Source organism: Hyphomicrobium sp. D-2 (assembly GCF_029872155.1).
Lineage (GTDB): Bacteria > Pseudomonadota > Alphaproteobacteria > Rhizobiales > Hyphomicrobiaceae > Hyphomicrobium_A.
This window is the reverse complement of the sequence record NZ_JARXLA010000008.1, coordinates 916,953-974,623: the sequence shown is the minus strand read 5'-3', so window position 1 is coordinate 974,623 and position 57,671 is coordinate 916,953. Positions and strand designations below refer to the sequence as shown.

The 57,671-nt window shown below is 62.1% G+C and carries 46 protein-coding genes, 1 other RNA gene and 1 pseudogene (2 of these 48 cut by a window edge); 16 read left to right on the top strand and 32 right to left on the bottom strand.

The features are described from left to right. Both QEZ49_RS16945 and panB read right to left on the bottom strand, forming a co-directional pair. Positions 1-717 carry the 5' portion of a tetratricopeptide repeat protein gene (locus QEZ49_RS16945; protein ID WP_280388515.1) on the bottom strand. Its footprint begins 144 nt before the window's first position, so 717 of the gene's 861 nt are visible here — the first part of the coding sequence; its start codon is at positions 715-717; its stop codon lies beyond the left edge, outside the window. A gap of 158 nt (positions 718-875) precedes the next feature. Beyond that, entirely contained in the window at positions 876-1,811 is a 936-nt protein-coding gene (gene panB, locus QEZ49_RS16940) for a 3-methyl-2-oxobutanoate hydroxymethyltransferase (RefSeq protein ID WP_280388514.1), read from the bottom strand. A 348-nt stretch (positions 1,812-2,159) separates the two neighbouring features. On the opposite strand from panB, the gene QEZ49_RS16935 reads away from it, so the two are divergent. Further along, complete coding sequence (locus QEZ49_RS16935) at positions 2,160-3,854, top strand: L,D-transpeptidase family protein (RefSeq protein WP_348534830.1); 1,695 nt, start codon at positions 2,160-2,162, stop codon at positions 3,852-3,854. Positions 3,855-3,974: 120 nt separating this feature from the next. Here QEZ49_RS16935 and QEZ49_RS16930 read toward each other — a convergent pair whose 3' ends face one another. From QEZ49_RS16930 to QEZ49_RS16900, 7 genes are all read right to left on the bottom strand, one after another. Continuing rightward, positions 3,975-4,556 (bottom strand): NnrU family protein, encoded by a 582-nt coding sequence (locus QEZ49_RS16930; RefSeq protein WP_280388513.1) that lies wholly within the window; start codon positions 4,554-4,556, stop codon positions 3,975-3,977. A gap of 73 nt (positions 4,557-4,629) precedes the next feature. Then, entirely contained in the window at positions 4,630-5,550 is a 921-nt protein-coding gene (locus QEZ49_RS16925) for a 50S ribosomal protein L11 methyltransferase (protein ID WP_280388512.1), read from the bottom strand. A 1-nt stretch (position 5,551) separates the two neighbouring features. Further along, complete coding sequence (locus QEZ49_RS16920) at positions 5,552-6,364, bottom strand: RNA methyltransferase (RefSeq protein WP_280388511.1); 813 nt, start codon at positions 6,362-6,364, stop codon at positions 5,552-5,554. Further along, positions 6,357-7,295 carry a class I SAM-dependent methyltransferase gene (locus tag QEZ49_RS16915; protein WP_280388510.1) on the bottom strand — a complete coding sequence of 313 codons (939 nt, stop codon included), beginning with the start codon at positions 7,293-7,295 and terminating at the stop codon, positions 6,357-6,359. The genes QEZ49_RS16920 and QEZ49_RS16915 overlap by 8 nt, the downstream gene beginning before the upstream one ends. A 536-nt stretch (positions 7,296-7,831) precedes the next feature. Next, a protein-coding gene (gene prfB / locus QEZ49_RS16910; protein WP_280388509.1) for a peptide chain release factor 2 occupies positions 7,832-8,963 on the bottom strand; the annotation gives its coding sequence in 2 pieces (ribosomal slippage) (positions 7,832-8,893 and positions 8,895-8,963; 1,131 coding nt in all). 148 nt (positions 8,964-9,111) lie between these two features. After that, positions 9,112-11,613, bottom strand: coding sequence for a penicillin-binding protein 1A (locus QEZ49_RS16905; RefSeq protein WP_280388586.1), 2,502 nt, complete (start codon positions 11,611-11,613; stop codon positions 9,112-9,114). A gap of 280 nt (positions 11,614-11,893) precedes the next feature. Continuing rightward, on the bottom strand, positions 11,894-13,174 hold the full coding sequence (locus QEZ49_RS16900) for an N-acetylmuramoyl-L-alanine amidase (protein WP_280388508.1): 1,281 nt from the start codon (positions 13,172-13,174) through the stop codon (positions 11,894-11,896). Between the two features lie 949 nt (positions 13,175-14,123). Here QEZ49_RS16900 and QEZ49_RS16895 point away from each other — a divergent pair. Then, entirely contained in the window at positions 14,124-17,393 is a 3,270-nt protein-coding gene (locus QEZ49_RS16895) for a ribonuclease E/G (protein WP_280388507.1), read from the top strand. A 401-nt stretch (positions 17,394-17,794) separates the two neighbouring features. Here QEZ49_RS16895 and QEZ49_RS16890 read toward each other — a convergent pair whose 3' ends face one another. Then, positions 17,795-18,508, bottom strand: coding sequence for a Spy/CpxP family protein refolding chaperone (locus QEZ49_RS16890; RefSeq protein ID WP_280388506.1), 714 nt, complete (start codon positions 18,506-18,508; stop codon positions 17,795-17,797). A gap of 113 nt (positions 18,509-18,621) precedes the next feature. Further along, positions 18,622-19,863, bottom strand: a complete 1,242-nt coding sequence (locus QEZ49_RS16885) for an aminotransferase class I/II-fold pyridoxal phosphate-dependent enzyme (RefSeq protein WP_280388505.1) — start codon at positions 19,861-19,863, stop codon at positions 18,622-18,624. Between the two features lie 328 nt (positions 19,864-20,191). Here QEZ49_RS16885 and QEZ49_RS16880 point away from each other — a divergent pair, with 328 nt between their 5' ends. Next, the gene (locus tag QEZ49_RS16880) at positions 20,192-21,508 is read left to right on the top strand and encodes a M48 family metalloprotease (RefSeq protein WP_280388504.1); all 1,317 of its coding nucleotides are present in this window, start codon (positions 20,192-20,194) and stop codon (positions 21,506-21,508) included. 69 nt (positions 21,509-21,577) lie between these two features. Next, positions 21,578-22,432 carry a DsbA family protein gene (locus QEZ49_RS16875; protein ID WP_280388503.1) on the top strand — a complete coding sequence of 285 codons (855 nt, stop codon included), beginning with the start codon at positions 21,578-21,580 and terminating at the stop codon, positions 22,430-22,432. 181 nt (positions 22,433-22,613) lie between these two features. Here the strand turns inward: QEZ49_RS16875 and QEZ49_RS16870 are convergent, their stop codons facing one another. The 3 genes from QEZ49_RS16870 to QEZ49_RS16860 all read right to left on the bottom strand — a co-directional run bounded on the left by QEZ49_RS16870 (position 22,614) and on the right by QEZ49_RS16860 (position 24,447). Next, a complete protein-coding gene (locus QEZ49_RS16870) occupies positions 22,614-22,961 on the bottom strand; it encodes a DUF4389 domain-containing protein (protein ID WP_280388502.1) in 348 nt (115 codons plus the stop codon). 115 nt (positions 22,962-23,076) lie between these two features. Beyond that, on the bottom strand, positions 23,077-23,463 hold the full coding sequence (locus QEZ49_RS16865) for a hypothetical protein (RefSeq protein ID WP_280388501.1): 387 nt from the start codon (positions 23,461-23,463) through the stop codon (positions 23,077-23,079). A 15-nt stretch (positions 23,464-23,478) separates the two neighbouring features. Continuing rightward, positions 23,479-24,447, bottom strand: coding sequence for a D-glycerate dehydrogenase (locus tag QEZ49_RS16860; RefSeq protein WP_173952497.1), 969 nt, complete (start codon positions 24,445-24,447; stop codon positions 23,479-23,481). Between the two features lie 225 nt (positions 24,448-24,672). Between QEZ49_RS16860 and QEZ49_RS16855 the strand changes: the two genes are divergently transcribed. From QEZ49_RS16855 to QEZ49_RS16840, 4 genes are all read left to right on the top strand, one after another. After that, entirely contained in the window at positions 24,673-25,041 is a 369-nt protein-coding gene (locus QEZ49_RS16855; RefSeq protein WP_280388500.1) for a hypothetical protein, read from the top strand. Between the two features lie 517 nt (positions 25,042-25,558). Next, a complete protein-coding gene (locus tag QEZ49_RS16850; RefSeq protein ID WP_280388499.1) occupies positions 25,559-25,987 on the top strand; it encodes a hypothetical protein in 429 nt (142 codons plus the stop codon). Between the two features lie 220 nt (positions 25,988-26,207). Beyond that, complete coding sequence (locus QEZ49_RS16845; protein WP_280388498.1) at positions 26,208-27,059, top strand: HAMP domain-containing sensor histidine kinase; 852 nt, start codon at positions 26,208-26,210, stop codon at positions 27,057-27,059. Further along, positions 27,056-29,278, top strand: coding sequence for an ATP-binding protein (locus tag QEZ49_RS16840; RefSeq protein ID WP_280388497.1), 2,223 nt, complete (start codon positions 27,056-27,058; stop codon positions 29,276-29,278). Before QEZ49_RS16845 ends, QEZ49_RS16840 begins: the two co-directional genes overlap by 4 nt. Positions 29,279-29,326: 48 nt before the next feature. Here the strand turns inward: QEZ49_RS16840 and pssA are convergent, their stop codons facing one another. From pssA to QEZ49_RS16795, 9 genes are all read right to left on the bottom strand, one after another. After that, entirely contained in the window at positions 29,327-30,214 is an 888-nt protein-coding gene (gene pssA, locus QEZ49_RS16835) for a CDP-diacylglycerol--serine O-phosphatidyltransferase (protein ID WP_280388496.1), read from the bottom strand. A gap of 89 nt (positions 30,215-30,303) precedes the next feature. Next, a complete protein-coding gene (locus QEZ49_RS16830) occupies positions 30,304-31,017 on the bottom strand; it encodes a phosphatidylserine decarboxylase (protein WP_280388495.1) in 714 nt (237 codons plus the stop codon). A gap of 91 nt (positions 31,018-31,108) precedes the next feature. Beyond that, positions 31,109-32,707, bottom strand: a complete 1,599-nt coding sequence (locus QEZ49_RS16825; RefSeq protein ID WP_280388494.1) for a Do family serine endopeptidase — start codon at positions 32,705-32,707, stop codon at positions 31,109-31,111. Positions 32,708-33,034: 327 nt separating this feature from the next. After that, positions 33,035-33,220, bottom strand: a complete 186-nt coding sequence (locus QEZ49_RS16820) for a DUF2065 domain-containing protein (protein ID WP_280388493.1) — start codon at positions 33,218-33,220, stop codon at positions 33,035-33,037. 7 nt (positions 33,221-33,227) lie between these two features. Beyond that, entirely contained in the window at positions 33,228-34,115 is an 888-nt protein-coding gene (hflC, locus tag QEZ49_RS16815; RefSeq protein ID WP_280388492.1) for a protease modulator HflC, read from the bottom strand. A 2-nt stretch (positions 34,116-34,117) separates the two neighbouring features. Further along, positions 34,118-35,266 (bottom strand): FtsH protease activity modulator HflK, encoded by a 1,149-nt coding sequence (gene hflK, locus QEZ49_RS16810; RefSeq protein WP_280388491.1) that lies wholly within the window; start codon positions 35,264-35,266, stop codon positions 34,118-34,120. A gap of 231 nt (positions 35,267-35,497) precedes the next feature. Continuing rightward, entirely contained in the window at positions 35,498-36,007 is a 510-nt protein-coding gene (locus QEZ49_RS16805; RefSeq protein WP_280388490.1) for a dihydrofolate reductase, read from the bottom strand. 15 nt (positions 36,008-36,022) lie between these two features. After that, positions 36,023-36,817 carry a thymidylate synthase gene (locus tag QEZ49_RS16800; protein ID WP_280388489.1) on the bottom strand — a complete coding sequence of 265 codons (795 nt, stop codon included), beginning with the start codon at positions 36,815-36,817 and terminating at the stop codon, positions 36,023-36,025. Positions 36,818-36,897: 80 nt separating this feature from the next. Beyond that, positions 36,898-37,596, bottom strand: a complete 699-nt coding sequence (locus QEZ49_RS16795) for a type II CAAX endopeptidase family protein (RefSeq protein ID WP_280388488.1) — start codon at positions 37,594-37,596, stop codon at positions 36,898-36,900. 220 nt (positions 37,597-37,816) lie between these two features. Between QEZ49_RS16795 and ssrA the strand changes: the two genes are divergently transcribed. From ssrA to QEZ49_RS16775, 4 genes are all read left to right on the top strand, one after another. Next, positions 37,817-38,216: a transfer-messenger RNA gene (gene ssrA, locus QEZ49_RS16790) on the top strand. A 74-nt stretch (positions 38,217-38,290) separates the two neighbouring features. Further along, positions 38,291-39,007, top strand: coding sequence for a ClpXP protease specificity-enhancing factor SspB (locus tag QEZ49_RS16785; protein WP_280388487.1), 717 nt, complete (start codon positions 38,291-38,293; stop codon positions 39,005-39,007). 501 nt (positions 39,008-39,508) lie between these two features. Next, positions 39,509-39,640 (top strand): hypothetical protein, encoded by a 132-nt coding sequence (locus QEZ49_RS16780; RefSeq protein WP_280388486.1) that lies wholly within the window; start codon positions 39,509-39,511, stop codon positions 39,638-39,640. Positions 39,641-40,146: 506 nt separating this feature from the next. Further along, positions 40,147-40,719, top strand: a complete 573-nt coding sequence (locus QEZ49_RS16775) for a hypothetical protein (protein ID WP_280388485.1) — start codon at positions 40,147-40,149, stop codon at positions 40,717-40,719. A gap of 317 nt (positions 40,720-41,036) precedes the next feature. On the opposite strand, the gene QEZ49_RS16770 is transcribed toward QEZ49_RS16775, so the two are convergent. Next, positions 41,037-42,389 (bottom strand): UDP-glucose/GDP-mannose dehydrogenase family protein, encoded by a 1,353-nt coding sequence (locus QEZ49_RS16770; protein WP_280388484.1) that lies wholly within the window; start codon positions 42,387-42,389, stop codon positions 41,037-41,039. A 567-nt stretch (positions 42,390-42,956) separates the two neighbouring features. Here QEZ49_RS16770 and fumC point away from each other — a divergent pair. The 3 genes and pseudogenes from fumC (at position 42,957) to QEZ49_RS16755 (ending at position 45,037) form a co-directional block, all read left to right on the top strand. Continuing rightward, positions 42,957-44,373, top strand: a pseudogene (gene fumC, locus QEZ49_RS16765) (class II fumarate hydratase). 38 nt (positions 44,374-44,411) lie between these two features. After that, positions 44,412-44,717, top strand: a complete 306-nt coding sequence (locus tag QEZ49_RS16760) for a DUF4169 family protein (protein WP_280388483.1) — start codon at positions 44,412-44,414, stop codon at positions 44,715-44,717. Continuing rightward, positions 44,714-45,037: a ribbon-helix-helix domain-containing protein gene (locus QEZ49_RS16755; protein ID WP_348534825.1), complete on the top strand. Its 324-nt coding sequence runs from the start codon at positions 44,714-44,716 to the stop codon at positions 45,035-45,037. Before QEZ49_RS16760 ends, QEZ49_RS16755 begins: the two co-directional genes overlap by 4 nt. Before the next feature lie 77 nt (positions 45,038-45,114). On the opposite strand, the gene QEZ49_RS16750 is transcribed toward QEZ49_RS16755, so the two are convergent. Further along, positions 45,115-47,598: an AsmA-like C-terminal region-containing protein gene (locus tag QEZ49_RS16750; protein ID WP_280388482.1), complete on the bottom strand. Its 2,484-nt coding sequence runs from the start codon at positions 47,596-47,598 to the stop codon at positions 45,115-45,117. Positions 47,599-47,631: 33 nt separating this feature from the next. Next, a complete protein-coding gene (locus QEZ49_RS16745) occupies positions 47,632-49,173 on the bottom strand; it encodes an AsmA family protein (protein WP_280388481.1) in 1,542 nt (513 codons plus the stop codon). 632 nt (positions 49,174-49,805) lie between these two features. Here QEZ49_RS16745 and QEZ49_RS16740 point away from each other — a divergent pair. Then, entirely contained in the window at positions 49,806-52,190 is a 2,385-nt protein-coding gene (locus QEZ49_RS16740) for a UvrD-helicase domain-containing protein (RefSeq protein WP_280388584.1), read from the top strand. A 36-nt stretch (positions 52,191-52,226) separates the two neighbouring features. Here the strand turns inward: QEZ49_RS16740 and QEZ49_RS16735 are convergent, their stop codons facing one another. From QEZ49_RS16735 to trpB, 6 genes are all read right to left on the bottom strand, one after another. Continuing rightward, positions 52,227-52,721, bottom strand: coding sequence for a GrpB family protein (locus tag QEZ49_RS16735; protein WP_280388583.1), 495 nt, complete (start codon positions 52,719-52,721; stop codon positions 52,227-52,229). Between the two features lie 15 nt (positions 52,722-52,736). Next, positions 52,737-53,495 (bottom strand): type I methionyl aminopeptidase, encoded by a 759-nt coding sequence (gene map, locus QEZ49_RS16730; protein WP_280388480.1) that lies wholly within the window; start codon positions 53,493-53,495, stop codon positions 52,737-52,739. A gap of 167 nt (positions 53,496-53,662) precedes the next feature. Next, the gene (locus tag QEZ49_RS16725; RefSeq protein ID WP_280388479.1) at positions 53,663-55,006 is read right to left on the bottom strand and encodes a folylpolyglutamate synthase/dihydrofolate synthase family protein; all 1,344 of its coding nucleotides are present in this window, start codon (positions 55,004-55,006) and stop codon (positions 53,663-53,665) included. A 113-nt stretch (positions 55,007-55,119) separates the two neighbouring features. Next, positions 55,120-56,190 (bottom strand): acetyl-CoA carboxylase, carboxyltransferase subunit beta, encoded by a 1,071-nt coding sequence (accD, locus tag QEZ49_RS16720; protein ID WP_280388478.1) that lies wholly within the window; start codon positions 56,188-56,190, stop codon positions 55,120-55,122. A 186-nt stretch (positions 56,191-56,376) separates the two neighbouring features. After that, on the bottom strand, positions 56,377-57,204 hold the full coding sequence (trpA, locus tag QEZ49_RS16715) for a tryptophan synthase subunit alpha (protein ID WP_280388477.1): 828 nt from the start codon (positions 57,202-57,204) through the stop codon (positions 56,377-56,379). Between the two features lie 82 nt (positions 57,205-57,286). Continuing rightward, positions 57,287-57,671: the 3' portion of a tryptophan synthase subunit beta gene (gene trpB / locus QEZ49_RS16710; RefSeq protein ID WP_068460669.1), read on the bottom strand. Its footprint extends 887 nt past the window's final position; 385 of the gene's 1,272 nt are visible here — the last part of the coding sequence; its start codon lies off the right edge, out of view; it ends in the stop codon at positions 57,287-57,289.

Genomic DNA, 57,671 nt, shown 5'->3' with positions numbered 1-57,671 from the left:
GCCGGCTTCCGGAGCGGTTGTCTCTGCCGCGTCGGCCTTCTTGCCACTGGCTGCCAATTCGCCGGCAGCGATCTCAGCCATGATGATCTGCGCCCGGGTAGCGATGCTCTCCGGCACTTCCTGTTCGACAAACAGCGGCGTCAGCAGCGCACGGGCGTCGGTGAACTTGCCGGCGCGGAATGCCGCCAGCCCCAGCAGCTCACGGGCGCTGTAACGCCAGGGCGCGCCTTCGGCCATGAGAGGGGTGAGGCGGCTCTCCAGCTCGGCAAAATCGGCCTCATCTAGCCGCAAACCTGCGGCCTGCAGCGTCGCGAAACCGCGCAGAACCGAATCAGCCTGCCCGTCGGTGGCGAGGCGTTCGAAGGTTTTCAGAGCATCGGCGCGATTGCCGTCACGATACTGCGCTCCGGCGAGTTGCAGCAGCGCCAGTGCGCGATAGCCGCCCGATCCGTCGGTCGCGAGCTTGTCGAAGTCCTGCTTGGCCTCGGCGTCTTTCTTGTCGGCCATCTGACGCAGCGCGGCTTCGTACCGGGCGCCGGAATCATAAGCTGCCGTTGCGCGCTGGTTTTCCCAGTACTTGTAGCCCAGAACGCCCAGCACGATCACCACAGCTCCGGCGATGAAAAAGGTGCCGTAGTCCTTCCAGATCTTTTCGAGGCGTTCCCGCCTCAATTCCTCTTCGACCTCGCGGAAGAGACCATCGTCCTGCTGTGACATCGCTCGCTCTTTCAGCCTTGCAATCTGGCACGTTCATTGTCGGGTGGCTCAAAAAGGCCACCGACAGGCGCATACATACCCCACGATGCCCCCCGCGCAAGTCATTGTCGGCACTTACACCGATCAAGTTGCGCGCCAAGGCCGCTGCCGAAGCTTCGCTAAGGGGTTTTAATCCGTTTCGACGTCGTCCGACCGGTTCCCTCGGCAGGCGTTCCAGCATCAGCGGTCGTTCCACCGCCTCTGGTGGTCGCGCGCCGGGCCTTGGAGGGAGTTCCGTCGATCATGGCATAGGTGTGCTCCGGCGTCGGGAAGGCGCGGGTCCGCACATCGTGAGCGTAATCGCGGATTGCGTCCTCGATCACCTCTGCCACTTTGCCGAACTTCTTGACGAAGCGCGGCACCCGGGGGCTGAGGCCCAGCATATCTTCCATGACGAGGATCTGGCCGTCGCATGCAGGCGAAGCGCCGATACCGATGGTCGGCACCGGAACAGAAGCGGTGATCCGCTCGGCCAGTGGCTCGGTGATCGCTTCCAGCACGATGGCAAACGCACCGGCTTCAGCCACCTGACGGGCATCTTCCTCGATTGAGACCCATTCCTCTTTGGTGCGTCCCTGGGCCTTGAAGCCGCCGATGACGTTCACCGACTGGGGGGTCAGGCCGATGTGAGCCATGACTGGGATGCCGCGCTCGACGAGATAGCGGATCGTGGGCGCCATGCTCTTGCCGCCCTCAAGTTTAATCGCGCCGCAGTCGGTTTCCTTCATGACGCGCGCGGAGTTACGGAATGCCACCGCCGGGCTTTCCTCGTAGGAGCCGAACGGCATGTCTACCACTACCAGCGCATGACGGGCACCACGGACCACCGCGCGGCCATGCATGATCATCAGCTCAAGCGACACCGGCACCGTTGTCTCGAAGCCGTGCATCACCATGCCGAGACTGTCGCCGACAAGCAGGAAATCGCAGTGCTTGTCGGCGATGGCCGCAGTGTGCGCGTGATAGGACGTGAGGGCGACGATCGGATCGCCCCGGCGCTTCATCGCTGCAATGTCAGGCGCCATCAGGCGCTTTGTGGTGCTGTGTACGGACATCTATCGAGATTACACCCTTTAAGGATCGACGTCTTTGAATTTAGCGGCGCAGCACCAAGTCGCTAACCACTCCTGCTTCGCCGCCTCCAACTCCAATCCCGGCTTTTAACCCCCGGTGCGCCCATCTGGTGCCGGTCCGGCCCGTTTCCAAGCCGGTTGGGCTTGTTTGCCTTAGATTGTTATTTGAAAAACTTCTAATTCATGAGCTTGCTAACGGAACCTTAGTCTTAAGATCATCAAATTGGGGCACCATTCGACAGTAACGTCAAATTCCTGCATTGGGGGCTCCCTTGCACACGTTAGCCATTTCCCACATGAGCGCCTGGCCCCGCGGGCTGCGCCTTTCGACTGCCGCATTCGTCGCCGGGCGGCCTTCTCGTCGCTGCAACGCCAGATCGCGCTGAAGCCCAGTTTTACCCCTGGGGAGGCTGGAGCAATGCCCAGCCCTGGCAGCAGCAAAAACAGCCGCGCCGGGTCCGCCGGGCGCCGCGGCAATACGTTGAACCCACCAACGAGAAACCCACGGCCGCGCTGCCCAAGCCCAGCGGCCCGCTTGTGATCGTGGTGTCGCTGAACCGCCAGACGCTGACCGTCTATGACGACGGTAAGCAGATCGCCAGATCACCGATCTCCAGCGGTAAAAGCTCCAATCCGACGCCCACCGGCGTTTTCTCAATTCTTGAGAAGAAGCAGCGTCATTTCTCGAACCTGTATAATGGCGCGCCAATGCCATTCATGCAGCGCCTGACCAATTCGGGCATCGCCTTCCACGCGGGCGAATTGCCAGGCTATCCGGCTTCGCACGGCTGCATCCGGCTGCCGTACAGCTTCGCGCGCAACCTGTTCGAGATCACCGACGTTGGCGCCCGGGTTATCGTCAGCAATGACGATCTGACCCCGGTACAGTTCAACAGCCCCGATCTCATCAATCCGCTGCCGGCCGAAGTGGCCCACGACGCAGCGGGCAACGCGATGCAGACGGCTTCAGCTGGCGGCGTTTCCGACCTGCTGATCAGCCGGGCCAACGCGGCAACCGCATCGCAGACCCTGACGCGCGGCATGGCGGCCTCGTTCCGCTCAAATGAGCGTAACCGCCTCGCCAACGGCGTAACCGAAGCCGAAAATGCCAAGGCTGCAGCCGATGAGCAGGTTACGGCTGCGACCAAGGCCGTGCAGGACGCCAAAGAGGCCATCAAGACTGCACGCGCTGAGGATGCACGTCTGGCCAAGAGCGTGCGCACCACAGCCGCTTCCGCTGCCAAGGAAACCAAGAGCTTCAAGGCCCTGACCGCGAGACTGGCAAAGATTGACGCCAGCAAACTGGATGCGGAAGCGCTGGAGAAGCAGTCAGCCAACGAGCTTGCCGAAGAAAAGAAGATGGTTGATGCCGTCGAGGCTGCAGCGGCAGCCAAGAAGGCAGCGACTGAACAGGCAGCCAAGACGAAGCAGGCCATCGCCGATGCCGCCGCGCTTGAGAAGGCACGCAAGATTGCTGCCGACGACGCCAAGCAAGCCGAAACAGTTGTGGCCGACGCCCGCAAGGCGCTGGCTGGCGCAGACGCCCTGGAACAGCGCAAGGACATGCCGGTATCGGTATTCATCAGCGCCAAAACCGGCCGCCTGACAGCCAAGCTTGGCTTCGTGGAAGTGATCGATACGCCGATCACGATCGCAGACGAAGGCCAGCCGATTGGCACGCACGTTTTGACAGCCACGCACTTCACCGAAGGCGATCGCAATCTGCGCTGGAATGCAGTGACGATGGGTCCGAACTCATCGACGCCGGCATATTCATCGCGCAAGCGTCGTCATCTTGACGAGGAATACGTCCGCAGCGCCGGCCACAACACCGACCCTGCGCACGCTCTGGAGCGTATTCAGATCCCGCACGATGTCAGCGTGAAGCTGGCGGAGCTGATGAAACCCGGCTCCTCGTTCATCATCTCCGACTTCCCGCTGAGCCGCGAGACGAGCGAGCGTACGGAGTTCGTCGTGGAACCGTGGCGCAGCCGCCCCGACAGCTCGTACTATCGCTATTACTAATAGCCAGATCGGCCGCACAACAATCGCGGCTGAGACAGCTGACCGCACCAATAAAAACGCCGGATGGGAGCCCCCGTCCGGCGTTTTTTATTCAGGCAAGCCCAGAGGCCAGATGGAATTTCACGACAGAGGCGAAACGCCAATCACCATCTGATGCAGATAAAGCAGGATGACCGCATAGAGCGCCGCGCCGATCACCACCACAAGAATGTCGTTGCTCCACGGACCGGTGCTGCCGCTGAAAACGCCTGCAAGTTTACGGCGCTTGATGATGATCCGCTCATAAACTGCGAAGGCCAGGAAGCTGCCGAACAGCACCAGCGAAGCCAGATCGCCATTCGCGATGAGATGCGCCAGCGCCCAGGTCTTGATTGCAACCAGCAGCGGCTGCTTCAACGCGGCGCTGATGTGCGAACGGAAAAACGCCGCCACAAATGCAATCATCGCCGGCAGCATCAGCGCCAGCGCGATGTGACGCGTCCAAACCGGCGGATCCCACAGCACGGGGTTCTTGCCCGGATGGAGCTGCAGCTTGTGGAAGCCCAACACAATCAGCGCCAAACCGATCAGCGACATGAGTCCGAAAGCGATATGATAACCGCGCTTGCCGAAGCGCGTGATCAACCCGTTCTTCAGATCGACATTCAGCGGCACGAGGTGGGCTGTGAAAAACACCAGCAGCCCGATCACCATCACCAGCATAAAACCCTCCCCAGGAGTTCTTTCCCAATCACGCCCGCTCCGATCATTGTGGCACTGCGGAGCAGACGCGTCCTTATGGCAGATAGCCGTTGTCGAGGTTCAGCGATTGCTGTGCAACCTCTTTTCCATTTGCGTCGACATGCGCTGCCGCCCACGCAACGTGCGTTCCCCCCTCTTGGGAGGTATGCGACTGCAAGATAGCGTGGATCGTATCACCGCTCTTGGCCGCAATAGGTGACAGCAGCGGAAAATACAGCTGCTCCCAATGTGTGGGGGCCGCATCCGGCGCGGTTGAAAGCGTAATACCTGGCACCAGTTCCGCATCCCACCAGACGACAAAGCCATATACAGTCGCGTCGGCGGCAAGCTGCCAGCTTACCTCACCGGAGCGCGCACCATCCGCGTCGGAGCCAAGCTCGACGGTGTCCCAGATCTTCGCCGCAAGCAGCTCGTCCGGCTTCAGTGTACGCACATAGATGTTGTTGAGGCTCATGGTGCGGGCGATCGACATATCGAAGCCGGTTTCATCCCACACCGCGAATTCGTTCTGGATGCGCGGCGCGATCACCGGCGCGACATACTGCACGATGCGCTGCGGGATCATGACGCCGCCCGGCTTCAGAAAGCGCGCCTTTGCGTCCGCCAGCGTCTCGATGATGTGCTCTTCCAGCGCGTAGTTGCCCAGCGTTTCAGAGACGATCACATCGACCTGCGGCGGCTCCACCATCTCGGTGGAATGGCACGGAATGAGATGGCAGTTCTGCGCGCTGTTAGCCTCGATCAGTGCTTCCGCCACCGCGCCGACTTCGGCAACCTCGTAAAGATAGACATCGCGCGCACCGAGCTTTGAGGCCATTAGCGCCAGCAGGCCGGTTCCGGTGCCGATGTCCGCGACGGTTGTTTCGCCCTCGCGGATGACGGATGCCAGCGCCTTCTGGAACGCTTCATTGCGCGGACGATCAGCGATCAGCGTGCGGTGATATTCAATGCGCATGTCAAAGGCTCAGGTTGGGGCCGCGGATCTGATACAGAACGAGGGCGGTGGCAACGGCGAGGTTGAGGGAGTCGAGCTGCCCCGCCATCGGAATTTTGACGAGGCGTGTGCAGGCTGCGGTCAACTGCGGTGACAGGCCGGGGCCTTCGCTTCCCATCGTCAGCAAAACCGGCGCGCGATAAGAAGCTGTGCGGAAATCCTCCGCGCCTTCCAGATGCGTGCCGACGATATCGCCGCGCCAGCCGCCGAGCCAATCGATGAAGGCCGCGCGTTCGGTGCGCACCAGCGGCACAGCAAACACCGATCCCATCGTCGCGCGCACGCATTCGTGGGAATAAGGATCGCAGCAATTGCCGATCAGGATGATGCCCGCTGCGCCAACGGCATCGGCGGTGCGGATGATGGTGCCGAGGTTGCCGGGATCGCGCACTTCTTCCAGCGCCAGCCACACCTCACCGCCAGAAACCTTCGTTGCGTTCGGCAACGGCTGCCAGCGCTGCTGGAACACGCTGAGCATGTTCTGCGGATTGTCCTTCGAGGACAGTTTGCCGAGCACGGCTTCCGAAACTTCAAGGCACTCGACGCCCGATGCCAGCGCCCACGACACCAGCCCCTTGGCAACGCCCGATCCAGCGCTGCCGGAGCGGAACACCAGCGTTTGCGGCTTAAAGCCGTTGTCGCGCGCTGTGATGAGCAGCGATGTGCCTTCGGCCACGAACAGCCCGGTTTCCTTACGCGTCTTGCGCATCTCTAGCGCGCGGATGGCCTTGATGCGCTCGTTCTGCAGGCTGGTGATGGGTTTGGGTTCAAGCATTGGTATCGCCTGACCAGCGTGTGAACAGCGACGCCGGCACCGCACGCGCATCCGGTGCACCACCCTCTTCACGGATGGCAAGTTCACCGGTTTGAAACGCACCGCCGCGCCCCGCCAGCACTTCGCGGCACAGCTGGTCGAACGCAATCGTCGATGCGCGGATCGCGTAAACCGTCAGCACCAGCGATGCGGCGGGCGCCAGCAGCGCCGCGCAGTCGCGCATCAGCGGCGGCAGGCTGGTGAACAGATCCCACACCTCACCTTCCGGGCCGCGTCCGAACTTCGGCGGATCGACGAGAATGATGTCATAGGTTTTGCCGCGCCGGACTTCGCGCGCAACGAATTTCGCCGCATCATCCAGTATCCAGCGGATCGGCGCAGCGCCGAGCTTCGATGCAGCCTGATTTTCCTTGGCCCAACTGATGGCCTTCTTCGACGCATCAACATGGGTGACGTGCGCACCCGCTGCCGCTGCGATAAGTGACGCCGCTCCGGTGTAGGCAAACAGGTTCAGCACGCGCACCGGCTCATCGCCCGCCGCGCGCTTGCGCTGCTCGATGCGTTCCACCATCCATTCCCAGTGCGGCATCTGCTCGGGGAACAGCCCCATGTGGCGGAAACTGGCCAGACGGCAGATCATCGTCGCCGTGCCGACCTGCACCGGCCAGCTTTCCGGCACCGGCTTGTCGATGCGCCAGCGGCCTTTGTCTTCATCGTCATCACCGGCAAACACGGCATTGGCGCTACGCCAACGGCTTTCCGGCGCACGTGGCGTCCACAATGCCTGCGGTTCAGGGCGATCAACCACCACCGAGCCGAACCGCTCCAGCTTGCGACCCGCACCGCTGTCGATCAGGCCATAGCCGCCAAAGCCTGCCGTTTCGATGAGATCAAGGTGCCGGAGCCCGGACGGTTCGTGCGAAGTTTTCATAGTTGCTGTCGGCTTCCTTGGTACCGCATTAGGCTAAACCGCTATTAACCGCACACGGATGTTCCGCTTCAGGCGGGAACGCAGCATGCTGGATCGCTCTAACGTGCAGCGTCTAGCACCGCTGCACATCAATCTGCGTAAGCAGCATGGAGGTATCCCATGACAACGTGCGCATGCGGCAATTGCCAGTTTTTCGACACTCAAGGCAAGATGACGAGACAAAAAAACCGGGATTCGGGCCTGTGCCGGTTCAATCCGCCCATGGCTCAGGCGGATGCGGGCGAGCCCGCAGTCTGGCCGCGCGTTGATTCGCGCGACTGGTGCGGACACTTCGCTGTCACCGTCGAACGCTTCATGACGGCCGCGGAGTAAGCCCGAAAAGCTGCAAGGCTTAAAGCGCGCGGTGCGAGGGGCTTTTGAACCCCTGCGCGCCGCTTTGCTTTGTTTGTTGCGCTCGGCGACTCCGCTTTGCGGAGCCCCCAATGAGCACCGGCGGCCGGCTCCCCACAGGAGAGTCGCCGGTGCAAAAAGCGAACTTAGTCGAGGTCGGCAACGTCGACCGGACCGCCGCCCTTGATCCGCTGCGCCAGCGCACTTTCGATGAACTGGTCGATGTCGCCATCGAGAACCGCATCGGGATCGGTGCTCTGCGAGCCGGTGCGCAGATCCTTCACCAGCTGATAGGGCTGCAGAACATACGAGCGGATCTGGTGGCCCCAGCCGATCTCGGTCTTTGAAGCCGCTTCAGCGTTGGCCTTGTCCTCGCGCTTCTTCAGCTCCAGCTCGTAAAGGCGCGCCTTCAGCATTCCCCAGGCAATTGCCCGGTTCTTGATTTGCGAGCGCTCCTGCTGACTGGCAACTGCGATGCCGGTCGGAATGTGCGTGATGCGGACGGCTGAGTCCGTGGTGTTCACGTGCTGACCACCGGCACCCGATGAACGGTAGGTATCGACCCGGCAATCGCTTTCGTTGATCTGGATGTCGATGTCGTCATCGACCACCGGATACACCCACACCGACGCGAAGCTGGTGTGTCGGCGGGCGTTGGAATCGTAAGGCGATATACGCACCAGACGGTGCACGCCGGACTCCGTCTTCAGCCAGCCATAGGCATCCTGGCCCTTGATTTCCATCGTGACGGATTTGATGCCAGCTTCTTCGCCGGGGCTTTCTTCCAGCGTTGAAACCTTATATCCGCGCTGCTCCGCCCACCGCATATACATGCGCGCCAGCATGGAGGCCCAGTCCTGGCTCTCCGTGCCACCGGCGCCGGCATGCACTTCGACATAGCTATCGTTACCATCGGCTTCGCCGGACAACAGCGCTTCGATGCTGCGCCGCTCGGCGTCGGCAGCCAGCTTCTTGAGCGAGATTTCGCCTTCGGCCACCGTCGCGTCATCGTCCTCGGCTTCGCCAAGTTCGATCAGCGTCACGCCGTCGTCGAGACCACGCTCGATGTCCTGATAAATCGCGATCGAACGCTCAAGCTGCTGGCGCTGGCGCATGATCTTCTGCGCCAACTTCGGGTCGTTCCAGATGCTTGGATCTTCCGCGCGCTTGTTCAGTTCGGCTAGGCGTAGCGGGGCAGTATCCCAGTCAAAGATGCCTCCTCAGAAGGCCAAGAGCCTCCTTGATGGAATCGACGAGCTTTTGCGCTTCGGCACGCATAGTTGCCCTCCGGGGGATGGGTGCGATTTCAGGATGTGCGGCTTGATATAGTCGCCGCTAACGAGACTGTAAACGCGGACGATACTGCGCGGGCCAATTGGCCATAGCGATCATTCGTTGCGCGCAGACTGTCCGGCATGACGCAATTTTACCAAAGACCGCCGCCGGAGCCGAACGTGGGCGCACGGCGGCGCGGGGCAGGCTCGTAATATTCCTCTTCGATGCCGCCAGTCTGGTTATAGCCCGCACCACCACCGCCCTGATCGGAAAAGCCGATGACGGAATAGGCGTCGTCCGGTTCTTCGTCGGGCTTGAAGGCTTCCATGAAGCTGTTGGGATCTTCAGCACCCGCGCGCAGGCCGGTCTGCAGGTTGACGCGCGCCAGCCGGATGCCCGGCGGAACACGGAACGGAGCCGCCGGCTTGTCAGCCAGCGCAGCCTTAATGAAATCGGCGAACACGGGCGCCGCCAGCTTGCCGCCGGTGTTGCCCTTGCCCATCGGCCTTGGCGTATCGTAACCGATGAAAACGCCGACCACGAGATCGGGCGAATAGCCGACGAACCAAGCGTCTTTTTCTTCGTTGGTGGTGCCGGTCTTGCCCGCCAGCGGACGATCCAGCTTCTTCAGCGACTGAGCGGTGCCGCGCTGAATGACGCCCTCCAGAATGGAAGTCATCTGATAGGCGGTGTGCGGATCGATGATTTGCGGCCGATCGTCGAAGATCTCCGGCTCTTCCTGTCCGTTCCAGGCTTCCGAGTTGCAGCCCTCGCAGACACGCCGATCATGGCGCCACACCGTGCGTCCCCAGCGATCCTGAATGCGATCGATCAGCGTGGGGCGCACCTGATGGCCGCCATTCGCAATCGAGCAATAGGCGGTGGCAAGGCGCAGCAGCGTCGTTTCACCCGCGCCCAGCGACATCGACAGCACCGGCAGCAGATCGTCATAGATGCCGAACCGCTTGGCGTAATCGGTTATGAGCGGCATGCCGAGATCCTGCGCCAGACGCACGGTCATCTGGTTACGCGATTTCTCGATGCCGAAACGCAGCGTCGACGGCCCTGCGGAATGGGATTTCTCGTAGTTCTCCGGCCGCCAGATGTCCTGCCCCGGTCCCTGCTCGATTTCGATCGGCGCGTCGAGAATGATCGACGTCGGCTTGTAGCCATTGTCCAGCGCGGCCGCATAGACGAACGGCTTGAACACAGAACCGGGCTGACGGCGGGCCTGAATGGCGCGGTCGAACTGGCTGATCGAGAATGAGAAGCCGCCCACATCGGCCAGCACTCGGCCGGTGTTGGGATCGAGAGCTACAATGCCGCCGCCCACCTGAGGGATCTGCATCAGCGTCCAGACGCCGGCCAGATTTTCAGGGTTCTTAGGCGCAACGTAAATCACATCGCCCAGCGCAACGACGTCATTGATCGTCTTCGGCGCGGTTCTCGTCTTGGCGGACCTGGCCCACTTCACTTCCTCGAAGGTCAGCTCGATGGCTTCACGCTTGCCGACCAGCGATCCGTCCTGCTGCTTCTCCGGACGCAAGCCGACGACGGCCTTGCCGCCTTCAATCTTGAGAACCACACCCAGGCGCCACGGCAGCAACCCGGTCGGGGTCTTCACATCATCCAGCGCCTTGCCCCAATCGCCGTTGATGTCCAGCCGCTCGACAGGTCCGCGCCAACCGGTGGTGCGGTCAAACGCGACCAGGCCATCGACAAGCGCGTTGCGCGCGAACTGCTGCAGATTGGGATCGAGCGTGGTGCGAACCGAAAGCCCGCCACCATAGAGCTTGTCTTCACCGAACTGCGACAGCAGCGTGCGGCGCACTTCCTCAGCGAAGAAGTCAGCCGCGAAAATGTGCGGGCCGGTCTGGCGCAGGTTGACGCCCAGCGGCTTGGCTTTTTCCTCTGCCGCTTCCTCAGCGGTGATGTAGCCGTTTTCCAGCATCTGGCCGATGATCCAGTCGCGACGGATCAGCGCCTGCTTTTCGCGCCGGAACGGATGATAGTTATTCGGGCCCTTCGGCAGCGCTGCAAGATATGCGACCTCCGAGATGGAAAGGTCGTGCAGCTCCTTGTTGAAGTAGCTGAGGCTGGCTGCCGCGATGCCATAGGCACCGATGCCGAAATAGATCTCGTTGAGATAGAGCTCGAGGATCTTGTCCTTGGAATAGGCACTCTCGATACGGACAGCGAGTATCGCTTCCTTGAGTTTGCGCTCCATCGAGCGTTCCGAACTCAAAAGGAAGTTCTTCGCCACCTGCTGCGTGATCGTAGAGCCACCTTCAGCGCGCCGGTCGCTGCCGCTCATCTTGGCCTCGACGATCTTGAACACGGCGCGGCCGATGCCCTGAATGTCGATGCCGTTGTGCTCGTAGAAGCGCTTGTCCTCGGCGGAAAGGAACGCCGCGATGACCCGCTTGGGGATCGTGTTGATCGGCACGAAGATGCGCCGCTCGCGGGCATACTCGGCAATGAGCGAGCCGTTGTTCGCGTGGATACGCGTCATCACCGGCGGCTCGTACTTCGCCAGGCTCTCGTAATCGGGCAGATCCTGCGACGTCTTCCAGAGGATGTATCCGGCGCCAGCAGCGGCGCAGAGGAACACCACCACACCGGCAGCGAACGCGAAGCCCAGAAAACGCAGCAGCAGGCTCTTGCGCCGCTTACGCGGACGCTGCTGACGCGGAGGCGGCGGCTGTTGCTGCCTGCGACGAGGTGGTTGGACGGGCGGATAGATAGGTTCGTCCGGGTATAGGGGCGGCTCGCGCATCAACCTCTGGGTCCGTTGATCCGTGCAGGGGCGGCGGGTCTGGCTTGTTTGCTGCGCGACCTCGACACGGGGAGGGCGAGCCTGCGATCAAGGCACATTAGCACGGAATGTGGCATCAAGTCGTCGCCCTGCGGAGAATAGATAACGCTGAGACGGTTCAACGCGCCGTAGCCGTACGTCGGGAGAAATACGCATCAACGGCCGAACCAATCGAGGCGGCAACACGACGCTGCCACGCCGCCGACTGCAAAAGCTCCTCGTCCTTCGGGTTGCTCATGTAACCGAGCTCAACCAGAACGGACGGTGTATCTGCCTGACGCAACACCTTGAATGCGGCCGAGCGCTGCGGACGGGAGGAAAGCGAGATGCTTTGCCCCATGCGCTTCACCAGGATGTTCGAGAAATCGGCCGAGAAGTTGGAAGTCTCGCGCTTGAGCAGATCGATCAGAATGTTGCGGACATCCCCCTCGCCCTCGAACGCTGAAGTCTGCAATCCGGCAACGGCGTCCGAGTTGTTTTCCTTCTCGGCCATACGGCGCGCTTCCTCGTCCGAGGCATCCTCAGAAAGGGTGTAAACCGTTGCGCCGCGAACATTTTTTGCCAGACCCTTCTGGGCGATGGCATCGGCGTGGAGAGATATAAAGAGATCGGCGTCCAGTTCGCGTGACATCTGCACACGGCGGTCGAGCGGAACGAACACATCCGTTTTGCGCGTCATGCGCACGTCGTAGCGACCACTGGCTGCAAGCTGCGACCTCAGCGCGAGCGCTACCGCCAGAACAACCGTTTTTTCTTTGACGTTGCCGGCGCTTGTCGTCCCCGGGTCAATGCCGCCATGGCCAGCATCGATCACAACCAGCGGCTTGGCACGCGTCACCTTGGGGGCGCGCTCAATCTCCCGACCCGGCGACGCTGTGGGTGCCGGAGGCGCGCCCTTTGCAACATCCCGCTGCGGAACAGGCGGCGCGGGCGGCGGCTGAGGCTGTGCCCCTGCTCCAGTGCCAGCCCCGAAGGCGTGCGCGGAAGTTGGGACCAGCTCAATGATCAGTTCAACCGCCTGCCCATCCTTTGGATTCATAGCGGCGTGCTTGATGACAACCGGGCCGTTCGCATCCATGACGATGCGCGCCTTGCCCTCGGATACCAGGCCATAACGGAACGCAGAAATCAGGCCGCCGCCCTTTTCGCCTGAGCCTTCAGGCAGATGAAACGCAACCTCTGGCAGATCGACCACGACGCGATAGGGATCAGCCAGGGTGAAGATCTCGGCCCGCACACCATTTGAGAGGCCGAGCCGAAACGTCGTCTGTTTGCTGTCGCCGGTCAGTTCGGCGCGCTTGGCCTGCGCAGCCTTCGTTTTGCGGTGGACGCTGGCGGTCTGAGCGTAGGCCTCCGGGATCGCAATTAAAGTCGATGCGAGCACAACCAGTGCCGCCAAGGCCAGCCGCCCTACATAAAGGCATGCGCCTCTAAATCGGAGGAACTGCTTCGTCCCACGCTTAAGATCGGCGGCGACCGCAGCATAGGTTTCGAGGTCGCGATGCCAACGCGTCCTCGGCAAAACCCACCGATTATGTTGCAGATGCTGCTGCATCCTCCCCCGCCGGTCAGCGGCCCCCTGCGCAATCATTTTAACCAAACGTTTTCCGATTTTCCTACAAATTGCATGAGGTTGGTCGAAAAGCTCGCGCGCCGTGACTTATAACACGCTTGCAAGCCTACCGGCGAACCCGTACTTTCAACGTCGTTGATGCAGTGGCGCTCTTGCTTGGACATTTGTGCGCCGCAAGAACGAGTCGGACGGGCAACCGCTCAATTCGTTCGCGCCGGTTCGCCGTTCTCCGCATGGGACGGAGCCTCTGCAGCTTAGGGTCAGTGGTTCGCTCCCGCGCCCGCATGCTTGCGCTCAAGGTCTTTTTGACCATGGAGCCTTTGCCCAACAGGGCCGAGCTTGCGCCCGGCGTGACGTAAACTGCCTGAATCCGCGGCAATCATCGCCCGTGCGCTCCGCCACATCGCCAGTGAAAGGCTGGCGAGAGGAGCAGGCGGCGTACCGCCCGGCCACCCCTTCCGACATGGGGGAACTTATAGCGGCAGCGTGACCGCTCGCTTCCGTGTTCGATGGTGAAAGATTTTTTCGCAATGCTGAACTTCGGTACCAGCCAACTGCAGGCTCCTGCGCGCTACCGTCGGCGCCGCGGAGAACGTCCGGCGCTGTCCGGCTGCGGACGGCTGTGTGCTGCGCCTCCATCCCCAACTTTTCATCTAACCAACAAAATCAAGCGCGCCTCAGATTGGCGCCGCTCCGTCCGTCACCCAATTCGTAGTCAGCGGATTGAGGCTGCAAGCGGCAGAGGGGCCAGCCCGCGCGCCAAGGAACCCCCAGCATGTCCAACAACAAGATGCTTATTGATGCCACGCATCCGGAGGAGACCCGGGTCGTGGTGCTCCGGAACGGCCGGGTAGAGGAGTTTGACTTCGAGTCCGCAGCTCGCAAGCTGCTGCGTGGCAACATCTATCTGGCAAAGGTAACCCGGGTTGAGCCGTCGCTACAGGCGGCATTCGTAGAATATGGCGGCAACCGCCATGGCTTCCTGGCCTTCAACGAAATCCATCCGGATTACTATCAGATCCCCATGGCCGACCGTCAGGCGCTTCTCGATGAAGAAGCCGCCGCGGAAGCTGCTGAGGAAGCGGCTGTCGACGCACACGCCGAAGCTCTGGCCCGCCGTCAGGCTGCTTCCGGAGCAGATGACAGCGATGACGACGACGCCTCGCACGACGATGGTGACGAGGTGGTCGATATTATCGATATCGAGCCCCACGCCGGTGATGACTCGGACGATGACGACGCTGACCATGCCGCTGGCTCGGATGCGTCCGATGAGCCGCGCGCCAGCTATACGGCAGCAGCCACCGCTCCGGCCGATGATCGCCTGACGGAAAACGTCGACGGCAACACGGCCGCCAACGAAAACACCTATGTCGATGTCGACTTTTCAGTTCTCTCCAGCCTGCCCGCCGCAGAACCGGCGGATGCCTCCGCTGGTGACGTATCCACCACTGATGCCGGTAACAGCACCGCCGTCGCCGTGCGCAGTGGCAAGGATAGCGCCGCCGCTGAGGTTGAGCACGTCGCCACCGGCGAAGATGCGCTGGAAGAACTGGTCTCGCGCCCGCGCCGCCGTCCGCGCAGCTACAAAATCCAGGAAGTCATCAAGCGTCGCCAGGTCATTCTGGTGCAGGTCGTCAAGGAAGAGCGCGGCAACAAGGGTGCAGCCCTCACCACCTACCTGTCGCTGGCCGGCCGTTACACCGTGTTGATGCCCAACACCGCCCGCGGTGGTGGCATCTCGCGCAAGATCACCCAGCCGCAGGACAGAAAGCGCCTGAAGGCCATTGCTGCCGAGCTGGAAGTGCCGGAGGGCATGGGCCTCATCATCCGCACGGCCGGTGCTGCGCGCACCAAGCAGGAGATCAAGCGCGACTTCGAATACCTGCTGCGCCTGTGGGAGAGCGTGCGCGACCTGACGCTGGAGAGCCAGGCTCCCGACCTCGTCTATGAGGAAGGCGACCTCATCAAGCGCTCGATCCGCGATCTCTATAACAAGGACATCGACGAAGTCGTCGTGGCTGGCGATGAAGCCCACCATGAGGCCAAGGACTTCATGCGCATGCTCATGCCGAGCCATGCCAAGAACGTGACGCTGTATCAGGAGCCGGAACCGCTGTTCACGCGCTTCCAGATCGAGCGTCAGCTCAACGCGATGTTCAGCCCGTACGTGACGCTGCGCTCCGGCGGTTATCTGGTTATCAACCAGACGGAAGCGCTGGTGGCCATCGACGTCAACTCCGGCAAGGCAACGCGCGAATTCTCGATCGAGGAAACCGCCTATCACACCAACCTTGAGGCCGCCGACGAGATTGCCCGTCAGCTCCAGCTGCGCGACCTCGCGGGCCTCATCGTCATCGACTTCATCGACATGGAGGAGAAGCGCAACAACCGTGCTGTCGAACGCCGGTTGAAGGAAGCGCTGCGCTTTGACCGTGCCCGCATTCAGGTTGGCCACATCAGCCACTTCGGCCTGATGGAAATGTCGCGCCAGCGGTTGCGCACCGGCGTGCTGGAAGGCTCAACCTCACAGTGCCCGCACTGCCAGGGCACGGGCATCATCCGCTCCACCGAAAGCGTGGCACTGGCGGTTCTGCGCGGGCTTGAGGACGCGATCATGGCCGGGGCTCGCACCTCGCTGATCGCAACCACCACCCCGACCGTCGCGCTCTATATTCTCAACAACAAGCGTCCGTTCATCATCGACATGGAAGCCCGTCTGGGCCTGCCGATCATGGTGACAGGCTCTGACAAGCTGGCTGGCGCCAACTTCACCATCGAAAAAGGTGCCGCTCCGGTGCAGGCCCCGCGCCGTGCTGAACGCAATGTCGTCAACATGGAATCCGGCTTCGAAAGCGATGACGAAGGCGGCGTCTATGAAGGCCGCGAGACGAACGGGCACAGCCACAGCCAGTCGTCGCAAGGTCACAGCCATAGTCATTCCCACAGCCACAGCGAGGACGATCGCAACGGCTCGTCGGACGAAGGCGGATCGCGTCGCCGTCGCCGTCGTCGTCGCGGCGGACGCCGTGGCGAGCGCGAAAACGGTAACGGCTATGCCGCCGACAGCGCCAGCGACAATGGCGAGTTCAACGCCGAGCATGATGACGCTCCGCAGGAATTCGACGGACCGGAAGACGTTTATACGTCGGAAGGCGGCGAGGGCGCGGAACATCACGACGAAACGCACGCCAGCCATGGAGACGGCGAAGCGGGCTCCGAGCGCACGGGAGGCCGTCGGCGGCGCCGCGGCCGGAGGGGCGGTCGGCGCGGCCGTGAGCGCAACGCTCAGCGTGTTGAAGGCGAGACTTCGGACGATCATGGGCCGCAAGACTATGCAGTGACTGCGGACCAGCCCGACTACTACACGTCTGTCGGCGACACCGCTGCCTATGCTGGCGACGACTCTGCCGGCGACAACGGCGATGACCACGGCCACCAGCATGACCATGCCGATGTTGCAGTTGTCGAGACCGCATCGGAGCGCGGCAGCGAGCGTGTAACCGCTGTCGAAGCTGAAGCTGCGCCGTTGCAGCACAGCGAAGCATCCGTCGAAAGCGCGTCTGCGTCTTCAGCTGTTGTTGAAGCTGATCACAGTGCAACGTTCTCAGCCGACGCAGCAGCGCCGGCAATTGAAGCTGAGGCTGATAACGCCACGGAAGAGAAGGAAAGCGCTCCGGCTCCGCGCCGCTCGCGGGCTTCCCGCTCCGCCGCCAAGGCCGCCGAAGCTGCCGAGTCCGATGCCGAAAATGACGTTGCCAGCAGCATCGAAACTGCGGCTGCCAACGCCGACGCAGAACGTGCGCCAACTCTTGCCCCTGTCAGCAATGGCGCGGCCAATGCTGAACACGCATCTACGTCCGCCGCGGAAGCAGTGGTCGAGCCAGCTGCGGCTCCGCGTCGTTCAAACGTCACCGGCGAGCCGCGCCTTGAGCGCGTCGTGATCAGCCAGTCTAGCGATGTCGAAGTCGTCACCGAGGATGCCGCACCCGCAGCGCCCGCGCGCAAGGGCTGGTGGCAGCGCAAGCTCGGTGGCGGTGAGTAACGGCACACGGCGCGGAAGCTCGGCGCACATAACTGCGCCGAGCAGCACCCCGACGAAGACTGCACATCGCACTCGCAGATAAGACAAAAAAGGCCGGAGCATTTCTGCTCCGGCCTTTTTGCTTTTGCGTAGCGGTCTGCGGATTTAGCGCGGGGGAAGAACGCAAGTCCGATCCGCTGGACGTTACTCAGGGGGAAGAGCCGGGAGAGGAAGGGGAGCGCGCCAGCGACCCTGAATGTCAGGCATCCAGAAGTTACGCCGACGCGCCTTTGCAGACCTGTAGCCTTTCAGCGTTTGGCGGAACGGCTCCAGGTTTGTTGTGTCGTGCTTCTTGTCGGAAAACCGGTTCCCACTTTCCCGGAAGCACTCTCAATCACCGAGGGAAGCGATGATGGTTAGGGTCAGTCCGCTTCAGGTGCTTCAGGAGCGTCGGGGGCATCCGGGCCAGCATCAGCATGCTGAGGTCCATGGCCACCGTGCGGGCCGGGGCCGCCATGACGCGGGCCGTGATCACCGTGCTTGCCGTGGTGACCCCGTTTGCCCTTGTCACACATCTTCTTGCCGTGGTGCTTGCCCGCGTGATGCGGGCCGGCGGTGAAGCGTGCAAGCACGTGATCGGCCACTTCCTTCTGTTCATCGCTGAACGAGTCATAAAGCGGCTTCAGCGTCGCTGCGAATTCCTTGGAGCTGGCCGCGCTCTTGGTCATGCGCTCGGCCATCTTCGTCATGCCTTCGCTGCGCTTCTCAACGCGCTCAAGCAGGTCCGGACGCTCACGCTTCTCACCCTTTTCCTTAGCTTCCTTGCGCTCGGCGCGGCGCTCTTCAAACTTCTTTTTCCACTCTTCGCGCTGCTGCTTTCGATCAGCAGCACGGGCGCGGATCTGCTCTTCCAGCGGCGCCCAGAGCTTTTCCTGCTCCGGTGTCAGATTCAGCGCCGTCTTGGCCTTGGCGATGTCTCCATCAAGCAAACGGGCCATTACTTCCGGTGACGGGCCGCGCTTGTCGCTGCGCTCAACCGCTGGGCCATCGGCCGGCGGCTGCTGTGCCAGTACGATGGTGGCCGGGATGGTTGCGGCCATCAGCGTTACGGCAAGCGCGCGTGACAGTTTATTCATGGATTCTGCTCCTGATCCGTTTTCACCAGCAGCCGGGGGATTGCCGCTGTTGACCTAAGAACGCAGTCGCATCTCCGATCCGTCGCCCGCCGACGAAAAAGTTCAAAACAATTCTAGGCTCTGCCGTTTGCCCAGACTTGCAGGCGGCGCGCGGCTTCCGCCATGTCGGCTGTGGTTCCCGCATAGGAAAAGCGCAGGAACTGGCCGCCACGCTGGGCGTCGAAGTCGTTACCGGGCGTTAACGCCACGCCGGCTTCATCAAGCAGGGTGCGCGCCAATGCCGCCGCGTCGTGAGATCCGGTGTCACGAAGCAACTCACCAACGTTACAATAAAGATAGAATGCGCCATCCGCCGGCGCGAACTGCGTGAAGCCTGCGTGCGGCAGCTCCGCCAGCAACAGCTCGCGATTGGCGGCGTACACGTCGCGATTGGCTTCGAGCTCGTCACGCGCATCGAATGCACCGAGCGCGGCGGCCTGCGCGATCGACGGCGGCGAAATGTAAAGGTTCTGTGTCAGCCGCTCGACCGCGCGGATCAAACGGTGCGGCACAACCATCCAGCCGATGCGCCAGCCAGTCATCGAAAAATACTTCGAGAAACTATTGATGACGATGGCGTCGTCGCTGCAGGCAAGCGCGGTGTCGGCCGGGCGTGTGTACGTCAGGCCGTGATAGATCTCATCGGAGATGAAGCGCACGCCGTGCTGCTGACAAACATCAGTCAGAGCGCGCAGCCGCTCCTGCGAAATCATCGTGCCGGTTGGATTGGCTGGGCTGGCGATCAGCAGTCCCTTGATGCCGTCGCGCTTGATGGCACGCAGCACGTCGTCAGGATCAGGCATCCAGTCATTCGAAGGCCCGGTTTCAAGCAGCACCGAGCGCTGCCCCAGCGCCGACAGGATATGCCTATAACAAGGGTAGCCCGGCGACGGTAGCGCAACGGTATCGCCAGCATCAAACAGCGACAGAAACGTCAGCACGAATGCTGCGGACGATCCTGCCGTGACCGCGATGCGCTCCGGCGCAACGTTGAGGCCATGCTGATCGGCGTAATGGCGTGCAATGCGCGCGCGCAATACATCGTTGCCCAGCGCCATGGTGTAGCCCAGCGTATCATTCTGCAGCGCACGGGCAGCGACGTCACGCGCCACGCGCGGCGCGGGTGTGCCGGGCTGCCCCACCTCCATGTGGATGATATGCCGACCGGCGTTTTCAGCTTCCAGCGCCGCCCGCATGACGTCCATGACGATAAAGCTGGGGACATCACTGCGCAGCGATGCAATCTGCCCGGCTGCGTCTGCGGTTGCCAGAGCTGCGGAAGCCGCCTCCAGTCGGTTCACCTGTTGATCTGTCATAGGTTTTCCATCACGCAGATGTCATTGGGCATATTCGGGTTTTATCCGCATCGCCCCAAAACGGCCCACCGGACCATCCATAATGTGCGTCACGGCGCATATCCGGTGCCGGACGGCTGTAGCAGAGATCCGTTCTCACAGCGGCTTATAGGCCGTGGCACCGTCCCCATCCATGCCTTACGTTGACGCCGTTCAGGGCCACTACTAGGCTCGCAGCCGACCGTGAATTCCCTGTCAGGAGAGCTGGGTTCTGCCGACGATGCTGTCAATCACCAAGACAAAGTGGTCGCGGTTCGCCGCCTTCTTCGGGCTTTTCTGCTGCGCCTTGGTGGCAAGCCTCCCACAGGATGCATCCGCCCAGGGCGTGCCGCTCATCCGCGACACCGAAATCGAGAACGTGCTGAACGACTATGCGCAGCCGCTGTTCAAGGCTGCGGGCTTCGGCGCCGGTCGCATCCGCATGCGCATCGTACAAAGCGACGCGTTCAACGCTTTCGTGCTCGATGGCAAGAACGTGTTCGTGCATACGGGCACGCTGATGCAGGCCAACACGCCGAATGAAGTGATCGGCGTGATTGCGCACGAAACCGGCCACATCACCGGCGGCCACATGGCCGCCCTGCGCGCGCGCATCGCCAAGGATCAGACCCGCGCGCTGCTGGCGCAAATTCTCGGTATCGGCCTGATGGTGGCTGGCGGCGTTTCCGGTTCCGACAGTCTCGGCGGCGCCGGTCAGGGCGTGATGTTCGGCGGCAATGAAGTGATCATGCGTTCGCTGCTGGCCGAACGGCGCCAGCAGGAATCCGCCGCCGATCAGGCTGGCCTGACACTGCTAAACGCAACCCGGCAGTCCGGCCGCGGTATGCTGACGACGTTCGAGCGCTTCGCCGCGCAGGAGTATATCTCCGACGCGCAGAAGGAAGCATTTGCGCGCAGCCATCCCCTCTCGACGGACCGTCTCGCGCGGTTGCGCAAGCTGGTGGAGACCAGTCCCCATTACGGCAACAAGGACAGCGCTGAACTGCAACTGCGCCACGACCTGATGCGCGCCAAGCTCTCCGGCTATCTCGAAAAGCCGCAGACGGTGTTCAACCGCTATCCAACCTCCGACAATTCGCTACCCGCACGCTATGCGCGCGCGCTGGCCCGCTTCTTCCAGGGCGGACCGGGGGCACTGGATGCCGCCATGGCTCAAGTCGATGGGCTATTGGCAACCCGGCCTGACTATCCCTATTTCTGGGAGGTGAAGGGCGATCTGCTGATGCGGTCCGGTCGTACGCGCGATGCCATTGCGCCGCTGCGTCAGGCCCTGAAGCTTGCGCCCAATGCCAGCCTGATCCGCGTTCAGCTTGCTGGCGCGTTGCAGGAGACGCAGGGCGAGCAGGGCGTCAATGAATCCATTACGCTGCTGCGCAAATCGCTTATCGAAGATGAGAACCCGCGTGCCTATCGTCTGCTCGCCAACAGCTATTACAAGATGGGCCGACGCCCGGAGGCGGACGCCATGATCGCGCAGGCCTACTTTCTTGAGGGCAACCTCAAGCAGGCTCAACTGTTCGCCAAGCGCGCCCAGACCAAGCTGCGTCAGGGCACGCCGGAGTGGCTGAAGAACGACGACATCATTAACTACAAACCACAAACCTGATCGCTCGCCTGCGCTCTGCGTTGCCATCTAGCTTGAAGCGCTGCGACATCCCTTGAAAGGCTATTCTGCATGTCAAATCCCCGTCCGCCGCTGCTGCGTGTGCTTGCTGACAGGCCCGCAGCCTGGCTGGCAATTCCAGCCGTAGCTGCACTGGCCGGTCTGGTTCTGCTCGGTCAGTCGCTGGTTTCATCCCCGGCGGCCAACGCCCAGGCTGACGCGCCCGCAGCCGCATCGGGTTCGTTCTCGACCCAGCAGCGCAGCGACATCGAAGCGATCGTGAAGAACTATCTGGTCACGCACCCGGAAATCTTCCTTGAGGTGCAGACCGCGCTGGAAAGCAAGATGGAGAAGGAGCAGGCCGCTCGTCTCAAGTCGGTCATCTCCGAGAACGCGCGTGACATCTATCGCGATCCCAAGGCCGACATTGCCGGTAATCCGGATGGCGACATCACCGTTGTCGAGTTCTTCGATTACAACTGCGGCTACTGCAAGCGCGGTCTGGGCGACATCGTCAAGCTGGTAGAATCCGACCCCAAGGTGCGCGTCGTATTCAAGGAGCTGCCGATCCTCTCAAAGGGATCGGAAGAAGCTTCCCGCGTGGCACTCGCTGCTGGCCAGCAGGGCAAATACTGGGAACTGCATCAGGCAATGCTGAACGCCAAGGGCGTGCTGAACGAAGCAACAGCGCTGCAGATCGCCACCAAGCTTGGCCTCGACATCGACAAGCTGAAGAAGGACATGAACTCACCGGAAGTGATGGCCGAACTCGCCAAGGCTGAAGAGCTGGCGAAGAAGCTGGGCGTCAACGGCACGCCGCACTTCCTGGTTGGCGACCGCGCCATTCCAGGCGCGCCGGGCGATCTTTTCGAGCAGCTTACGGCCCATGTGGGTGAGCTGCGCAAGGAAGGCTGCTCTTACTGCTGATCGCTGTTTGATCGAGACTTACATAAAAGGCCGGGGTGGAGCTTCCATCCCGGCTTTTTCTGGCGCTCTTTTTTTGGGGCGCTCGGCGACTCCTCCTCCGGGGAGCCGGCCGCCGAGCGCGTGATTTCCTTTTTCTGGCGCTCGGCGATCCGCTACGCGGAGCTGGCCGCCGAGCGCGCATTCAGAACTCTGTCGGCTTATCGCGTTCCGCCACCAGCGCCCGCGACGCCGTTGGCCATGCGGCCCACGGGAACGGCTTTTCCTCCGATGCACAGGTCAGAAACTTGGCAGTGTCACCAAGCCAGAATGCCAGCGTTTCACCGAAGCGCGTAAGCTGCGCGTTGGGCGCGCCGGAAAATAGCAGAAACAGAAACTGTGCGATTGCCGTCAGCGACAGCAGCGTCTGGCCGACGCCAAAACCCAGCGCCAGCACCACCATATAAAGGCCGCGCATCCAGGTCGTGCCGTTCGTGAAACTTGAACGCTGCGCGTCGGCGCGCTGCGTAGTCGAATGATCGATCTGGGTCATCGGGTGTGCTCCTCATCGCATCGATCCCAATTGCATTGCGGCATCCCGCAACGCGCCCCGAGCATCCCTCCGCGTGCTTACTGTTTTCTTATCCGGCGCACCGAATGGCCGGAAATCAGTTCTCCGCCGGTACAATTTCCATGAGCTGGAATACGTTCCCTTCCGGGTCGCGACCATCGCACAGCGGCCCCGTCAGCCCCGGATAGGATTTGACTGCGCCCATATCGACGCCGAGCGCCACCAGCTGCGCCCGCATGACGTCGATCGGCTCACTAATGGAGAACACAAGCTTGGCGTTGTTGTTGTCGCCGCGCCAACCGCCCGGCGGAGCGACATATCCGGCCCCGGCCTTGAGCAGTCCGATCTCGCACGGCCCCGCCTGCAGCACCGCCCATTCGCCTTCGATGTGCTGGCCTAGCGAAAAGCCAAACGCCTCCCGGTAAAATACCGAGAGGCGCTCGACGTCTTGAACGTAAAGGATGATCCGGCTGAGCTGGGCCATCGCTTCTGAACCTTATCAGGCCAGCTTGAACGGCATGTCCTTGCCGGCGAAGAAAGCGTCGATGTTGTCGAGCGCTTCAAAGCCCATCTGGTTGCGTGCCTCGATGGCGGCGGAGCCCAGATGCGGGAACAGGAACGTGTTGGGCAGGTCGTAATAGCCCTCGTTGATCTTCGGCTCACCAGCGAAGACATCGAGGCCGGCATAGGCCAGACGGCCGGACTTCAGCGCCGCGATCATATCTTCGTCATTCACCAGATCGCCGCGCGCGGTGTTCACCACGATGGCGCCCTGCGGCAGCTTCTCGATCACGTCCTTGTTGAAGAAGTAACGTGTCTCGGGCGTCGACGGCGCGTTGATGGAGAAGAACTCCGAAACGCTGAGCAGGCTGTCGAGGCTGTCGTGATAGACGGCGTTGTACTTCGCCTCGACCTCAGGCTTGGCGCGGTAGATGTCGAAGTAATGGATTTCCATGTCGAAGCCACGCGCGCGCTGCGCCAGCGCCTGGCCGATCTTGCCGAAGCCGTAGATGCCGAGCTTTTTATTGTCGAGCCGCTGGCCGACGAGTTGCAGCGGCTGCCAACCCGGCCAGGAGCGCGTGCGGATCATGCGCTCGCCTTCCGATGCACGGCGGGCCGCACCCAGCAGCAGCAGCATGGCGATTTCAGCGGTGGCGACAGTGACGCCATGCGGCGCGTTGCCGACCTTGATGCCGCGCGCCTTGCACGCTTCCAGATCGATATGGTCGAAGCCGATCGAGAACGTGGAGATGCACTTGATGTTCTCGGGGATCTGATCGATCACCGCCTTGGGGCACTTCTCGTTCAGGGTGAGAAGAATCGCGTCGACGGACTTGGCGGTCTCCAGCATCTCTTCGATGGTGATCTTGGGATCATCGCCATGGGCGATCACATCGTAGGTGGCGCGTGCGCGCTCCATGGCTGCGGGCGGCAGGGGCCAGGTGATCAGGATTTTCTTCTTGCTCATGGGAACGGGTTCTCCCCCTAAGGTATGAGTGCATCGTTGCTGGCGCGATCCATGCCGCAATGGGGCCGCTCTGACAAGCGCGGCGATGCCCTACGGCAACGCTTTGTTCACCATGGATAGTGAAACTCTGCCGGTCTCCAATCTGCAAATGCTGCGAATGCAGCAAATGCCGCACCTGCGCGTGTGGGCGGCGCGGATCGCCCCACGGGTGAAGGTCACCCGCCAATGCTGAAAGTCGTCGTCGCAGTTCTGGCCGTTCTCGCAGTTGCGAAATTATGGGCGCAGGATCGTCTGTATCGGGACGGCGCTGAAGAAGCGCTGCTGCAGGCCTATCGTGACCGCGCCATCGCAGCCTGCCAGAGCGCACCGCCGGAAATAATATCCGCGAGCGCAATGCCGTTATGGACCCAGCCCGCATCGGTGGACCTGGTTATCGGACGCGCGGATGTCGACGTCCGCATCTGGCAACTCGATAGCGAGCAATGGCCAGCCCGCTTCCGCCATCCGCATGTGGTGCTGACCCTGGATGATCGCGCCACGCCGATCTGCCGCTATGACGTCATCGAAGGCCGCGCCTACGTCACGCCGATGTAAAGCCCTCCTCGGTTCTGGCAGCCATCGCCTTCGTTTGTTGCGCTACGCTGCGATGCAATACGAACGCTCTCGCCGATGCGCGCCCCAATGCAGGGCCAACGCTGTGTCCGAACCACATCAGCACAGGGAATAATTCGCGGATGGCGGCTTCACGCCATCTCCGGCGTTCCTCAGCGGTCTTCGGAGTTTGACAGGCCTCATACTGACGGTGTTACCTGCCCAAAAAGGGCGCTTCACAGCCAGGATCAGGCTGGCGGTGCACTTAACGATAATCGCAGGAGAAACGGCAGACCGGCCCAGCGCCGACTACCGTTTGTGGGGGAGGACCAGACGACCATGCCGGGCATCGACGCCATGTGACACCAGCCGCAACGAGCGAACTGCAATACCGTCTCTGCGGCTGCCGGCCGCGATCCATCATCCGGCTTTCAATGGGCAAAATCAGGAATGCTCCTTTCAGCCCGCAGGAAGCCTCAGCCAAGCAAACCGACGAACGCGGTTGCCTCCTGTGAGTGACATGAAATTCTCAACTGCCCTTGCCGCGGCTGCGGCCCTCAGCTTTCTCGGCGCCCTCGCAACTGCGCACAGCGCTGCCGCTGAAGACATCACGCTCGAACTGAACAAGCTTGAGAAATCCGAGAAGGGCTGCCGCGCCTACATCGTCGTCTCAAATCCGACCTCCACCAGCTATGACACCTACAAGCTCGATCTGGTGCTGTTCCAGACCGATGGCGTCATCGGCCGCCGTCTGGCGCTGGATCTGGCGCCTGTCCGCGCCGACAAGCGCACGGTGAAGCTGTTCGACCTTGAGGGCACCGACTGCGACGGTATCGGCAGCTTCCTCGTCAACGACGTTCTGGACTGCCGCACCACCGAAGGTCCGGTCAACGCCTGCCTGGCGGGGCTGAAGGTCCGCTCGCTTACCAAGGTCGATATTTCAAAATAAGCGACGGTACACGCCTGATGGGATCGGGGGCGGCTGGAAAAACGGCCGCCCATCGACAGGGATTTCGATCACAGACCTGCTTGCCCACCCGCACAGGGGCCGATCGTGCCGCGCCGATACGGCGCGAAATGTTTTATTCGTTCCAGGACCAGACGCCGGTTTACCGCTCGTTATTATCTCGCCCAGTAGGGTGCGAACTTAACCAGCGGCAAATGCGGCAATGTTCACGGGTCCCATCGGTAATCAGAAAAATACGTCGTTGATGAACGAGTACGCGTCGCTACTCGGCGATGCTATTCTTCGTCATCGGGCGCGTGTTGCTGAACGCTCGGCTCGCGTCGAGGCCGAGCTTGCCAGCAAGGTCAAATCCGAATTCATCGCCAACATGAGCCATGAGCTGCGCACGCCGCTCAATGCCATCATTGGCTTCTCGAAGCTTATGTCCGAACACAATCAGCGCCGGCTTTCCGATGCTGAAATCGCGGACTATGGCGGTCTTATTCATGATGCGGCTGACCATCTGCTGGCCGTCATCAACAACATCCTCGACATCTCGAAGATCCAGAGCGGCAAGTTTTCGATTGATCTGCGCGATATCGATGTTGGTGAAGTGCTGCACGTTTCCGCCGCTTCGCTGCGTCTCATCGCGGAAAACGCCGGCGTAACGCTGCGCGAAAACATCGACCGCGATCTGCCATCGGTTCTGGGTGACAGCGTGCGCCTGCGCCAGGTGTTCACCAACCTGATTTCGAACGCACTGAAATTCACCACCAGCGGCGGCACCGTAACCGTCTCGACCGAAGCCAGCGGTCACCTTGCCATCATCAGCGTCAGCGACACCGGCATCGGTATGACCGAGGATGAAATCGCGGTGGCGCTAACGCCGTTCGGGCAGGTGGAAGCAAGCCATAACCGCTGGCGCGAAGGCACCGGGCTTGGCCTGCCGATCGCCCGTGCACTCGTCAAGCTGCACGGCGGTGATCTCAAGATTGAAAGCACAAAGGGTGTCGGAAGCACCGTGAAAGTGATGCTGCCGATTGCCGACATGGGACGTGGGGAAAGTGAAGCATGAGCGACACAGCAGCAATGCAGCTTGCCAGCCCCGGCGTAGGCAGAAGCACGCCTCCCACCGATAAATCAATCGGCCGCATCGTATCCGTCACCGGCTCGAAGGCGATCGTGCTGCTCGATAGTCAGCCGGGCGGACAGATCAACTTCCGTGAGCGGCCCGACATGGGCACGCTGCTGGCCATCGATACGCCCAACACCGTCGTGCTCGCCATCGTGTCGGCACTTAGCGTTCCTGTGCCTGCAACGCGCGAGGACGAAGCCGAAATCTGGATCGCGGAACTGGGCCTTGTCGGCGAGCTTTGGCGCGATAAGGAAGGCAACGCCACCATCTTTGCGCGCGGCGTCACCGCCTATCCGTCACTCGGCAATCGTGTGCGCGTTGCCTCGAAGGCCGAGCTGGCCGCCGCGTTCTGTGGCGATCCCGACCGCTCCGTGCGCATCGGTTGTATCCGCCAGGACAGCACCATCCCGGCGATGATCCGGGTCGATGACCTGCTCGGCAAACACTTCGCAATTCTGGGCACCACCGGTACCGGCAAATCGTGCACAACAGCGCTGATCCTGCGCTCCATTCTTGAGCGCAATCCGGCCGCACACATCGTGCTGCTCGATCCGCACAATGAATATGCCACCGCGTTTGCCGAATGGGCCGAGGTTATCAGCCCGCGCAACATGCAGCTTCCGTTCTGGCTCCTCAACTTCGAGGAAGTCGTCGAGGTGCTGATTACCGATCAATCGCGCAAGGCAGAGATCGAGATCCTGCAGGAGCTGATCCCGATCGCCAAGGCGCGCTACAGTGCCGGCCGCTCACGCGAAGCGTTGCGCCGCGCGGGTATGCCGGAACAGGTGCGCTTCACCGTCGATACACCCGTGCCCTACCGCATCTCAGACCTTACCGGCCTGATCGACGAGCGCATGGGCAAGCTCGAAAACAAAAAGGATCTGTCGCCCTATCGTCAGTTGAAGCTGCGCATCGACTCCATCTCGCAGGATGCGCGCTATGCCTTCATGTTCGGCTCGCTGACGGTTTATGACGGCATGACGCAGGTCCTGTCGCGCATCTTCCGCGTGCCGGTCAACAACAAGCCGATCACCATTGTCGAGCTGACCGGGCTGCCCACCGAAATCATCAACGTCGTCGTGTCGGTTCTTGCCCGCATGACCTTCGACTTCGCGCACTGGAGCGAAGGTAAGGTGCCGCTCAACATCGTTTGCGAGGAAGCGCATCGTTACGTGCCCGCCGCCGATCACATGGGCTTTGAGCCGTGCAAGCGCGCCATCGCCAAGATCGCCAAGGAAGGCCGCAAGTACGGTGTTTCGCTGTGCATCGTCTCGCAGCGCCCGGCCGAGGTTGATCCGACCATTCTCTCCCAGTGCAACACAGTGTTCGCGCTGCGCATGTCGAACGACCGCGACCAGGAGATCGTAACGTCCGCCATCAGCGATACCGGCTCGGGCCTGCTGGAATTCCTGCCATCGCTTGGCCAGCGCGAAGCACTCGCATTCGGTGATGGCGTGGCGCTGCCCGTGCGCATCAAGTTCGACGAACTCCCTGTCGGTTGCCTGCCGCGATCGACGACCGCGCGTTTCACCGAGCATTGGCAGCGGTCGGTTGGTGACGATGGCTTCCTGGAGAACGTGGTCGAGCGGTGGCGGTCATCCGACATCAGCGCCGGTGGCGACATCACCGGATCGGCCAGCTTCAGCGCTGAAGAATATACGCCGGACGATGATGACGCTGATGACGACGCCGGTTCGTTCAGCAGCGCAGCGGGCGCGTCGGTTTCGTCGCCGAATACTGCCTCTGCCCAGCCGCGCGCAAGTGAACCCTATCGCCAGCCATCCGCTGCCATGCCTTCGGCTGAGGCCACGATGCCTTCCGCCGATGCAACGGCGCAATTCCAGTCGCCAGCCGCGCCGGAGCCATCATTGCGGCGGACGCCATCGAGCGATACATCGCCAAACCGGGCTGCACCTGTCGACAACGCCGGCACCAAAGGCAGCGGCGACGCGCCTCTGGCGGGACAGCCCGCCTACGCACCGTCGCGGCTATCAACACTTGCACAGCAGGCCGCTGCTGCACCCCGCTCGGGCTTTGCACAGCGCAAGGACAACACGCCACCGGCCGGCGCGCAGGAAAATCCCGCCGACGAACAGCGCGACCAGCCTTCAACGCTGAAATCGTTGCGCGAGCGGCTTATTCAGCGGCAGCAGCGCTGACCGCACGACCGCAGCCCAACTAAACAGTGCTAGCTGCGGCTGACGTTTTCAGCCCTGTTTCTGTGAATCGCTCTGGCGCATGGCAACGATCCGGTGCGGCGGCGCCGGTTGCTTTTCCGCGCCTTCAGCAGGCGCCGTGGCAAGCGTCTGGCGGAAGCGCCTCCAGCTCATCGGAACGGTCGCCAGATAAATGATGCTGGCGCCGGTCAGAGTTCCGAATGGATACGTGATCAGCAACGCCACCACGCCGATCGCCAGAATAAACAGCGGCAGCACATACTCACGCGAAATACGCTCGCCCAGCAGCTTGCCGGAGAATGTCGGGATGGTCGACACCATCATGAAGGCGATGGCCAGCGTATAGACGAGCACGACGTCCAGCACATACGGCGATGAGCGGATCTCGCCGAAGCCAAGGTGCTCGATATAAACCGGTAGCAGCACCACGATCGCGGCGGCCGGCGTGGGCATGCCGGAAAAATAAGCCGTCTGCCATTTCGGCTTGTCGTCATCGATCGCCACGTTGAAGCGCGCTAGTCTGAGCGCGGAAGCCAGCGCGAAGATCATCACGCAGATCCAGCCCAGACTTTTAAGATCGCCCAGGCCCCAGGTGAAAATCAGAAACGCGGGCGCCACGCCGAAGTTCACGAAGTCGGCCAGGCTGTCCAGCTCGGCGCCGAAACGCGACGAGGCCTTCAACAGTCGCGCGACCCGGCCATCGATGCCGTCCAGCAGCGCAGCGAATACGATCAGCCCCAGCGCCAGCTCATAGCGCCCCTCGATCGACATGCGGATAGAAGTGAGGCCGGCACACAGCCCCAGCAGCGTGAAGAAGTTCGGCACCAGCATGCGCACCGGCACCCGTTGCTGCCGGAACATCGCCGCGCGACGGCGGCGGCGCGTTTCACGCTCCAGCCGGGGAATGATCGGATCCATGCCCAACAACGCCTCCTACCGCAACTTGCGAGAGTTTATGCAGTGCGTGCGGCGATCCGAAACGATCGGATCGGCCGCACGCGTAACTATCAGTTCCGACGCGCAACGCGCTCGGGCTCAGCCGACTGCAGATCGGCCAGGATCGTCTCACCCGCGACTGCCGTCTGCCCGATCGCGACCAGCGCGTGGTATCCCGGCGGCAGATAGACATCCACGCGCGAGCCGAAGCGGATCAGCCCCAGACGCTCGCCCGCCGCCACGTTGTCACCCTCATGGGTGAACGGCACGATGCGGCGCGCGACCAGACCTGCGATCTGAACCACACCGATCTCAACACCATCCGGCTTCTGAATGATCATCACCCGGCGCTCGTTCTCCTCGCTCGCCTTGTCGAGTGCCGCATTCAGAAACGCACCCGGCACATAGATCGAGCGGGCGATGCGGCCCGATACCGGCGAGCGCGTGATGTGAACGTTGAGCACGCTGAGGAAGGTGGAGATGCGCACGCGCGGCTCCGGGCCAAGCCCCATTTCGATCGGCGGTGTCACCGTCTCGATGGCGGCGATGCGGCCGTCGGCTGGCGCAATGATCAAGCCTTCGCGCAGCGGCGTGACACGGTCGGGGTCACGGAAGAAATAGGCGACGTACAGCGCGGCGATCACGAACAGCCAGCCAAGCGGCTCCCAGATCATGAAAGACACCAGCGCCAGACCGGCGGCGATCGCGATGAACTTGTAACCGTCGCGGTTCACCGGCGCGAGGCTGTCTATGATGGTGTCGATAAGACCATGTCTGTTGGACACGAACTGCTCCTAGCTATGCATTTGCCGACCGGCGTATCGTCCTCACGGTCGCTGAGTTGATCCTTTTGCCTGCCACCCTCTGGCGGCACGGCTATTCCAGTGGCACGGACACAAACCGGTGCGCACCGTTTGCGTCCTCCAGCTCAAGCATGATGGTTGAGCGGTTGCCTTTTTTCTTGATGGCCTGCACCCGCCGCACAACATCCTTGGGGCTGCGTACCGGCTCGTTGGCGGCCTGCACGATCACGTCGCCGGGGCGAATGCTGCCGGGCACTGAGCTCTTCGGGTCGACGGCCGTAACCACCGCTCCCATAATATCCGCATCCAGCTCGAACTTCTTGCGCAGCTCGTCCGTCAGCTCGGCAAGCTTCATGCCCAACAGCTCTGTGTCCGCAGTCGCCGGGGCGCCGTCAGCATTCGCGGATGGCGCAGCGGCGTCAGATTCATCGGCGAGACGACCAACAGTGACCTGCAGGACTTTGCGCTCACCGTTGCGCAGCACTTCCACCGGCACAGTCTTGTCGATGGGCGTACGCGCTACCAGCTTCGGCAAGCTGCGCATGCCCGCAACCTGTTCATTGTCGAAGCGCAGGATGACATCGCCCGGCATCAGGCCAGCAGCCTCCGCGGGGCCGCCCGGTGTCAGTGCCGCAATGACAGCCCCGACGTTATCGGGAATTTTCAGCGACGCGGCGATGTCTTCGGACACGGACTGGATTTTCACGCCCAGCCAGCCGCGACGCACTTCGCGGAATTGCGTGATCTGCTGCACCACCGGCACAACCGTATCGGCGGGCACCGCAAAGCCGATGCCGATCGATCCACCGGTCGGCGAGATGATCGCCGTATTCACGCCGATGACCTCGCCATCCATGTTGAACAGCGGTCCGCCCGAGTTGCCCTTGTTGATAGAGGCGTCGGTTTGCAGATAGTCGTCGTACGGGCCGGAATTGATGTTGCGCGCCTTGGCCGAAATGATGCCAAGCGTGACGCTTCCGCCGAGGCCGAACGGGTTGCCGATAGCCATTACCCAGTCGCCAACGCGAATAGCGGCCGATGAACCGAACTTCACCGCCTTCAGCGGCGCTTTCGGCTTCACTTTCAGCACCGCGATGTCGGTCTTGGTATCGCGGCCCAGAAGCTCGGCCTTCAGCTTCGAGCCATCGTGCAGGTTGACCTGAATTTCCTCAGCGCCATCGATCACATGGTTATTGGTGACGATGATGCCTTCCTTGCCATCGACAATGAAGCCGCTGCCAAGCGAGGAGACCATGCGGTCCTGAGCCGAGCGGCCGTTGCGGTTGTCGAAGAACTCATCAAAATATTCGTGATAGGGCGAACCCTTCGGCACGCTCGGCAGCGGCAGGCCCTGCGGACCCTTGATCGCCTGGCTGGTGGAAATGTTCACCACCGCCTCGATCAACTGCTCAGCAACCGGCGCGACCGATTGCGGGCCACGCTGCTGCGCGCCAGCTGATCCGCTGAACAAAGCGCCGCTTGTGATCAACGTGAGAGCAAAGAAAATGAAGGCGCCAACCTTACGGCAGCCGATTACAAAGCTATGAGATGGCGTCGCGCTCGACGACCGCCGCCGGTGCGATCCGAGCATCTCTGCCAGCCCACCATGCAGACGCTTTCGTCCGCTCCGCACCAAATGCGACCAACGACCAAGCACCGCCATCTGGTTCATGCTCTCTGCCTCCCGCCGGCGTCGGTCCCGTGCCGGCCAATTCATTGGCCTTTTACTTGCCACCGTAGCCCGCGCAAGCGGCGGATTGAGCACAATTAATAAACTCTACGCCCTGCCTTGGCACCGAACTAAGCCCCATCGAACCTAAGTCCAGAACGTTCATATAATCGGCGCGATGCATCCCAACGACAATGATACGGGACAGTCGCGGCAAGTGGATGGCAAGCCCGAGCGGCTGTCAACGAGACCTGCGGTTAATAAGGCGCAGACCGGGCGCAATGCGAACGAGCAAACTTCGCACCCAGCCTTAGCAAACGCTTCGACCGGTCAGCCGCGGATCAACCATACCAGAGCCAACCCGCCGAGCACTGAGCACCAGCCCGCCGTCTTCACCGTAGCCTGCGGAAGCGACGCCACAGCCTCCAGCATGCGGTTGGCCAGATCGGGAACGAGGGCCCACAGGAGGCCCTCGATCACCAACACCAGTCCTAGTCCGACAACAAGGTCGCTCATGCCCTAATTACTGGGCACCGGCTGTCGGCTTCTTGCCGTGCGGATCAGCGAAGTACTTGAAGAACTCGCTGTCGGGCGAGATCAGCAGCCGCGTATCCGACGACTTCAATCCCTGCTCGTAAGCCTGCATGGAACGATAGAATTCAAAGAATTCCTGATCCTTGCTGTAAGCCTCGGCATAGATCTGGTTGCGCTCGGCGTCACCGGCACCGCGGATTTCCTCGCCCTTGCGGCTGGCTTCGGCCCGGATCACGGTTGCCTCACGGTCGGCAGTAGCGCGGATGCGGTTTGCTTCAGCGGTACCCTGAGCGCGGAACTCGGCGGCTTCCCGCTGACGCTCAGCGCGCATGCGGTCGAACACCGAGTTGGAGTTCTGCTTCGGCAGGTCGGCCCGCTTGATGCGAACGTCAACCACTTCAAGACCGAAGTCGGCGCCTTCCTTGTTCACCTGCTGGGCGATGCGCTTCATCAGCTCTTCGCGCTTGTCGCGAACAACATCCTGGAAGGTTGCGCCACCAAGCACACGCCGCAGAGCCGATTCAACGATCGGGCCAAGGCGCGAGCGTACAGCCTCCTGATACCGCAGCGTCTGGTAGAACTTCAGCGGATCGACGATGCGATAGCGAGCAAAGCTGTCGACCACGAGACGCTTCTGGTCCGATGCGGTCACTTCCTGCGGCTGGCTGTCCAGATCCAGGATGCGCTTGTCGAACACTTCGACGGTGTCGATCAGCGGCAGCTTCCAGTTCAGGCCGGGCTGATTGACAACGCGCTTATGCTCACCGAAGCGCAGCACGAGCGCCTGCTCGTTCTGGTGCACGATAAACGCTGAGGTGTAGATGCCGATGGCCGCCAGGCCAAGAGCGATGACGATAATGGCGAGGAACGCGCGCATGATCAGTTGCCTCCCTCGTTGGATTCATCGTTTCTGGGTGTTCGATTCTGCAAGCTGTCGAGCGGCAGGTAGGGCACAACGCCCGCTCCCGCGCCCTTGCTATCGAGGATAATCTTGTCGGTTCCGCCCAGCACTCTTTCCATCGTCTCCAGGAACATACGGCGACGGGTAACTTCCGGCGCGTTCTTGTACTGATCATAGACCTGCGTGAAGCGCGAGGTCTGACCGGTGGCGTCGTTCACCACCTGCTGCTTGTAACCCTCAGCACCCTGCAGGATGCGATCGGCCTGACCGCGAGCTTCCGGCACCACCTTGTTGAAGTAGGAGTAAGCCTCGTTCTGCAGACGCTCCTGATCGGCGCGGGCTGCCTGAACGTCACGGAAAGCATCGATGACTTCTGACGGCGGATCGACCTTTTGCAGCTGCACCTGATCGACCTGGATGCCGGCGCCGTAGCTGTCCAGCATGCGCTGCATCAGCGCCTGCACGGCTTCTTCGGTCTTCTGGCGTTCCTGCGTCAGGATCGGCTGAATTTTGGACTGGCCAACAACCTCGCGCATGGCGCTCTCGGCCACTTCCTTCACCGTGCTGTCAGGATGCTGGATGTTGAACAGATACTTTTCGGCGTCACGGATGCGCCAGTAAACCACGAAGCTGATATCGACGATGTTCTCGTCGCCCGTCAGCATCAGGCTTTCAGCGCGCTCGTCGCCTACTGCGGCACGGCCGGAGGAGCGCACGCCGATTTCGATGATGTTCTGACGCGTTACTTTCGGCAGATAGATTTCATCGATCGGGTAAGGCAGACGGAAATGCAGGCCCGGCGGATACTTCTCGACGAACTTGCCGAAGCGCATCTGGATGCCGAGTTCGTCCGGATTGACGCGGAACGTGAACGCCTGCCAGCCGATGACGGCGCAGGTTATCGCCGCGATGAGGAACAGCAGCGGACCGGGAACGCCGCCGCCATGCATGACCTGTTTAACCTTGTCCTGGCCACGCTTAATCATTTCTTCGAGATCGGGTTGGCCATCGCCGCCACCGGACGGCCCACGGCCCCACGGACCGCCACCATTGCCACCGTTGCCGCCGCCACCGCTTTTCCAGCCGCCGCCACCGCCGCTGCCGCCACTCTGATTATTCCAGGGCATATATAGAAGTGTCCTTCAATTCTTTAACGCTGCGCCGCAGGCCGAATTGCCCGACCGGCACCGGTGAAAGCTTCCGGGATTGCGCGGGAAGCCAGGGGGTGCTCGCTTATATGACAGGGTTTCCCCGGATCGCAAACGCGCCGAATAGATTTGGGGCCCCCGGTCAGCCGTTCAAGCTGAATTTCACGACAATAGTTTCAATATTAAGACGGCCGATTAACTTGACGCCGCTCAAGAATGGCGCCGTTCCAGAACAACGAGAGTAGCGGTGAAATCATCATTTGGCCCCGCGGGCAGATCCTCGCGGGCGGTCTCGGTCCACTGGGTCCAGTCCGTAGCCGGAAAATAGGCGTCGCCAGTCGGCGTGCCATGGACATCCGTGCGGTAGATCCGATCGGCAATTGGCAGCGCGGCGGCGAAAACGGCTGTACCGCCAATGGCTGCTATCTCATCGACGCCACGGCGTGCGGCACATTCCCGGCCGATGGCCAGCGCGGTTTCAAAATCCGCAGCCATGATCGCGCCTTCGGGGCGATAATTGGTATCGGTCGACAGCACGATGTTATCGCGCCCATCCAGCGGCTTCTTCAGCGATTGAAACGTGCGCCGGCCCATGATGAGCGGCTTGCCCATCGTCAATCGACGAAACGTTTTCAGATCGGAAGAAATGCGCCATGGCAGCGTGCCATCGCGGCCAATGATGCCGTTTTCAGCGATTGCCACTACGATTGAAACAACCATGCCGCGCGCAAACTCCTAAACCGCCACATCGCCCTTGATATGCGGATGCGGGTCATAGCCCGTCAGTTCGAAATCCGAAAACTTGAACTGGAAGATCGATTTCACGTCCGGGTTCAGCTTCATCTGCGGCAGCGGACGTGGCGCGCGCGAAAGCTGCTGCTCCGTCTGCTCCAGATGGTTCAGATAAAGGTGAGCATCACCGAAGGTGTGCACGAACTCGCCCGGCTTCAGACCCGTCACCTGCGCCATCATCATCGTCAGCAGCGCATAGGAAGCAATGTTGAACGGCACGCCGAGGAAGATGTCGGCCGAACGCTGGTAGAGCTGACAGGAAAGCTTGCCGTCCGCGACGTAGAACTGGAACAGGCAGTGGCACGGCGCCAGCGCCATGTCCGGGATGTCGGCTGGGTTCCAGGCCGAAACGATGATGCGGCGGCTGTCGGGGTTGCTCCGCAGAGTTTCGACCACCTCGGCGATCTGATCGATCTGCCGGCCATCCGGCGCGGCCCATGAGCGCCATTGCCGGCCATAGACTGGCCCCAGCTCACCCTGAGCGTCAGCCCAATCATCCCAGATCGAGACGCCGTTGGCTTTGAGATAGGCCGTGTTGGTTTCGCCCGCGAGAAACCAGATCAGCTCATGAATGATGGAACGCACGTGCAGCTTCTTCGTCGTCACCAGCGGGAAGCCGTCGGCGAGATCGAAGCGCATCTGATGGCCGAATACAGAAAGCGTGCCCGTGCCGGTGCGGTCATCCTTCCGCACGCCGTGATCGCGCACCCGGCGCATGAGATCGAGATATTGTTGCATCGACTTTTATATAGGTCGATTCCGGGGCAACGCAGTCACTGCTCCACTCCTCCCAATGCCACATGCACGGATATTTGGTCTCATCCCGCCTGAACCGCAGGCGGCAGAGTCACGAAATAGAGCGCCACCGCGATCACGGCGTTATAGACGGCATGGCAGAAAATCGTGACCCAGGCGCTGCCCGTGCGCACCAGCAGCCACGAGAAATAGAAGCCGATCACCAGCACCTCGATGAGGCCGAAGACCGAATAGCCGACATGCAGCGCCGTCCACAGCAGGGCGGTGAGGATGCCGGTGCCGATCAGGCCGAGCAGGGATTTCGCCAGGCCGGAATAAAGGAAGCCGCGGAACATCAGTTCCTCTGAGAGCGGGGCGCCAATGGCAATGGCTATAAACGCCAGCAGCGCCGCGTCGCTCTCCAGCAATTCCTTGAAGATGCGCAGGTCGCCGATCAGCACGTCCGGCGCCAGCCACATGATCAGCGCGGTCCAGATGCCGGTGACCGCGAACATCGGAATGAGCGCCAGCCACATCACGCGCCAGCCACCGCGCGGCTTACGCAGGGCCAGCACCTCCCACCGATCCGATCCGAAGAAGCCTGCGGCTACAATCGTCAGCACGATAACGCCGACCTGCAGCAATATGAGCTGCAGCGCCAGCCCGAATTCCGGTGAACCAAAGTGACCGGTGCCCTCGCCGAATACCTGATCGGCAACAACGTAAACCACCCCTGCAAACAGCGCAGCGATGCCAAAGATGACGCCCGCTGCCGGCAACACCAACCACGCCGGCCATCCGGTGCGCGGAACGTAGGCTGGGCCCGATGCAGCTGCGGGCGCATGTGGATCGGTGTTTTCAGATGGAACTGTCAGCTTCCCGTCCCCCGGTCGATACTTTGAACATCATGCGCCGTTGTCGGCCTTTGATCGGCGCCCGCATGCTTACCAATTGCTTGCGAAGATACAGCCTTGTCATATCCGCAGACTGCGCGGATGAAGCAGGCTTTTTTTCTGGCGCGTCTGGCTCTATATTCACAATGCTGGATTCGTCCAGCTATGGCGATAAACGCGGTCGAAATAAGCCGTTCGGACCCGGGGGCGGTACCCGGCGCCTCCACCAATTTCTCCCTGCCGCACTGTGCGACTGTCTCCCGCAAGGGAAAATGGCCGCTATCGGCAGGGAACCATGGGGGCGAACTAGGATCGACGAAGGTGTAAAGGGCTTAGCTTTTGCTCGGCATGGTTCCGCCGTTATCGGGCCGTTCAGAATAGTTGCAAATGACAACTATGCTGAGGCTGCTCTCGCTGCGTAATGCGGCGCGAAATGCCTAAACTAAGTCCTTGCCCTTAGCCGGGTAAGGCGCGGTCCGGAGGGCACCGGGCAACAGAAGCCCTCCATTCAATAACTCGCGCCGTGCCAGCCTTTATAGGATACGGCCGGGGGTGCGTTAGCCGGGGACTGACAGCGAGACCGATGGCGGCTGAGCCAACGATCGACTACGAGACCTTAACCCAGGATGCCATGCGTGGCGTCGTGCGGACGGTCCTTGCCCAGGCGGCCAAAACCGGCCTGCCGGGTGATCACCATTTCTATATCTCCTTCGACACCACCGCCTCGGGCGTCGTGCTGTCGAAACGGCTGCGGGACAAATACCCCGCGGAGATGACAATCGTACTTCAGCATCGCTTCTGGGATCTGCTGGTCTCCGAAGCGGGCTTTGAGGTGAAGCTCACCTTCGACGGTATTCCAGAGCGGCTCGTCGTGCCCTTCAGCGCCATTCGCGTCTTCTTCGACCCGAGCGTGCGCTACGGCATGCAGTTCGATGGCCCCGATGGCGGCGAGCCTGAACTCGACCAGGACGACGCCTTCACCCCCCGTCTGGCAGGCAACCCCGACGAGCGGGCCAACGGCGGCCGGACCGCAACATTGCGCTCAACCGCCCCCAAGAAGCCACGGGTGCCGCGCAAGTCTGCCTCCACCGGTTCCAAGCCTGAGGTTCCCGGCAGCACCGAGCAACCGGCCCCAGCCGCGACCACATCCTCGCAGCCGGAGCTGAAGGGTGCGCCGATGTTTGAATCGGTCTCCATCAAGGATGATGAGAGCAAGACGGCTGACACGCCTGCCGCCGCTTCAACCGGAAACGGCAGTGGCGCCCAGATCGTCAGCCTCGACGCCTTCCGAAAGAAGTAAGTGAGAAGGGCGCGGAACGGCGCCCTCTCCTCTATCCTTCGCTTCTCCCCTGCCTCTCCCGGCCCATTCTCTTTAGTCCCGCGCCTCCGCCATCCGGTTGCACCGACGCAACCGGCGGCTGGCGCTTGCCTGTGCCCTTTCTTTGCCTGGCCGATCTTCCCGCCCGGGCAACGCAGCAGCGTCTGCCCTGCGGGCGGGAGGAGCTTAAGTTGTTCCTCCGGATACGGCCCGACCACATAATCCATCGGAACACACCGCGTTCGGTGTTGAGATCGCATCCGACCGGCTGCTGGATTTATCACGGCTGCCGCTGGCGTCCGATTTCCACGTCTGGACCGATCTGACCGACTACACTGGCTGTCAGGCATTTGCCGACGCAGCCCGCGCGGCCGGAGCTGCGGCCATCCGCTACCTCTCCGCACGCGACCCGAGCAAGGGCTGCAACGTGGCCATTCTCAACTGTGCAGCGTTCGGCAAGTCGGCCCCTGTCGATCAAGAGACATGGCGCATGCGGTTCAGCGCCCATGGGGTGCTGGCGCTGTGCGAAGCTCCGTCGGAGCGCTTGAGTTTCCGCGCGATACATTCGCCGCCGATCCTCGCATCGCGGCGCTGAACTGGGTGCGTGACGCATAACAGCGCCCTACAGCGACCAATCAACATTCCGCCGCACCGCAATTTCCGCCCGCCCGCGTGACCATCAGGCTCGCCAGATCGAGCCGCATTAACCGTGAGTGGCACCGCATGCGGGCGATCGTCCCCAGCTTTGCGGCGAGCCGCACGACACTCATCCGAAGCTGAATGCCGCCTGCGGATGCGATGCGTCGTCGTTCATTCAGGAACAAGATCGCGTGGCCGCGACGGATACTTGGGCGCGGGAATTATCTGCACGGTGACGCCATTGCGCATATCGATATGCACGGACCGAAGCACGCCGCATCCATGTGCACGCCCCGTGAACTGGACCGGCACACCCCTGTTCATGAGCGAGACGCGGCCAGCACCCGAACAATTTTATCGATCGGCATCTCGACGCGACGCGATGCGCTCATCCCCCAGCCGACAAGCGCTGCAACGCCCTATTTCACTGCAAAACCGGGCATCGATGTACGCGCTGGCGAAGTATTGCGCCGTACTGATGCGTGATCGCGCGGGTGCTGCGGCGCGTGTTTCGAAGTGCGCGATGCTTCACGCAACACCGCGATGCACGCCGCCTCGCACATCACCGATGCGTAGCGCAGAACGCGATCAACGACGCCATCAGCAACGTATCGCATCACGCTGCGACGTGCATCGAGATGTGCATCTCAGAACAGTTGCGCACGATTGATGCACCGTTCACGCACGCAAACATCGACGAACAAAAAAATTCCCGCTACAACATCAGCAGTAAGATGAGGCACCGTATGCCCCAAGCAGCTGAACCACCATTTGCACGCGCGCTCTCAATGGCAAGACGACGTCATGCACGCAGGCGAGCAACAGTTCGTTATCGTCACTCCAACGCGACGCAACGAAACAGCCGCACTGCTAACAAACCTGAACCGTGCGGCCTGCTTTCAGCGCCGACGTTGCAGCTTCGACGCTTTCGCCGGTTCCATCTTCAACGCAACCATGTTCGCTCTGGCCCCCAGCGCCGCGCACACAGCCGCCTTCAACAGGCGCGCCGCTTTACCATCTCTCTCCAGATCAAACGCCAGGCGCTCGCCCTTTGATTGCGGACGCGCGGCAGGTGGAAACCGCACAGAACTCGCCGGGATGCGCCGCTCCGGTTGGTGTTAATCGTCTCGTTTCTTCCCGCCGGATCATGCTTCGACGGTCCATTGCGGCGCGAATGCTGGCCCGCCTGTCGCGAGGGCGGCGCTCCACTTCTGCAGCGCGAAAGCCGAGCACAAGCAGGGTCCGGCGCTGACCTGCAGCAGTGCAGAACGCCCAACCCCGCATATTGAACAGTGCAATCCGCCAATGAAAAAGGCCGCGTCCCTATCCGGGGCGCGGCCTGAATTTTGGTAGCCGTTACAGCCTTAACGCATCAAACCGCGCGCAGCGCCGCACGCGCCGGAGCCAGATCGCTCTCATCCGGCTTGCGCCCCACCGCCGTGTAACGCAGGCCCGCCGCATGGGCGAGCTCGGCCGAGAATACGTTGCGCAGGTCAACCAGCACGTCGCCCCGCATCCGGGCCTTGGCCGCAGCGAGATCAAGCCCGCGGAACTCGTTCCATTCCGTCACCGTCACCAGAACGTCGGCGCCCTCAGCCACCTCAAGCGCGCTGTCGCACCAGATCACACCGGGCAACAGCGGGTCGGCCTGCTTGCGGCCTTGCGGATCAACCACCCGCACCGTTGCGCCCCGTTCCTGCAGCATCGGCACGATGGTGAGGCTCGGCGCATCGCGCATGTCATCGGTATTTGGCTTGAAGGTGACGCCAAGCAGCCCGACGGTGAGCCCGCGCACCGAACCGCCCGCCGCCGCCTCAATGCGGTGCGCCATGGCGATCTTGCGCTCGTCATTCACGCGCTGCACCTGCTCGATGATGCTGACTGGCGACTTGTTCTCCCGCGCGGTGCGGATCAGCGCCGACACATCCTTGGGGAAGCACGAACCGCCATAGCCCGGCCCCGGATGCAGGAACTTGTCGCCAATGCGGCGATCCTTACCGATGGCGGAGGCAACCTCCTGCACGCCAGCGCCCACGACCTCGCACAGATCGGCGATTTCGTTAATGAAGCTGATCTTCATCGCCAGGAAGGCATTGGCCGCATACTTCGCCAGCTCAGCCGACTCGCGGCCGACGAACATCACCGGCGCATTGCGCAGGGCCAGCGGCTTATAAAGCCGGTTCATCACAGCGCGGCCACGGTCATCATCGACGCCGACAAGGACGCGGTCGGGATGCATGAAATCGCCGATGGCCGAACCTTCGCGCAGAAATTCCGGGTTGGAGCAAACGGCAAACTCGGCATCCGGGCGCGCGGCACGCAAGCGATCTTCGATCTCGCGACTGGTGCCCACCGGCACCGTGGACTTGGTGACGATAACGGTGAAGCCCTCAATGTGCGGCGCAAGCTCTTCCACTGCCGCATACACATAAGAGAGATCAGCGTAGCCATCGCCACGGCGCATCGGCGTGCCTACGGCAAGCAGGATAACATCCGCCGCCTTTGCTGCCGGGCCCAGCTCATTGGTGAAGCGCAGACGTCCCGCCTGCATGTTCCGCTGCAGGAGATCATCGAGACCAGGCTCATAGATCGGCGACTTACCGGCGTTCAACTCTTCAAGCCGCTGCGGGTCCTTGTCGACGCAGGTCACGTTCCAGCCGAATTCGGAAAAACAGGCCGCGGACACAAGCCCAACGTAGCCGGCGCCGATCATGCAAATGTTCATCTATCCCACCGCGAGGACCGCTGGCCGCTCATTGGCCAAACTCCCCTCGCCTCCCTTCGCTTGGACAAGATCACCTGAATATTAGACTCAACTCAGCCAATCACGCACACCGGCTGTCGTTCACATTCCGACGCATGGCGCAACGCGCGACATGGCGTGACTGACCCGATCTGCTGCGCCGTCTTGCGGGCGACCGCCAGTTAACTAATCCCATTCCGATCGCTGTGCCATTGCCCAACGTGTCCCTGCACTAACCGGCGGAGATTGCGCAGCGATGCGGCCTGACGTCGCGATTGCCCTCAGGCTCGACGGCGGCGACCCACAGCAACCGCCGCATGTCGATGTCCGGAGCGCTGACAACAGCAACGAGCCTTTTGCCTGTATGCCCCGGTTGTGACTGCCGCATGAAGAGACATTCGCTGCCTTCGCATTGAGCCAGAACGTTTATCCTGAGATTTTATCACCGAGGCGGCGGCGCAGGTGTCACCCAAGCGGCCACCTTGGTGAAATAGCTGCTGCTGTGATAAGCGGCATGCCTCAGATTTTTCCGCAATTGGGGCACCTCGCATGAGCACGCAAGACAAAAAGACCCGCACCGAAACCGACACCTTCGGCCCCATCGAAGTTGCCGCAGACCGCTATTGGGGCGCACAGGCACAACGCTCGCTGGGCAACTTCAAGATCGGCTGGGAGAAGCAGCCGCTGCCGATCGTGCGCGCCCTGGGCATCGTCAAGCGCGCCGCTGCGGAAACCAACATGGCGCTTGGCCGCCTCGATCAGACCATCGGCGACGCGGTCGTGAAGGCGGCGCAGGAAGTGATCGAGGGCAAGCTCGACGATCATTTCCCGCTCGTGGTCTGGCAGACCGGCTCGGGCACGCAGTCGAACATGAACGCGAATGAGGTGATTTCGAACCGCGCCATCGAGATGCATCGGCGGCGAGCAGGGCTCGCAAGAAGCCCGTGCACCCGAACGATCACGTCAACATGAGCCAGTCGTCGAACGATACGTTCCCGACCGCCATGCACATCGCGTGCGCCGAGGAGATCGCGCACCGACTGCTGCCGGCGCTCGCAGCAGTCTGCTGCAACGCCCTGCAACGACAAGGCCAATGCCTGGAACGATATCGTCAAGATCGGCCGCACCCATACGCAAGATGCAACGCCGCTGACGCTGGGTCAGGAGTTCTCCGGCTATACCGCAGCAGGTGGCCAAACGCGCATCAAGCGTGATGAGTCGACGCTGCCGTCACTGATGGAGCTGGCGCAGGGCGGCACGGCTGTCGGCACCGGCCTCAATGCACCTGGCGGGCTTTGCGGAAAAGGTGGCTGAACGCGTCGCCGCCATCACCGGCCTCGCCGTTCACTAGCGGCACCGAACAAGTTTGAAGCGCTGGCGGCGCACGATGCGATGGTCGATCTGCCACGGCGCCATCAACACGCTGGCCGCGTCGCTGTTCAAGATCGCCAACGACATCCGCTTCCTTGGCTCCGGCCCGCGCTCCGGTCTTGGCGAGCTGTCGCTGCCGGAGAACGAGCCGGGTTCGTCGATCATGCCGGGCAAGGTTAACCCCACGCAGTGCGAGGCGATGACGCAGGTTTGCGTACAGATCTTCGGCAATAATGCTGCCATTACGTTTGCGGGCAGCCAGGGCCATTTCGAGTTGAACGTGTTCAACCCGGTGATGGCCTATAACTTCCTGCAGTCGGTGCGGTTGATGGCTGACGCCGCGGTCTCGTTCACCGAGAACTGTGTCGTCGGCATCGAGCCGCGCGTCGATAACATCAAGGCCGGTCTCGATCGTTCGCTGATGCTCGTCACCGCGCTGGCGCCAAAGATCGGCTACGACGCGGCGGCCAAGATCGCCAAGACCGCCCACAAGAACGGCACCACGCTGCGTGAAGAAGCGGTCGGCGGCGGCTATGTGACCGATGCCGAGTTCGATGAGATCGTCGATCCGCGCAAAATGCTGGCGCCGGATTGATCGAATGAGCGCCTGTTAACGCGACCGGCGGCAATCGAATGATTGCCGCCGCCGTAAAGCCGGAGGCCATCGTGACTGCTGAGATCATCAACCTACGGCGCGCGCGCAAGGCCAAGAACCGGCGCGATGCAGAAGCACGCGCAGAGGAAAACCGCATCGCTTTCGGCCGCACAAAGGCGGAACGTCAGGCGACGGATGCTGCGAATGCACTGGAAGCCCGCAAGCTGGACGGCCTGCTACTGGAGCGTAATAGCTCGAACGCCGACGACAGCCCGGAGCGCGATGCTCCTGCGCCCGAACAGCCGACGCCCGATGACGATCCTGCCAACGGGCCGAGCCAGTGATCGACGCCCCCGCGACATCCGCCGATGACGAAACTCACGCGCACGATGACGCTCGCGATACCGACGCCGAACCTTCAACCACCGCGGCTCCGACGCGCCCGGTGAAGCGCTCATTCTCCATCAAGGGACACCGCACCTCTATTTCACTGGAAGCAGCTTTCTGGACCGCTTTGCAGGAAATCGCGGCGGAGAAAGCGAGCACCCTCGCTGGCCTGGTCGCGAGCATCGATGCCACGCGCGGCGAAGCGGGCCTTTCAAGCGCAGTGCGCATCTGGGTGCTCGAATACTATCGCAGCCGAGGTCTGCCGCACAGCGATTGATCGCTTGCCGCAATCCGGATTTCCGCCCGCGCAACGAACAACGCGCGGGGGCCGCATCGTGCCACCCGCGCCTCCGCTTACCAGTTCTGCAGGCTGCGCAGGATTTGCTCCGCAGGGCCGATCTGCTTCTGCGCCGCCGGACGCCGTGGACGTCCGTTACCGTTGCTACCAGCAGATGACGATGTGGTTGTAGCAGCCGGCTGTTGGGGAATGCTGCCCGCTTCCGTCGGCGCGACAACCGCAGGATCGATAGGCGATGCGCCGAACGTAACGATTTCCTGCCCAGGCACCTGCGGGACAACAACGCCCAACGCGCTGGCACTGGAAGGCGGCAGGGCTGGCGCCGCACCGTTGGCGGATGTTGCTCCGCTGCGGTCAAACCCAAGCGGCGCCGCAGTTGGCGCTGGAGCCGGTGACGGCAGCGGAACCGGAGCAGCCTCGTCTTCATCCGCCTCACGCGCGCGGCGACGCTCTTCCTGACGCTTCACACGCTCGGCGTCGGCCTGATGCAGCCGCTCAAGCTGGTCGGCATCGAGCTCAAGCTTGCGGATCGCCAGTTCACGCTCCAGCGGTTCATGGGCAATGCGCGTTGAAGGCGTCCACGCATCCGGCAAGCGGCCGGTGTAGACAACGCTGATCGGCGGCAGCGTCGCAACGCGCGCAGCTGGCGTCGGCGCCGGAGCCGCCAACGGCTGACCGGCGCTATCATCGCCAGCATCCGCATCGCTGTCAGCGGAAACAGCGGGCTCTGCCGGCTGACCAGACAATGCATTCGGGGTCGGCTGCACCAGCCAGGAGCTGTCGAACATCATCGATGCAAGATCGACAGTCGTATCCACCTTGGTCGAACCAGCGTCGGAATCGAGGGTGAACGACGCCAGCTTTGCGGCGCCATCGCCGATTTCAATCGGAATGATGCGCTGCCCCACCATGACCTCACGCGAAGTGAACGCCGTCCGCAGTGCCTCCGCAAGTTCTTCGCCGCTGGCACCAGCCTCGCCCGCCAGCGCCGCCCGCGCCGTGCTGACGACTGCCTGCGGTGTGGGCACGCGCATCAGCAGATTGCCAAGGCGCAATTCACCCGCACCCGTTGCCACCGACACCATCGTACCGGGCGTCGAAGCGCGCGCCTTGATATCAAGTGCAAGGCTGGCCTGCTGCTCGGCCATCTCTGCATTGTCGGTCTTGCGGATACGCATATCGCTGACGTTCACCTCAGCATCAAGCGCAGCGCCACCAGAGGCCTTTTCCAGCACCACACGCGATGTCAGCTCGCCGCCCAGCAAGCGACCTTGCAGCTTGTTCACTTCAACCTTGCCCGGCGTCAGCGCTATTTCCACGCGCGCCTTGGCAATCGCCATCCCATCAATCACCGACAGCGATCCGAAGTCGACGCCCAGCTTGCCTTCGACACCATCGAGCGCCGAAAAATCAAACGCGCGTTCGGGCCAGATTGACCGCCCTGCCGTCAAAGGCTCGGCGGTGTCCGCGCCCTCAACCGTGATCGTCTTATGGTCCGTCACTAGAGCGAGAAGCCCGGGAACGGTTGCAGCATCGACATCCAGTTCGCCGGTGACGATGGCCGGTCCCTCGCTTGGATACGCAAGCGCCAGCGTTCCGCTGACTTTGCTGTTCCCCACACGAATATCGCGCAGATCAAGCTCCGTGGCGTGGCTTGCGGAAGCGACCCGCAGCGTACCAACCACCGGTGTCTCACTGAGCGTAACACCGCCGCCAAGCCCTGCGACGGACATAACCTCGCCCAGCCCGCGGGCCGACAACCGCAACTCACCATCAAGGGTGCTGCCGCCAGTGGCGGGCAACACGGCACGACCATCATAACCCAGGAACAATTGCGGCCCCTGCGCGGAGGCCGAAACCGTCATGGCCTGGGTCGGTACGCCGACTGCCTTGATGAACACCTCGCCCGCTTTCGGCGTGGCCGACGCCGGAAGCTGCGCCTGATCGCGCGCGCCGAGGCTGGCCAGAATACGCGCGACATCAGGACTGGAATTGATGGTGAGCGTGATGTCGGCAGGCGCAGCGCGCCAGTTACCCAAGCCACCATCCAGCATAGCCGTAGCGATCAGGCGACCGGTGCCCTGCACCGCGCCATCGGCGGTAATGTCAGCTGAACCGGAATTGCGAGCGCCAAGTCCGATGCTGCCGGCCACGCTCATCGGTGCCAGCGTCGAGAAAATTGCCGCCTGATCGCGCAACTCCTGCGGCGGATCCAGCAGCGAAACCAGCGCAGAATAACTGGCCGCCGCAGGCACCTTCATCGCCCAGCGCAGCGCGCCCTGCGGTGTCGAAGCCGCATCACGGACGTCGCCCTCAAGATCGAACTTCAATCCATCGGCGGTATCGAACCGGCACGTGCGAATGGCGAGTTTTCCGCCGTCAACGCCAAGGTCCAACGAAACGTTGCGCAGCTTCTGCTCGCCGGCGAGAAACTGGCCGGCACGCAGCCGCACGTCAAAATCCATCGTCTGCGGATCGAACCAGGCAAATTTCTCCGCACCCGGCGCAACCGCAGCATCAGTTCCGTTACGGCTGATCACGCGCTTGAATGCGCCGATACCAGCCTGCCAGAACTAGCCCGCATCCACTTCAGCGCCTTCCAGCACCACCTGCACACGCGGGCGTTCGCCACGCAGCAAATGGAACTCGCCCGTTAGCGGTCGCCCGGCAACCTCGACACCCGCTTCGGTAAGACGAATGCCGCCATCGCTCATGGCAAGCTGGCCCTGCAGCGAAAACGCTCCGTCATTGCGCAGCGCCTCAGCCAGAGCGCGGCCCTTAGCCGACCAATCGAGGAAGCGCGCCAGACTGGTGCCGTGCAACGTCACGTCACCGCGGAACGACTGGCCGCTGGCCTGCTCCGCAACCGCACCATCAAGCGCGAGCTTTGTCCCTCCGGGCAGGCTGGCACGAAGACGATCCAGATGTAGCACGCCGTCCGTACGCGCCAGTTCCAGCCGTGTGCCGCTGACAGGCTCGCCGCCGAGGTTCGCCTGATCCAGATCCAGGGTAACCTTGCTGTCAGCGTTTTTCGGCAGCGCCGCCATCACGGCGCCGATGAAATTGCGTGCGGTCGCGATCGGATTGTCGGCGCCTTCGTCAGTCGTGGACAGCAGGTCGAGATCGAGCCAGCGCGACGTCAGTCCCATATCGACGCTGAGAGCCTCTTCCCAGCGCGCGGTGGCGGCGCCGGAAATGAGCTGCGGCTGGCCAACGTTCTCGAACGTCATGGCGATATCGTCGACGCGCATGCCGGTCGCATTGCCGTCAATCTTGGCGCGGAAGTCGATAACGGGCGGCAGCTTTTTGCCGCCCGGAGCAGCGCCCGTCCGGTTCGCCTGCGCAAGCGCTCCCGATGCAAGCGCCAGCTTTGCCGTCAGGTCACCACTGATCCGCGGCGCGTTTTTAATGTCATCGATGCGGCCATCGACAGAGTACGAACTCAGGTGGTCACCTTCGTCGCGCACTGTCGCCTTGAATCGCAGGCTGCCGTCAGCCTCTGTCGCGCCCGTTACGAGACGCACCTCGCGCGTGCCCTCGCGCCAATGCGTCGTGCCCTTGAACCCGAACGGACCTGAAAACAGATCGGCCTTCAATTCGCCATTGATGCCGGTGAGATCCGCGAAGTTGATGCCGCGCGGCCCGAACAACGCAACGCTGCCGTCATTCACCATCACCGACTGCAGCGTCACGCCAGCCGGAACAAACGGCAAGGAACCCGGCGCAATGCTGAAGTCGCGCCAGTTGCCTGCGCCTTCGGCATCAACCGCCAGCCGCAGCTCCGGCTTTTCCAGCACCACCTCGTTGGCTTCAATGATGCCCTTCAGCAGCGGCGGCACTGAAAGCCGCATGGTGAAGCTTTCCGCCCGGAACAGCGGCTCACCCGTCGCGCCCGTGGGGTCGGCGATGCGCAACTTCTCGAAGCTGACATAGGGCTGCGGCAGCAGGCGGACATTGACGTTGCCGCCGACGCGCACCTCACGACCGAGGATACGCGTTGCCTCCTCTTCGAAGACACCGCGATAGCCATTCCAGTCCACGAAGTAGGGGACGGCAAACAGCGCCGCGAGGGCAAGCGAGATCAGCCCCGCGATATAAAGAAGCCCGTTGCTCATCTAGCCGTTCAGAATCCCGATAGGCATTCGACCGTCCCTAAAGACAACGCAAAAACTTCCTGGTGGCGGCGGCTACCAGGCAGAGAGGCCAGGGTTCAATATCTCGCCAGTGACATTTCGTGCGCAGATCTCACGGAGGCCACCGGCTGCGGTTAGGGCATACACTAGCCTATTCGGCATGGCATGTCTGTGTCTGGCCCCGCTTTGGTGGAAAACGGCACCGCTTACCAATGGAAAATCCGGCGTTTGCACGGATTTGGTGCAAGCAGGCAGGCGGCACAGCGGCCAAATCCCCCACAACCTTATCGTCGCAGTGCCCGCTCCCCACATCAGGTGTGGGCGAAGGGCGCACAGGCGTTGCCGCACCAAGCCGGGTGATATAGTTCGGATGCATGGCGCATACAGGAAAACATTTCGCGAACGCGGGTCCCGTGGATGACGCGGACGAGCTTCCGTTTGATCTGCCACCGCGCGGGTCCACGGCAACCGTAGCTGCGTCTTCGGCCGACGATGACGAGCCGCCGTTCGACCTGCCCGCAGCACCGCCGAGCGCGCAAGCCCGACCGCAGCCGGAGCCGGATCGTGCTCCATCGCAGCGGGCGGACGCGCCAAGCGATGGCGGCGGCAAGCGGCTGTCGCTTTCCGCACGCGCGCTGCAAAGCTCCCAACGGCCGCCCGCAGAGCCGACCCCTTATCTCGATGGGCTTAATCCTGAACAGCGCGAAGCCGTTGAACGCCTCGACGGTCCGGTGCTGGTTCTCGCCGGTGCAGGCACCGGTAAAACGCGCGTACTGACAACGCGCATCGCACACATTCTGGCAACCGGCCGCGCCTATCCCGGCCAGGTTCTTGCCGTCACCTTCACCAACAAGGCCGCGCGCGAAATGAAAGAGCGCATCGGCAGCCTCGTCGGTGGCGCGGTGGAAGGCATGCCGTGGCTCGGAACGTTCCATTCCATCGGCGTGAAGATCCTGCGCCGCCACGCCGAACTCGTCGGCCTGAAATCCAGTTTCACCATTCTCGATCCGGACGACCAGCTTCGCCTGATGAAACAGGTGATTGAAGCCGAAGGTCTCGACAAGGATCGCTGGCCTGCGCGCCAGCTTGCTGGCGTGATCGACGGCTGGAAAAATCGCGGCCTGACGCCGGATAAAGTGCCCGCAGGTGAAGCCTATAATTTTGCCGACGGCAAAGGCACCAAGCTTTACGCCGCCTATCAGCAGCGCCTGAAGGAGCTGAACGCCTGCGATTTCGGCGATCTGCTGCTGGAAAACCTGCGCCTGTTCATGGACCATCCGGACGTGCTGGCCGATTATCAGCGCCGCTTCCGCTATCTGCTGGTCGATGAATATCAGGACACCAACGTCGCGCAGTATCTGTGGCTGCGACTGCTGGCAAAGAGTTCGCCCAACGTCTGCTGTGTCGGCGACGACGATCAGTCGATCTACGGCTGGCGCGGCGCGGAAGTGGACAACATCCTGCGCTTCGACAAGGATTTCCCCGGCGCGCACGTCATCCGGCTGGAGCGCAACTATCGCTCCACCGGCCACATTCTGGGTGCCGCATCGGGCCTCATCGCCAGCAATCGCGGCCGCCTCGGCAAGACGCTGTTCACCGATGGTGAGGACGGCAACAAGGTTGCTGTCTCAGCGGTCTGGGACGACGAGGAAGAAGCCCGCTTAATCGGTGACGACATCGAGCGCATGCACAAGAACGGTCAGCGGCTCAACGAGATTGCAATTCTCGTCCGCGCTTCTTTCCAGATGCGCGCGTTCGAAGACCGCTTCATCACCATGGGGCTGCCATACCGTGTCATCGGCGGCCCGCGCTTCTACGAGCGGCAGGAAATCAAGGACGCGATTGCGTATCTGGAAGTCACCGCCAACCCGACCAACGATCTGAAGTTCGAGCGCATCGTCAATGTGCCCAAGCGCGGGCTCGGCGACACCTCGGTGAAGCGGGTGCACGAGCTGGCGCGTGCGCGCGGCATTCCGATGTACCAGGCGGCGAAGATGATCGTCGAAACGGAAGAGCTTGGCGGCAAGGCGCGCAAGTCGCTCTCGGATCTCGTGCACAGTTTCGATCGCTGGCGTTCGCGCCTCGGTCACATCAAGCATACGGAGCTGGCCGAGCTGATCCTCGATGAGTCCGGCTACACCGCGATGTGGCAGGCCGATAAAAGCCCGCAGGCACAAACGCGGCTGGAGAACCTGAAAGAACTTGTGCGCTTCATGGACTCGTTCGAGACGCTGGAAGGTTTTCTGGAACACATCACGCTGGTGATGGACACCGAACAGACAGGCGATGGTGACCGCATTTCCATCATGACGCTGCACGCCGCCAAGGGGCTTGAGTTCGACAATGTCTTTCTTCCCGGCTGGGAGGAGGGGCTGTTTCCGCATCAGCGCGCGCTGGATGAAACCGGGCAGTCGGGCCTCGAAGAAGAACGCCGCCTTGCCTACGTCGGCATCACGCGCGCCAAGCGTCTCGCCAAGATTTCGTTTACTCAGAACCGCCGCACACGCGGGCTCTATCAATCGGCGCTGCCGTCGCGCTTCGTCGACGAACTGCCCGAAGATCATGTCGAGATCATCGAAACCAAGAAGCCGTTCGGCGATGCTTACCAGAATTTCGGTGGCACGTTCGGCCGGTCGGGCTACGGGCAGAGCCGTTTTGACGACGTGCAGACGCAGACGTTTGAAGGCAAGCACTACGGCACACCGGGCTGGCAGCGCGCACAGCAGCACACCCGCGATCAGAGTTCTGCGTCCTCGTCATCATCGGCGAAGCGCAAGTGGAGCCCTTCCGATCAACGCCGCAAGCGCGGGCCGCTGATGATCGAGGGCGAGCTGATTGCATCGTCAAGCGACAGCTCAAGCTATCGGCGTGGCGAGCGCGTTGTGCATCAGAAGTTCGGCCTCGGCACCGTTACCGATGTCGACGGCAACAAGCTGACGATCGAGTTTGACAGTGGGGAGCGCAAGCGCGTCGTCGACACCTTCGTCGATCGGGCTTGATGCTGAGCCGCAATCCGGTGGATGCGGCGGTTGCGTTCAACATGCCCCTGACAAAACGCGCGCGATGAATGCATTCTTCGCAGCCCTGTAGACTTCCATGTCAGTATTGTCGTGGGCACGCTTGAGCGCGCTGTATTCTTCGACGAGCCGGGGCGACTGGATAAGCGCCTCGGCGAACTGGTGGAAAAAATCGAAATTCCCGCCAATCACCGTCAACTGCAGACCGAGGTGGGGTTGTTGCGACGCATCCTCAAAAGCCGAGAAGCTATCAGTTCGGACTGATCCCCCGTTGCGCGCAAATCGCGATGCGAGCACGGCGTCCGCGCATGGAAAGTCGGCTACCGGAACGCGGATAACGACGTCCAGATCACCCTTCGTCAAACAGCCGGGAATGGCGGTTGCGCCGATATGACGAATTTCAGCTTCGACCGGCAGCAATGGCCGAAGCTGGGCGTCGATGTCATCAAACAGCCGTTGCGCCAGCTGCCTCGCCGTTTCAGTTTCGGCAAGTAGGAACAGTTGTTCGCTCATCGGCAAAGACTACCGCTAACCCGGCATTGTCACCACAAGCGCGCCGTTGCGGGTGGCAACAATGGTGTGTTCGTACTGCACGGTCGGTGCACGCGGGCTGCTGAAAAGCGTCCACTCATCACCGCCCAGCCCGCCGTCTTCGGCCAGTTCGCCGCCCATCGACAGGAACGGCTCGACCGTGAACACGAGGCCTTCGTTGATAATGCGCCGTTCGGATTTGTCCGGCCAGGTTGCGATTTCCCCCGGCTCTTCGTGCAGCGAATGGCCGACGCCATGACTGGCGAGATTGCGAATGAGCGTATAGCGGTTGCGGCGCGCAAACTCGCCGATTGCGTTGCCGATGCCGCTGAGCGGTTTGTCGGCGCCAACCTGGCGAATGCCCGTCCACATAGCGCGGCGGCCATCGCGGCACAGGCGGTCAATTGCCTTTGAAACCGGCGGCACCGTGAATGATGCGCCCGTGTCGGCGAACAGGCCGTTTTTCTGCGCCGAAACGTCGATGTTCACCAGATCACCGGCAGCGATTATCCGCGCGCCCGGAATGCCATGCGCGATCTCTTCGTTGACGCTAATGCATGTTGCGCCCGGAAAGCCGTAGCACAGCTCAGGCGCGGATTGCGCACCCTCAAGCTCCAGCAGGCGGCGGCCGATGTCGTCCAGCTCTGCCGTCGTCATGCCGGGTTCAATCGCAGCGCCCATCGCCGCCAGCGTATTGGCAACGATGCGGCCAATCTCCTTCAGGCGCTCAAGCTCATCCTCGCCTGCAATCGTCATGTATTGTCCTGCTGTTCTGTCGGGCTGACGAAAGTTGCGCGCAACAACGCGCCCACGTGCCTAGCGGCCGGCTCGCCGAAGGCGAGTCGCCAGGCACAACTAAAATGTTGCCGCCGAAGGCGGCCAGCGCGACGGCCGGCTCCGCGCAGCGGAGTCGTCGCGCGCAACTAATTAGACTGCGGCTCGACGCCTTCCTGCAGACCGAGCACGTGCCCGGCGAGATAAAGCGAACCGCAAATGAGAATGCGTTTCTGGCCTGGCGCCTCGGCATCGGTGCGCTTCAGTGCAGTGATAACATCTCCGGCGCTCTCAGCCCGAAGCCCAACCTCGCGCGCAACTTCGGCCAGCGCTTCCGGCGTGAATGTCGCCTCATGCGCGCCCGGGATCGGCACCGTCACCACATGGGCTGCAAGCCCACGGAACGGCGCCAGGAAATTGGCCGCGTCCTTCAGGCCCATCATGCCAACGACGAGATGCAGCGGCTTGGGTGAGCGCTCTTCGAGGTCGGCCAGCGTTTGCGCCAAAGCGCGGCCCGCCGCCGGATTGTGCCCGCCGTCGAGCCAGAGCTCCGCGTGTGCTCCCAGCATCGATGGCAGCGGCCCGGCATCGAGACGTTGCATGCGGGCTGGCCAGCGCACGTTCAACAGGCCCTTTTCAATCGCCTGCTCGCCAATGCCAAGATGCGGCAGCGCCTCCGCAAGACGCAGCGCCGCCGCGACAGCGGTGCCAGCATTCGTGATCTGATGGCTGCCGACCAGCGCCGGCAGCGGCAGATCGAGCAGCAGATCCTCAAGCTGCACAACCAGACGGCCGCGCTGTTCGTAAGCGTCGAAATGCTCGCCCCACACCGACAACGGCGCGCCCTGACGCAGCGCCACGGCGCGGATCACGTCCTCTGCAACAGGCTCCTGCTGCGAGATGACGGCCGGAACACCCGGCCGCAGAATACCAGCCTTCTCAGCGGTGATCTGCGCCAGCGTTGAGCCGAGCTTGTCGGAGTGATCGAGAGAGATCGGCATGATGACATCGAGCACCGGCTTCTCGACCACGTTCGTGGCGTCGAGCCTGCCGCCAAGCCCAACTTCGAGCAGCAGGACGTCGGCAGGATTTTCGGCGAACGCGAGGAACGCCGCCGCAGTGGTGATCTCGAACTGCGTAACATCATCGGCGCCATTAAGCGCCTGCGCGCGCGTCAGCACATCAACGAGCTGCTCCTCGCCGATCGGCGCTGCACGGCCATCGGGGCCGGCGAGTGCGATACGCTCGTGGAAGCGGACCAGATGCGGCGAAGTATAAACATGCACGCGCGCACCGGCCGCTTCCAGTATCGCCTTCAGATATGCGGTGACGGAACCTTTGCCGTTGGTGCCCGCAACGTGAACAACAGGCGGCAAACGGTGATGCGGATTGCCGAGCTTGCCCAGCAGACGCTCAACGCGGCCGAGCGAAAGATCGATCAGCAGCGGATGCAATAGCTTCAGTTCGGCGAGGAGCTTTGCGCTCGTGGGCATACGGCTCTCCCGCCGCTAACTATGATCTTGAAACGACGGCAGCACTCGAAGGCCTGTGCGACCCGGCTTTAGCAAGCCAGACCGCAAAACCGGCTTCGGATGCAGGCAGCGCATCAATGCTGCCTGTCGGTTGGTGAAGGGCGTGATGTAACCGCCTCAGCGTCGGCAACGCTCGGATCACGATGCTCGATCCGGGCTGGATCGAAGCGCTGCTCCGGCTCCAGAATTTCCGGCTCAACCGTCGTTCCGGTGTGGGCCTCAATCGTGCTGCCGCTGCCGTTGGTATGGCTTTTGCCGTTCAGGCGCGTCTTGTCGACGTGCTTGGCCGGTTCAACGCCCATCAGTACGTGGCAAAGACGGCTCAGCGTCTCGCGCATCTTGTGACGGTGCACGACCATATCGATCATGCCGTGCGCCAGCAGATACTCGGCGCGCTGGAAGCCTTCCGGCAGTTGCTCGCGGATGGTCTGCTGAATGACACGCGGACCGGCGAAGCAGATCAGCGCGCCCGGCTCAGCGATGTGGACATCACCCAGCATCGCATAGGACGCGGTGACGCCGCCGGTCGTCGGATCGGTCAGCACCACGATGTAGGGCAGCTTGGCTTCACGCAGACGCTGCACGGCGATGGTGGTGCGCGGCATCTGCATTAAAGACAGGATGCCTTCCTGCATTCGCGCGCCACCCGACGCCGCGAACAGGATAAACGGCGCGTTTTTCTCAAGCGCGCGCGTCATGCCCGCAATCACGCCTTCACCGGCCGCCATGCCAAGCGAACCCGCCATGAAGCGGAAGTCCTGCGCGGCAGCAACGGTGGTCAACCCGTCAAGCTTGCCCTCGCCGATAAGGACGGCGTCTTCAAGGTTGGTATCCGCCTTCGCATCACGCAGCCGCTCCGTGTAGCGCTTCTTGCCGTCACGGAATTTCAGCGGATCGACAGGCACCTGCGGCACCGGCACCTGCTCGAACCTGCCATCGTCGAACAGCAGTTGCAGGCGCAGGTCGGATGCCATGCGCATGTGATGGTCCGAGCCCGGAACGACAAACTGATTTGCCTCCAGGTCCTTGTAAAAGACCATCTGCCCGGACTCGGGGCATTTGATCCAGAGATTGTCGGGCACGTCGCGCTTCGTCGTCAGGAAGCTGCGGATCTTCGGCCGGACAACGTTATTGATCCAGTTCACGCTCTTGGCCTCTCAACGCTTGGCCGGACCGGTCGGCAATTGCTGCCTCCTCAGGCTCGGAACCCGGCCCCCCATCGGACCGATAGCCCCGCTTATATGGCGTTTTTCAGCGCCATGCCGCACTGCGGCAATTGGAGCGGTTAACAGCCGCTTCAACCTAATTACCCCGACGTGCCTTTGATATGCTCAGACTGCCCTAAGCGCAGCCGCCAGGGAGCCCACCAAATCTAAAACAGCAGGCACCGTCTTGCTAGTGGAGGTGCCATCTTCATTCAGGTTTTGGGCAATAGCCCCAACAAGGGCTGAACCGACCACAACCGCATCTGCCACCGCGCCAAGCGCCTTGGCCTGCTCCGCACTTTTTACGCCGAAACCGACCGCTACGGGAAGAGCCGTCGATTGCTTAATCAGCTCAATGCGCTTGTGAACTTTGTTAACGTCCGGTGCAGCGGTGCCGGTGATGCCGGTAATCGAGACATAATACAGAAAGCCTGAGGTATTCTGCAGCACCTTGGGCAGACGCTTTTCATCGGTGGTGGGCGTCACCAGCCGGATGAAATTGAGCCCAGCCTCCGCCGCCGGGATGCAAAGCTCGTCGTCCGTCTCCGGCGGCAGGTCGACAACGATCAGGCCATCGACGCCCGCTTCCCTGGCTTCGACCAGAAACTTGTCGTTCGGATAGACATAGATCGGGTTGTAATAGCCCATCAGAACGATCGGCGTATCCTGATCCTGCTTGCGGAACTCGGCGACCATATCCAGCGTGTCGCGCATCTTCTGCCCGGCCTTCAGCGCGCGCAGTGACGATGCCTGAATGGCCGGACCGTCCGCCATCGGATCGGAGAACGGCATGCCAAGCTCGATCACGTCGGCCCCCGCAGCGGGCAGGCCGAACAGGATCTGCTTGGAGGTTTCAAGGTCCGGATCACCCGCTGTGATGAAGGTGACGAGACCGGGACGGCCCTCACGTTTCAGTTCGGCGAAACGACGGTCGATGCGCGTTTGTGTGCTCATGCCTCAGCGGGCGTTGGCAGCAGCGGCAGCAGGATGGTGAAGCCAACCCGCGGAGCCGATGCCCGGCGCCCGTTCCCCTTCATCAGATGTCAATGCCGAGATAACCGGCAACCGCAAACACGTCCTTGTCGCCGCGTCCGCACATGTTCATGACCAGCAGATTGTCCTTCGGCAATGTCGGAGCAAGCTTGGTCACGAACGCCAACGCGTGCGAAGGCTCCAGCGCCGGAATAATGCCTTCAAGCTGCGCGCAGAGCTGGAACGCCTGCAACGCCTCGCTGTCGGTGGCAGGCACATAATTCACGCGGCCGGTATCCTTCAGCCAGGCGTGCTCCGGTCCGACGCCTGGATAATCGAGACCAGCCGAAATGGAATGACCTTCCAGAATCTGGCCCTCGCTATCCTGCAGCAGGAAGGTGCGGTTTCCGTGCAAAACGCCGGGCGTACCGCCCGTCATCGATGCGGCA

Excerpts from the sequence above, each read along its gene's own strand:
- panB (WP_280388514.1), bottom strand. The coding sequence starts at position 1,811 with ATGTCCGTACACAGCACCACAAAGCGCCTGATGGCGCCTGACATTGCA.
- QEZ49_RS16930 (WP_280388513.1), bottom strand. The coding sequence starts at position 4,556 with ATGCTGGTGATGGTGATCGGGCTGCTGGTGTTTTTCACAGCCCACCTC.
- QEZ49_RS16925 (WP_280388512.1), bottom strand. The coding sequence starts at position 5,550 with ATGCGCATTGAATATCACCGCACGCTGATCGCTGATCGTCCGCGCAAT.
- QEZ49_RS16920 (WP_280388511.1), bottom strand. The coding sequence starts at position 6,364 with ATGCTTGAACCCAAACCCATCACCAGCCTGCAGAACGAGCGCATCAAG.
- QEZ49_RS16915 (WP_280388510.1), bottom strand. The coding sequence starts at position 7,295 with ATGAAAACTTCGCACGAACCGTCCGGGCTCCGGCACCTTGATCTCATC.
- QEZ49_RS16895 (WP_280388507.1), top strand. The coding sequence starts at position 14,124 with ATGTCCAACAACAAGATGCTTATTGATGCCACGCATCCGGAGGAGACC.
- QEZ49_RS16890 (WP_280388506.1), bottom strand. The coding sequence starts at position 18,508 with ATGAATAAACTGTCACGCGCGCTTGCCGTAACGCTGATGGCCGCAACC.
- QEZ49_RS16885 (WP_280388505.1), bottom strand. The coding sequence starts at position 19,863 with ATGACAGATCAACAGGTGAACCGACTGGAGGCGGCTTCCGCAGCTCTG.
- QEZ49_RS16875 (WP_280388503.1), top strand. The coding sequence starts at position 21,578 with ATGTCAAATCCCCGTCCGCCGCTGCTGCGTGTGCTTGCTGACAGGCCC.
- QEZ49_RS16870 (WP_280388502.1), bottom strand. The coding sequence starts at position 22,961 with ATGACCCAGATCGATCATTCGACTACGCAGCGCGCCGACGCGCAGCGT.
- QEZ49_RS16865 (WP_280388501.1), bottom strand. The coding sequence starts at position 23,463 with ATGGCCCAGCTCAGCCGGATCATCCTTTACGTTCAAGACGTCGAGCGC.
- QEZ49_RS16860 (WP_173952497.1), bottom strand. The coding sequence starts at position 24,447 with ATGAGCAAGAAGAAAATCCTGATCACCTGGCCCCTGCCGCCCGCAGCC.
- QEZ49_RS16855 (WP_280388500.1), top strand. The coding sequence starts at position 24,673 with ATGCTGAAAGTCGTCGTCGCAGTTCTGGCCGTTCTCGCAGTTGCGAAA.
- QEZ49_RS16850 (WP_280388499.1), top strand. The coding sequence starts at position 25,559 with ATGAAATTCTCAACTGCCCTTGCCGCGGCTGCGGCCCTCAGCTTTCTC.
- QEZ49_RS16845 (WP_280388498.1), top strand. The coding sequence starts at position 26,208 with ATGTTCACGGGTCCCATCGGTAATCAGAAAAATACGTCGTTGATGAAC.
- QEZ49_RS16840 (WP_280388497.1), top strand. The coding sequence starts at position 27,056 with ATGAGCGACACAGCAGCAATGCAGCTTGCCAGCCCCGGCGTAGGCAGA.
- pssA (WP_280388496.1), bottom strand. The coding sequence starts at position 30,214 with ATGGATCCGATCATTCCCCGGCTGGAGCGTGAAACGCGCCGCCGCCGT.
- QEZ49_RS16825 (WP_280388494.1), bottom strand. The coding sequence starts at position 32,707 with ATGAACCAGATGGCGGTGCTTGGTCGTTGGTCGCATTTGGTGCGGAGC.
- QEZ49_RS16820 (WP_280388493.1), bottom strand. The coding sequence starts at position 33,220 with ATGAGCGACCTTGTTGTCGGACTAGGACTGGTGTTGGTGATCGAGGGC.
- hflC (WP_280388492.1), bottom strand. The coding sequence starts at position 34,115 with ATGCGCGCGTTCCTCGCCATTATCGTCATCGCTCTTGGCCTGGCGGCC.
- hflK (WP_280388491.1), bottom strand. The coding sequence starts at position 35,266 with ATGCCCTGGAATAATCAGAGTGGCGGCAGCGGCGGTGGCGGCGGCTGG.
- QEZ49_RS16805 (WP_280388490.1), bottom strand. The coding sequence starts at position 36,007 with ATGGTTGTTTCAATCGTAGTGGCAATCGCTGAAAACGGCATCATTGGC.
- QEZ49_RS16800 (WP_280388489.1), bottom strand. The coding sequence starts at position 36,817 with ATGCAACAATATCTCGATCTCATGCGCCGGGTGCGCGATCACGGCGTG.
- QEZ49_RS16785 (WP_280388487.1), top strand. The coding sequence starts at position 38,291 with ATGGCGGCTGAGCCAACGATCGACTACGAGACCTTAACCCAGGATGCC.
- QEZ49_RS16780 (WP_280388486.1), top strand. The coding sequence starts at position 39,509 with ATGGCGCATGCGGTTCAGCGCCCATGGGGTGCTGGCGCTGTGCGAAGC.
- QEZ49_RS16770 (WP_280388484.1), bottom strand. The coding sequence starts at position 42,389 with ATGAACATTTGCATGATCGGCGCCGGCTACGTTGGGCTTGTGTCCGCG.
- QEZ49_RS16760 (WP_280388483.1), top strand. The coding sequence starts at position 44,412 with ATGATTGCCGCCGCCGTAAAGCCGGAGGCCATCGTGACTGCTGAGATC.
- QEZ49_RS16745 (WP_280388481.1), bottom strand. The coding sequence starts at position 49,173 with ATGAGCAACGGGCTTCTTTATATCGCGGGGCTGATCTCGCTTGCCCTC.
- QEZ49_RS16735 (WP_280388583.1), bottom strand. The coding sequence starts at position 52,721 with ATGAGCGAACAACTGTTCCTACTTGCCGAAACTGAAACGGCGAGGCAG.
- map (WP_280388480.1), bottom strand. The coding sequence starts at position 53,495 with ATGACGATTGCAGGCGAGGATGAGCTTGAGCGCCTGAAGGAGATTGGC.
- QEZ49_RS16725 (WP_280388479.1), bottom strand. The coding sequence starts at position 55,006 with ATGCCCACGAGCGCAAAGCTCCTCGCCGAACTGAAGCTATTGCATCCG.
- trpA (WP_280388477.1), bottom strand. The coding sequence starts at position 57,204 with ATGAGCACACAAACGCGCATCGACCGTCGTTTCGCCGAACTGAAACGT.